This is a genomic window from Microtetraspora glauca (assembly GCF_040656155.1).
In the GTDB taxonomy this organism is placed as follows: domain Bacteria; phylum Actinomycetota; class Actinomycetes; order Streptosporangiales; family Streptosporangiaceae; genus Microtetraspora; species Microtetraspora glauca.
In genome coordinates this window covers 110,704-168,035 of the sequence record NZ_JBFALK010000020.1, presented here as the reverse complement: position 1 = coordinate 168,035, position 57,332 = coordinate 110,704, and the positions used below count along the sequence as shown (strand labels likewise).

Here is a 57,332-nt window from a genome sequence, read left to right as displayed (position 1 = left end):
CGCGTCGCCGAGCAGCGCGACCGAGGCGACCAGCTCGTCCGGCACGGCGGCGAGCAACTCCCGGGGATGCGGCCGGGTACGCGCGAATTCGACGACGTCGGCGAAGCCGGCCTCGGCGAACATCTCGCCGTACCCGGGAGCGGGCAGGTACCCGACGACGGCCCGGCGGATCCGATCGACGGCCGCACGGTCGGGATCCACGGCGGCGGTGACCCAGGCGACCACGGAAGTGGCCGGGTTCACGGCGCGCAACCGGGCGGTCAACCGCCTGGCCGAGGCGGGCGTGACCAGGTTGAGCACCATGCGATCGGCCAGGGCGGCGGTCCGGACGGCCGACGGCCCGAAGGCCGCGACGGACAGCCGCGACCGCGGGGCGGGCAGCCGGAGCCGATAGCCGCTGCTCGCCACGCAGGATCCGGCGAAGTCGGAGCGCTCGCCGTCCAGCAGCGGCCGGATGGCCTCGACGGTCTCCCGCAACGCGGTCGCGGATCTGGCGCGCGAACGCCCGTGCCATTCCTCCACGACGAGCGGGCTGGACGTGCCCACGGCGACGTCCACCCGGCGTCCGGTCAGCCCGGCGACCGAGGCCGCCCCCATGGCGATCATCATGGGATCGCGTACGGCCACCGCCAGCGGCCCGACGGTGAGCCCGATCCGCGTGGTGGCCAGCCCGATGGCGGTGGCCAGGGCGAAGGCGTCGTAGGTGGCCATCTCGCCGATCCACAGCTCGGGATAGCCGAGCTCGTCGGCGGCGCGGGCGGTCAGCAGGGCCTCCTCGGCGGGCCGGTCCTGCCACAATCCGAGGGACACGCTCAGTGAGAGGCTCATACCCGCTCCAGGAGTACGGCGGAGCCGGAACCCGCGGCGCCGCTGACCGCGGCGACGCCGTAGCGGGCGCCCCGGCGGTGGAGTTCGTCGACGCAGGCCGCGACGAGGAGGGCGCCGGTGGCGCCGAAGGCGTGGCCCATGGCGATGGTGCCGCCGTTGACGTTGAAACGGTCGTCGCCGACGCCGAGGTCGCGCTGGAACTTCAGACAGAGCGCGGCGAACGCCTCGGCGAATTCGAAGACCTCGACGTCGTCGGGGATCAGGCCGGCGTCGGCCAGGACCCGCTCGACCGCGAGCTGCCCGGCGGTGAGCATGGTGATCGGATCGCTGATCGCCGTGGCGGTACCGGCGACGCGGGCGAGTGGCGCCAGGTCGAGGCCGGTGCCGACGAGAACGAGGCCCGCGGCGTCGCACAGGCTGGGTGAGGTGCCCCGGGTGTGCAGGTGGCGGATCTCGCCCAGGTCGGGCCGGTGCTTGAGGACCACGGCGTCCTGCTCGGGGGTGCCGGCGAAGGCGGGCTCCATCCCGATGAGGGCGTCGATGGTCAGGCCGGGCCGTACGTGCTCGTCGCGGTCGAGACCGTTGAGCCGGACGAGGGAACGTTCGTAGCGGCCCGCCGCCCATGCCTCGGCGGCGAGCGTCTGGGTGCGCAGGCCGTAACGGTCGAGCTCCTCGCGGCCGAAGCCCTCGACGGTGGCGACGACGTCGGCGGCGACGCCCATGTGGAGGGAGCCGACCGGGAGCGACCAGAGAGGGCCGCGGTCGGAGAACATCGGCACGCGCGAGACCGACTCCACCCCGCCGGCGACGACCGTCCGGTTCGCGCCGGAGGCGACGAGCGCGGCGGCGGTGCGCACGGCGTCGATGCCGGAGGTGCAGTAGCGGTTGACGGTCATGCCGGGCGCCTCGAAGCCGGAGGTCAGCGCGGCGGTGCGGGCGAGGTTGCCGCCCTGCTCGGCGTTCTGGGTGGCGCAGCCGACGATCAGGTCGTCGGCCGTGGTGATCCCGGTCCGCTCGCCCAGGGCGCCCAGCAGGCCCTCCAGCATGGCCAGCGGCGTGACGTCGGCCAGGCCGCCGCCGGGCCGGGCCTTGCCGCGCGGGGTGCGGACGCACTCGTAGACGTAGACCTCGTTGACCTCGTTCATCGCAGCTGCTCCGCCCGCACCCAGGTGGCGTGGAAGCCGAGGGGCACCCGCTGCGGCAGCAGCACGCGCGCGACCGGCCCTTCGGAGATCCGCGAGGCGTGCAGGATCTGCACCTCGGAGCGGCCTTCGCGCTCGTCGGTGACGAAGGTGATCAGGTAGCCGTCGTCCTCGCCGGTCGAGCCGTCGCGCGGGGCGAAGGGCGCCTCGCTGCCGTAGACGCCGGGGCCGTAGTAGTAGGTCTCCTTGGCGCCGGTGACGTTGTCGTAGCGGACCAGGCCGTCGAACAGGTTGGTCTCGGCGTCGGCCACGGAGACGTTGTAGGCGTAACGCGTGGGGTGGCCGGTGGAGCGCGCGTCGATCGAGGGGAACTCGGTGTTGTGGTCGGCGTCCACGTACTCCTCAGACGTGCGCCCGGTGCGCAGGTCGAAGCGGTAGCGGTACATGCGCGCGTCGAGCTTGAGATAGGAGATCATGCGGGCCAGCGGCGAGCCGCCTCCGTAGGGCGCCGGCCGCGAGACGCGGCAGACGTCCAGGACGATCTCCTCGCCCTCCTCCCAGGCGTTGACGACGTGGTATATGTAGCAGGGCTTGGCCTCGAACCAGCGGATCTCGTGCGCCTGGCCGCGCCTCGGGATGACGCCGAAGCGCGAGGGCAGCTCTCGGTCGAAGGTCAGCCTGTAGCGCCCCTGCCGGGCGGCGTCGAGGTCCTGGTAGAGCGGCAGGTCCATGAGGATCGCGTGGTTCCGTGTGATCGCCATGTCGTGCGGTAGCCGCGCCCCCGGCAGGTCCAGCTCCACGCAGTGCTCCACGCCGCCTTCGGGCCCGACCACGCCGTAGCGCAGGTACGGCGGGCGCGGGCCGTAGTCGAACCAGAACAGCTCCCCTGTGTGCTCGTCCACCTTGGGATGGGCCATGAAGTCGCCGCCCAGCGTGTCGAGGAAGGTGTCGATGCCGAGGGTCTCCAGTGAGAGGGGGTCCAGACTGTACGGCGTGCCGCACAGGTACCAGGAGGCCAGCACCTTCCCGCGATGGAAGATCACGTCGGTGTTGGCCGTGTCCTTGAAGGGCAGCCCGCGCGCGTTGCCGAAGGGGTTGTCCTTGGGGTTCTCCATGACGCCCGTCCACAGGGACCTGCCGGCGGCGGACTCGGCGTCGAAGGCGCGGGTCCGCACCCAGCGGTTGCGGTAGCGGGCGCGGCCGTTCTCGAAGTGCACGGCGTGGACCATGCCGTCGCCGTCGAACCAGTGGTAGCGCCCCCTCATCGGGAAGCGCGCGTTGGGCCCGTTGCGGAGGTAGACGCCGTTGAGGTCCGTGGGGATTCGCCCGATCACCGTCAGTTCGTCGGCGGTGATCTCGTCCTGGACCGGGGCGTAGACCCCCAGCAGGTACGGGTTTGACTCGCCCGACTCGTCCATGATCACGACACTTTCGACCATGACCGGAAGCTACGATAGGAGAAGTCAGCTGTCAATATTCAAGGCGTTGACGGTCTGACTTCTCTTTTCGTAGTGTGGCGGCCATCACACCCAGGGAGTCGCGATGACGCATTCCGCGGACCGAATCGCCCGCTACACCGCCGAGGGCTGGTGGACCGGCGACACGATTGACAAGCTCCTGAGGACCCACGTGGCGGCCCGTCCCGGCGACACGGCCATCGTCGACCCGCTCAACAAGGCGGACCTGCTCGACGGCCCGGTGAAGCGGCTGACCTGGGGGCAGCTCGGTGCGGAGGTCGACCGGGTCGCGGGCGTGCTGCACGCCCGGGGCATCGGCCCGGGCGACGTGGTGGCGGTGCAGCTGCCCAACAGCGTCGAGCTGGCGGTGACCTTCCTGGCGATCGTCAGGCTCGGCGCGACCGTCACGCCCTTCCCTGTGCAATACCGCGAGTACGAGCTGGCCCAGCTGCTGCCCCTGTCGGGCGCCGCGTTGCTGATCACCGGCCGGGAGTCCCGGGCGCCCGAGGGCACGCCGACGCTTTCATGGCCGGGCGGTCTGGAAGGGGCGGCCGGCGCCGAGGCACCCCGGCGTGAGGCCGACCCCGCCGAGCGCGTCACGATCTGCTGGACCTCCGGCACCGAGGCCACGCCCAAGGGCGTGCCGAGATGCCACTACGACTGGCTCGCGGTCGAGGTGATCTGCACGGCCGCGCCCGCGCTCACCGGCGAGGACGTCATCCTCAACCCCTTCCCGATGGTGAACATGGCCGGCATCGGCGGAGTGTTCCTCCCGTGGCTGCGCGTCGGCGCGGTGCTGGTCCAGCACCACCCCTTCGACCTGGGCACCTACCTGGCCCAGATCGCGGCGGAGAAGGTCACCTACACCCTGGCCCCGCCCGCGCTGCTCACCCTCCTCCTGCAGCGGGAGGCGATCCTCGCCGAGACCGACATCTCCACGCTCACCCGCATCGGCTCGGGCTCCGCCCCGCTGCCGCCGCCGATGGTGCGGGGCTGGCAGGAGAAGCACGGCATCGCGATCATCAACTTCTTCGGCTCCAACGAGGGCATCACCCTGCTGTCGGACCCCGCCCACATGCCCGACCCGGAGATCCGCGCCCGCTTCTTCCCCCGGCCCGGAGCGCCGGGCGCGCCCGCGCTGCTCGACCGGGTGCGCACCAGGCTGGTCTCCCCGGACGGGGAGGAGATCACCGAGCCGGGCGTGCCCGGCGAGCTGCGCCTGAGCGGCCCCACCGTCTTCGCCGGCTACCTGCCGGGCACGGCCACGGTCGCCCCCTTCGATGAGGAGGGGTACCTCAGGACCGGCGACCTCTTCGAGATCGCCGGCGACCGGGAGCAGTACCTCCGCTACGTCGACCGCGCCAAGGACATCATCATCCGCGGCGGCATGAACATCGCCCCCGCCGAGCTGGAGGCCCTGCTCGCCGGCCACCCCTCGATCGCCGAGGTCGCGGTCGCCGGCTACCCCGACGACGTGCTCGGCGAGAAGGTGTGCGCGGTCGTGGTGCCCAAGGGCGAGATCGACCTCGCGGCGGTGGTCGCATACCTCCGGGACAAGGGCATCGCCTCCTACAAGCTCCCCGAGCGGCTGGAGATCGTCGATGCGCTGCCCAGGAACCCCGTCGGCAAGATTCTCAAGAGGGAGCTGAAGCTGTGATCCGCGTTCTGGGCGGTTACCAGACCGACTTCGCCCGCTCCGGGGCGGGCCTCTTCGAGATGCTGCATGAGGCCTCGCTCGGGGCGCTGGAGGCGGCGGCCGTACCCGCCGGGGACGTGCAGGTCGCGCACGTGGGCAACCTGGCGGGCGAGCTCTTCGCCGGGCAGGCGCACCTGGGCGGCATGATCGCGGCGATCGACCCCGCGTGGGCCATGCTGCCCGCCTCCCGGCACGAGGCCGCGTGCGCGTCGGGGTCGATGGCGGTCCTGGCCGCCATGGCCGACCTGGAGGCCGGGCGGTACGACGTGGCGCTCGTCGTGGGCGTGGAGCTCATGCGCAACGTCGGCGCCAAGGAGGCGGCTCAGCACCTGGGGTGCGCGGCCTGGGCCGGGCGGGAGGCCCAGGCCGCCGACTTCCCCTGGCCCGCGCTGTTCGCCGAGATCGCCGACGAGGTGGACGCGCGCTACGGCCTGGACCACCGACATCTCGCCCGGATCGCGGAGATCAACCACGGCAACGCTCTGCGCAATCCCCTGGCCCAGGCCCGGTCGTGGACCTTTCCTGAGGGCTGCTTCGGGGCGGACGACATGCTCAACCCCGTGGTCGCGGGGCGGTTGCGCAAGTACGACTGCGGGCGGATCACCGACGGGGCCGCCGCCGTGGTGCTGGCCTCCGATCGGTACGGCAGGCCGGGGCCGGTCATCTCCGGATGGGGACACCGGACGGCGCCGATGCTGGTCAAGGACAAGCTGGCTGTGCGGAAGCCGTACCTCTTCCCGCATCTCCGGCGGGCGGCGCTGGACACCTACGCGCGTGCCGGGATTCGCGGGCCGGAGGACGTGGACGTGATCGAGACGCACGACTGCTTCACGATCACGGAGTACGTCGCCCTGGACCACCTCGGACTGACGCCGCCGGGCGAGTCCTGGCGGGCCGTCGAGTCCGGAATGATCGACTTCGACGGCCCGCTGCCGGTCAACCCTTCCGGCGGGCTGATCGGTCTCGGCCATCCGGTCGGGGCCACCGGAGTCCGCATGCTGCACGACGCCGCGCGCCAGGTCTCCGGCGCCGCGGGCGACTGCCAGGTGCCGGACGCTCGCACCGCGCTGACCCTCAACATCGGAGGCAGCTGCACCACGGTCGCGATGTTCGCCGTCACCGCGGGCTGAGCCCGCTCACCAGGCCTCCCCCGCCTCCAGCCGCCGGAGCACCTCCCGGCGGCTGATCTTGCCGGTGGCGTTGAGCGGCAGCGAGCCGACCTGCAGCGCGCTCTTGGGCCGCTTGTGAGGCGGAAGGGCGGCCCGGCAGAGGCGGAGCACCTCCTCGGGCTCCACCCGGCGACCGGGAGCGCAGGCGTAGGCGGCGGTGAGGCGCTGCCCCCACTCGGGGTCGGCGAGCCCGACGACCGAGGCGTCCGCGATGCCGTCGATGCCGGCGATGACGTCCTCGACCTCGCGGGGGTAGACGTTGTAGCCGCCCGTGATGATCATGTCGTTCTTGCGGTCGGTCAGCCACAGTCGGCCGCCGGCGCCGATGTGCCCGATGTCCCCGGTGCGCAGCCACCCATCCGCGAAGCTCTTCCCGAGATCGGCGCGGCCCTCGGCGTCGAAGTAGCCGGGCGTCACCGGATCACCGCGCACCACTACCTCGCCCGGCTCCCCGTCGGGCAGGCGCCGCCCCTCCTCGTCGACGACCTGCAGGTCGACGGCCAGGCAGACGCGCCCCGCCGAGGCCAACAGCTCGGGCTCCCCGTCCAGCCCGCGGGCGTGCTCGGCGGCGTCGAGCACGGTGAGCGGCGGCATCGCCTCGACCAGCCCGTAGTACTGCACCAGGTTGGGGGTCAGCCGCTCGCTCGCCCGGCGGATCTGCCCGGACGGCATCGGCGCCCCCGCGTAGGCCAGCATGCGCAGCGGCGTCCCGTCGGCGACCTCGGCGAGGCGGTTGACCATCGTGGGCACCAGGGCGGTGTGCGTGACGCCGTGCTCGTCGATGGCCTCCAGGATCGCGTGGGCGTCCGCGTGGTCCAGGAACACCTGACGGGCGCCCGCCATGAGGAAGGGCAGCACGAACAGGCCGCTGGTGTGGATGGCCGGACCGGCGTGCAGGTAGACCGCGTCGGCGCCCGGAGGCCCGCCCAGGACCTCGTGCGTCATCGCCAGCGCCGAGGAGATGCGGTTGCGGTGCGTGCGGCGGGCGCCTTTGGGCTTCCCGGTCGTCCCCGAGGAGTAGGCCAGGCCCACGACGTCGTCGAGCACGGCGTCACCCACCGGCGAATCGCCGATGATCAGGTCGTCGAAACGACGGCTGGGGACCACCGTGCGTAACCCCGAGCGCAACGACTCGGTCTCCTGATCGAAGCGGGTGTCGTAGACCAGCCCACGCGCCCCGCAGTCGTCGGCGATCCGCTCCCACTCGGTCGGCCCGAGCCGCGGGTTGAGGGGCACCCGCACCAGCCCCGCGATCGCCAGCGCCAGGTCGCACTCGACGAGGGCGCAGCCGTTCGGCAGCAGCTCGAGGACCCGGTCGCCGGGCGACAGGCCGAGCGAGAGCAGCCCGCGGGCGAGCCCGGACGCGCGCCGGGCGAGCTCGGCGAAGCTGCGCGTCCCGTCGGGTCCCTGTACGGCACGCCGGTCGGCGAAGCGGTCCGCGGCGCGCTGGACGAGCAGACCGATGGTCACGGTCGCCTCCGGAGGGGTTGTCCGCTGCGTATCGATCAGTACTATAGACGAAGTCAGCTTTGGAGGAGGGGCATGCGCGAGGTTCTGCTGCTGGACGCCGCCCGGACCCCCTTCGGCAAGAACCGCGGCGGCCTCTCCGGTGTTCGTGTGGACGACTTGGCCGCACACCCGCTGCGCGAGCTGGTCGGACGCCACCCCGGCGCGCCGATCGAGGACGTGGTCTACGGGAACGCCAACGGCGCCGGGGAGGACAACCGGAACGTGGCGCGGATGGCCACGCTGCTGGCCGGGCTCCCGGTGACGGTGCCGGGCGTGACGGTGAACCGCCTGTGCGGATCGGGCGCGGAGGCGATCGTCCACGCCGGGCGCGCGCTCGCCCTGGGTGACGCCGAGCTCGTCGTGGCCGGCGGGGTCGAGGGCATGAGCCGCGCGCCGTACGTCCTGCCGCCGGTGGACACCACTCTGCCGCGCCGGATGGAGCTCGTCCCCACCACGGTGGGCTGGCGCATGCCCAACCCCGCATTCCCGGCAGCCTGGACCGAGTCACTGGGCGGGACCATGGACCGCGTCGCGGCCGAGCAGGGCATCGGGCGCGCCCGCCAGGACGAGTGGGCGGCCCGTTCGCACCAGCGGGCGCACGAGGCGTGGGAGAAGGGGCGGCACGACGACGTGGTGGTCCCGCTGGCCGGGGTGACCAGGGACGAGCCGGTGCGCCCCGGCTGCGATCCGGCCGGGCTCGCCGCCCTGCCGCCCGCCTTCTGTCCCGACGGCACGCTCACCGTGGGCAACTCCTCGCCGGTCAGCGATGGCGCGATCGCGGTCCTGATGGGCAGCCGCGACGCGGCGCGGGAGCTGGGGCTCGCGCCGATGGCCCGGGTCGTCTCCTCGGCGGTGGCCGCGGTCGAGCCCGACCGGTTCGCGCTCGCGCCCGTTCCGGCCGTGCGCGCGGCCCTGCGTAAGGCGGGGTGGAGCCTGGCGGACGTGGCGGTGGTGGAGCTCAACGAGGCTTTCGCCGCGATGGTTCTGGCCTGCGTGGATCACCTGGAGGTCCCCGAAGACCGGGTGAACCCGAACGGCGGCGCGATCGCGCTCGGGCACCCGCTGGGCGCCTCGGCGGCCAGGGCGGTAGTCGACTGCGCCAGGGAGCTCGCCAGGCGGGGCGGCGGCATCGGCGTTGCCGCCGCCTGCATCGGCGTCGGGCAGGGCATCGCCGTCGTGCTGGAGGCTTGAAATGACGTGTTTGAGCCCTGAAATGGGTGACCACGCACCTCGGGCCACTCCGGAGGAGCCGACCCCCGCGAACCTCACCCGGCTCGTGGCCGGGCGGTTGCCGGGCCTGCTCGGCTTCCGGGTCGTGGCCACGGATGACACCACGGACGGCGGCACGGTGACGGCCGAGCTCGACGTGCGCCCCGAGCTCCTGGCCCCCAACGGATACCTGCACGCCGCCACGGTCGTGGCACTGGCCGACACCGCGTGCGGCATCGGCTGCCGGCTGCGGCTGCCGGACGGCGCACGCGGCTTCACCACAGTGCAGCTGACCACCTCCTACACCGGCACCGCCCGGGAGGGGACCGTACGCACCGTCGCCACCCTCGCCCACGGTGGCAGGCGCACCCAGGTGTGGGACGCCGTGGTGAGCGACGGCACCGGCCGCACGATCGCCCTGTTCCGCTGCACCCAGATGATCCTTTGGCCCGAGCCAGACGGAGTGGAAGCATGACGAACGATCTCTTCGACAAGCACCGCGCCACGTTGGAGCGCGCGGTCGAGGCGTGCCGTACCCGGGAAAGCTGGAGCGCGTACGGCGAGCCGCCGGCCGCCGACGCCGACGCCTTCGAGGCGCAGCTGGGCAAGCCGTTCGACGATGACGGGCCCGGCACGCCGCATCCGCAGACCGACGAGGTCTCCCCCTACACGGGCGAGCCGCTGGGCGTCTCCTACCGCAGGGCGACCGTGGACGAGCTGGTCGAGGCGGCGAACCGGGCCTGGCCGAGGTGGCGGGACGCCGACCCGCGCGTCCGAACGGGGGTGTGCCTGGAGATGTGCGAGCGCATCCACGCCGCCGACCTCGCCCACGCCACGATGCACACCACCGGCCAGAGCTTCGGGATGAGCCTCACCGGCAGCGGCACCAACGCGCTCGACCGGGGCATCGAGGCGATCGCGCAGGCATACTCTGCGATGACCCGGGTGCCTGCCACGGCGCGGTGGTCGCGGAGCTTCGGCACGTCGACGGTGGAGCTGAGCAAGCGCTACCGCCTGGTGCCGAAGGGCGTCGCGGTCGTCATCGCCTGCGCGAGCTTCCCCGCCTGGAATGTCTACCCCGCGCTCTTCGCCAGCCTGGCCACCGGCAACCCCGTGATCGTCAAGCCGCATCCCAGCTCGGTGCTGCAGATGGCGATGGCCGTGCGGGCCTGCCGTCGCGTCCTGGCCGAGGCGGGATTCGATCCCGGCCTGATCGGGCTGGCCGTGGACACGGTCGCCGAGCCGGTCACCAAGCCGCTGGTGCGGCATCCCGCCGTCCGGATCGTGGACTTCACCGGCTCGGCCGCCTTTGGCTCATGGGTGGAGGCCAACGCCTTCCCGGCCATCGCCTACACGGAGACCTCGGGTGTGAACTCGGTCCTGATGCACTCCGTCGGCGAGCTCCAGCCGGTGCTGCGCGCGCTGGCCGGCTCGCTCTGTCTGTTCTCCGCGCAGATGTGCACCAGCCCGCAGAACATCTACGTGCCGCGCGCCGGGCTGCCCACCGCCGGCGGCCGGGTCGGCGCCGAGGACGTCGCCGAAGGGCTGGCCGAAGCGGTGCGCGCGATCGCCACGGTGCCCAGGCGGGCCGCCGCCGTGCTGGGCGCGATCCAGTCGCCCGCCACCGTGGCCCTCCTGGAGCAGGTCACGGAGCAGGCCGCCGCCCGGGGCCGCGTCCTGCTCGCCCCCCAGCCCTACGAGCACCCTGAGCACCCCAAGGCCCGCACCAGCGGCCCGCTGCTGGCCCGGGTCGACGTCGCCGACCGCGATCTGTTCGCCGGTGAACGCTTCGGCCCGGTCGCCTTCGTGATCGCCTGCAACGACGCCGACCAGGCGTTGGCCATGGCCGCCCGGGACGCGCGCGAGCACGGGGCGATCACCGCATTCGCCTACTCCAGCGACGAGGGCTACCTGGAGCGGGCCGAGGACGCCTACGCTCTCGCCGGCGCCGCGCTGACCAGCAACCTGACCGGCGCGATGCCGCTCAACTTCTCGGCCGCCTACAGCGACTATCACGTCACCGGGCTCAACCCGGCCGGAAACGCCTCCCTCACCGACGACTCCTTCGTGGCGGGGCGCTTCCGCGTCACCCAGTCCCGGCGAGCGGCGGCCGCCGCTCGGGGATGACGAAGTGCATCTCGGTACGGCCGAGCGCCTGCCCGCACGACCGGCACCGTAGGTAGGGGCGGAACGGCCGGCCGCACTCGCGATGGGTGATGCGCAGATCGGTGTCGGGCGGACCTGTGTACCACTTCTGCGCCCACTCGACGATGAAGGCGAAGATCCCGAAGAAGTCCAGGCCCTTGTCGGTCAGCTGGTACCGGGGCCGCGCGCCGGGCTCTTCCACGGCGAGCACGCCCAGCTCCCCGAAGCGGCGCAGCCGGTCGGACAGCACCGAGGGCGCCACGCCGAGCTCCGACTGGAAGTCGGCGAAGCGCCTGGTGCCGAGGAAGGCGGCCGCGAGGATCACCGTGCTCCAGCGGTCGCCCAGCAGTTCGAAGGTCTCGGGGAAGTATGACAGCGGGTCGCGCTCGGCCGCGCCGCGGACGGTCCTGCGGTGATGGCGCGGCACCGTCACCTGGGCGAAGGTGGCCGCGCCCCGCATGGTCTCGGTGTCACGGGCGGTGACCGGCGCCCGGCCGCAGTTCGCGCAGCACAGCTCGACGTCGGTGCGCTTGCCGCAGGCGTCGTGTGTCAGCTCCGGCAGCCCGTGGCGGCGCGGCACCCATCTGCGCTCCCACGACCAGATCTCCACCAGCATCGGCCACAGCTCGATCGCGCGCTCGGTCAGCAGGTACTCGGTACGGGTGCGCCCCTGCTCGCGGTAGGGGACCGGGCGCAGCAGGTCCCCCGCGACCATCTCCTTGAGCCGGTTGGCCAGCACCGACTCGGACATGCCCAGCTCGTCCCGCCAGTCGGCGAAGCGCCGGATGTGCAGGAGGAAGGCCCGCTGCAGGATCAGCAACGTCCACTGGTCGCTGATCGCCAGCAGCGCCCGCCCGATCGCGCTGGGCCGTTCCGTTCCCGTCACTCGCTCTGCCCTCGCTCCTCGTAGGCCTGCTGCTTCGGCTATAAAAGCTATCCGAGCGCCTCGGCCGGCGGGGGGCGAGCCGGCGCTCGAGAGCCGTGATCGTCTTGGACGGGCCCGAAGAGGGTGGTTGGTCGGCGGAGTTCGCTCACCCACTGCGCAGACAGGTGAACGGGCTCGTCGTTGAGCGTCAACGCCACCAGCTCGTACGCCGGCGCGGCCTCCGGGAGCACGGGTCTCTCAGAGTATGTGGACGAGGCGATGGGAGAGGGCGGTGTTGCGGCGGTGGCCGAGGTGGTGGACGGCGAGTTCCAGGGCCTTGCGCTGGCCGACGAGGACGACCCAGGAGCGGGCCCGGGTGACCAGGGTGTAGAGGAGGCGGCGGCGGAGCATGATGCCGCCCGACTCGGCGACGATGGGGGCGACCACGAAGGGGTACTCGCTGCCCTGGGATCGGTGCACGCTGATGGCGTAGGCGTGGGTGAGGTCGTCGAGCTCGTCGAAGGCGTAGGTGACCGGGTCGCCGTCGTCGATGAGGATCTCCACGGCGCGATCCTCCTGGTGGATGGCGGTGATGGTGCCGGTCTCGCCGTTGAAGACGCCTTTGTCGTAGTTGTTGCGGATCGGCATCACACGGTCGCCGACGCGGAAGGCCGAGGCGCCGAACCAGTGTTCCGTTTCGCCGACGGTGAGCGGGTTGAGGCGTTCCTGGATCCTGCGGCCGAGCTCGGCGGTGCCCGCGGCGCCCTTGCGCATCGGGCAGAGCACCTGCACCTGGCCGGGGTCGACGCCCTGCTTGCGGGGGATGGCCTCGGTCGCCAGGTGGACCACCCGGTCCGCGACCGCGTCGGGGTCGTCGAGCTCCTCGAACCAGAAGCCGCCGCCCGGCGTGCACGGCACCTCCCCGGCCTTGATCTGGTGGGCCGCCTGGATGATGCCGCTGCCGTCGGCCTGCCGGTAGACGTGAGTGAGGCGGACCCGGGGAATCGCCTCGACCCGTAGCAGGTCGGCCAGCACGCTGCCAGGACCGATGCTCGGTAGCTGGTCGCTGTCGCCGACGAGCAGCAGGTGGCTGCCCGAGGGGATTGCGGAGCAGAGCCGGGCGGCCAGGTGCAGGTCGAGCATGGACGCCTCGTCGATGGCCACCAGGTCTGCCTGCGCCGGAGTCTCGTCGAAGAGCGTGTCGGGGTCGGGCTCGTGTGCCAGCATCCGGTGGATCGTCATCGCGGGCAGGCCGGTCAGCTCCGACAGCCGCTTGGCCGCTTTCCCTGTGGGCGCGGCGAGCGTGACCGTGCCGCCCATCGCGCGTACGGTTGCCGCGATCACCCTGATCGTGTGGCTCTTGCCGGATCCGGGCCCGCCGGTGAGTACGGAGACCGTGCTGGTCAGCGCCATCGTGACGGCCGCGCGCTGGTCGTCGTTGAGCCCGGGATCCTCCTCGAAGTGCCGCATCGGCAGCGTCGAGCGGGTATGCCAGAGCCTGCCCAGCTCGGCGGCCAGCCTGAGCTCGCGAGCGTGCAGCCCCTTGGCGTACACCACGGGGCCGTCCTCGATCACCACCCGGAGCTCAGCGGCCAGGGCGTCGATCATCGCGCGGACGAGCTCCTCGTCCTGCTCGACCAGCTCGGCCGTGCGTGTCACGAGCGCCTGCATCGTCAGGTAGCAATGCCCGTCGCGGCTTGCCGCGGCCTCCAGCCGGTCGAGGATCGCCGCCTTGATTCGTTGCGGGCTGCGCGCGGGGACCCCCGACTGCAGTGCGATCTTGTCGGCGGTGTGGAACGCGACGCCCCGCACCTGCCCGACGAGCCGGTAGGGGTCGGACCTCAGCACCTCGGCCGAGTCCGCCCCGAACACCTGGTAGGTCTTGGCCGCGAGCAGCGGGCTGATCCCGAACCCCTGAAGCATCACCATCAGCGCGGCGATCGCCTTCTGCTCCTGCCAGGCGTTCACGATCTGAGCCTGCCGGACCGGACCGATGTTGACGACCTCGCGTAGCCTTTCCGGCGCGCTGTCGATGACCGTCAGGCTGGTTTCACCGAAGTGTTCCACGACGGCCTGGGCCAGCCGCGGCCCGATTCCTCTGATCAGGCCGGAGCCCAGGTAGAGCTGGATGGCCCTGAGCGTGGACGGGACGATCCGCTCGCATCCGGTCACCACCAGCCGTCGGCCGAAGCGCGGATGGTCATCCCACTCGCCGGTGAGCCTGAGCGTCTCGCCCGGTTGCACTCCGGCCAGCGCTCGCCCCGATGCGACGAACGCGACATCGCCCTCGGCGCTCATGCGCGCGACCGTGTACTCGTCCTCGCGGACGAACACCAGCTGCTCTACCGACGCCTCCATATCAGGAATCCAACCATCCGCGCAGCGGGATGCAACTTGACATGGTGGCCTCGGCCAACCACTGCCGTTCGGTGTGGAGCAGACACCTGGGGTTCGCCACGATGGTGGGCTTCCCAGCCGATCTGCGATGACGCAGGCCGGTTCCCGCCATGACGGTGCGGGCCGCTCGCGTACCCGCTCGTTCCGGCAGTCGTTCCTCGCCGCCTACGCTCAGCGGATCGGGGAGCGGCAGTGCTGGCCGCCAGGGATGAGGCGGTCGAAGAGAAGGTCCAGAAGCTGTTCCCCGAACTGAACATGATCACCGCGGGTTCGATCAACAACCACGATGGGTGGGTCTCAGGGCGGGCAGCGGCCGATCGGGCTGTGCTGGACACAAACAGCAAGATCACTCAGGGGGTGCCGTAACGAGGGTGCCGGCCGTCGATCAGGCATCGACCGTGAGGTCGGCGCGCAGCGCGGGGACCAGGCGTTCTTCCATGACGGCCCGCCCCTCGGCGGCCATCAGTTCGGCGAGTCCCGGCTCCCACGGGCTGCCGGTCCTGCTGCCGGCGAGGGGCGTGGACTCGCCTCCCGCCAGGCCGGCCGCGTAGTCGGCGGCGCTCATCCGCCAGGGAGCCGCGCCGTGCCGCATGATCGCGGCCGACACGATGCGCAGGCCGGTCCAGTCGAAGTCGGCCCGCCAGCGCAGTCGTGACCCGGCGGCCACGGCGGCGGCGAGTAGCCTGTGACAGGCGACGGACGGGATCCCCTCGGTGCAGACCAACGCGGCCGACGCCGTCCCGAGTTCGGCGGCCGCGGTGCGCAGGATCGCCGGGTTCTCGCAGACGAAGATCTCCTCGCAGGCCGGCACGACCGGGTGCTCCGCCTGCTGGTGCAGGGTGAGCCGGAACGGGATGCCGAACGCGGCGGCGTCGTCCAGCCACCGGGACACCGGGTTGCCGCCTCGGGTCCGGACGTTGAGTATCAACACCTGGCTGGCCATGTCGTCCATGATCACGCCCACGGACTCCCACAGAGCCCGCTGCTCCGCCCGGCCAGAGGGAACCGCGGGGGAATCCGAGCGGATCGCCAGGGCTCGCAGAACCAGGGTTGCCAGGGGGCTACCGGCCGCGAGCGCCTTGGTGTCGCCGGTGACGGACTCGGCCAGGACCGGAAGCGGGACGTAGCCGGCGGGCAACTGGTCGAGCACCGCCGTCGCCTGACCGATCAGATGGGCGTCGTCCCGCCGGATCAGGCGGGTGAGCGTGCCGTCCGCGGTCATCGCCGCGAGCCATTCGGCGAACCACGGCTCCGCGGCGCTGGCGGCGGCTCCAGCCGCCGCCAGCAGCACCTGCCGGTGGGACTCCTCGGCGGCCCGCTCAGCCGCCCGGTCCCGTACCGGACCGTCCAGCGCGGCGAGCGTCGCCAGCAGCCCCCCGTTCAGGGCACGGTCGAGGTCGGCGAGCCGTACGGTGAGCCGATTCACGTTCTCGGGACGGTAGCTGCCGGTGACGCCGATGACCACCCGTCGCTCGGCGTCGGAGGGGTCGGCCAGTCCCACCGATCCCTCGATCGTCCCGCCGGTCCGTTCCAGCCTGCGCCTGGCGGCGGCGAGCAGCCGCCTCCAGCCGTCGCCGTCCAGGTCATCCATGAACGTCCGCCATGTCGGCCATCGCCGGCGTCGACGGCACGCGGCGCGTGCCGGGAGAGCCGAGAGCTGCGGCCAGCTCGCCCGCCTCGTCGGCGAGCAGCTCGGAGCCGTCCCAGACCAGGAGCAGCGCGCTGACCGTGTGATCCACCGGGGAATGAGCCAGGTCGTAATGCGCCGCGGCGGGCACGGCGGCGTGGGCGGCCCACAGGTCGTAGCCCGTCATGAACAGATCGAGGTCGAACTGGGCGGCCAGGCTCATCAGCTCGCTGCGTCCCGTGTCGTCCACCCCGGCGAACGCCTCGTCGAGCGCGAGCAGCCGGGGCGCGTCGGAGCGGGCCGAGTTGAGCATGGCGTGCGCCGCGGCGAACAGCGGCAGGTGCAGCGACACCGACTGTTCGCCGCCGGACAGCCGGCTGTGCTTGGCCCGGGTGAGACGCTCCTCGGTCCCGCCTGGCCGTATGAGCTGGAACGTGAACTGCCGCCAGCGGCGGTAGTCGAGCACCTTCGACAGCAGCTCCTTGTACGGAGTCTCCCGCTCGCGGGCCCGCGCGTTCTTGATCTGGGTGGCGAAATGGCCACGCATCCGGGTCAGCTCGTCAGGGCCGAGCCGGGCGGCGTCCGCGTCGAGCAGGCCGCAGACCGCTCGTTGCTCGTCGTCGAGATTGTCGGAGAGCTGCCAGCTCACCCCGACCGTGGTCCCCGACGACATGCGGCGCGACCGCATCTCCGCGTTCATCCGCCTGATCAGGTCGCGGGCGTCCACGGTCCGGTCGTGGATCTGCTGGGCCAGCCGGGTGAGCAGCGCGTCCTCCAGGATGCGCTGCTCGGAGTCGCTGAGGAGCTGCTGCTGGTCACGGCGGCTGGCGGCCATCTTCGCGGCGAAGGAGCCCACGGGCAGCGGACCTTCCTCGTCGGCGACCCTGACCACGATCACGCCGTCCGAGCCGTCCCATTCGGGCCGGTAGTCCTGCCCGGCTGCGGCGAGTTGCGCCTGGAGCTCGTCCAGGGCCTTGGTGAGCCGGGTTGTGGACTGCTTGAGCGAGACCTCGGTGGGGGACAGGTCGCGGGTCACGGCGAGGATCGACTCGTGCACCGCGCTCACCTCGGCGGGCAGCTCCTCGCCCAGCCAGTCCGCCTCCTGTGCGGGCCACGACAGATCGGCCGGACATCTGAGCACGTCAAGCAGCTCACGCCGGGCGAACGGAGTCAGCGCTCTGGCGGTCTGCCGCTCCTCGGCGGAGGCGACGTTCAGCGCCTCCCGAGCGGCTGCGAGCCTGGCCCGGGCGGCCGCGGCCTCGGCGAGCGCCTCCCGCTCGGCCTCGCGGGCCGACTCCCGCTCGCGGGAGGCGACGGCGATGCCCGCCTCGGCCTGCTGAAGTTCGGCGAGCACCGCGCTGGCCTCTGCCCCCATGGTCGTCCGGAGCGCGTCCAGCTTGGCGGCCTCCTCCGTGTGCCGCCGCCGCGCCGCCTGCTCGATCCGGGCCGCGGACGCCTCGTCGTCGGCGGCGGACTCCAGACGGTCCGTGGCGCCCCGCACGACGTCATGCTGCCGCTCCTCCTCGCGACGGCGTCCGACGAGCGTCCCGGCCGCGGTCTCGAAGCGTTGTACGGCCTGGGCCACCTCGTCCACGGATCCGGGATCCAACGCGTGCTCGGCTCCCGCCCGGCGCAGCGCGCGCTCGGCCGCGCCGCAGGCGGCGACCGCCTCGTCGTAGGCCGTCTGCGCGTCGTCGGCCCCTTCACGGGTGGCGCGCAGGCGCCCGGCCGCGCGCTCGTGCTCCCGCAGGGCGGTCACGATCGGTCCGGTCTTCGGCAGCCCGGTGCGTGCGGCGGAGATCGCCTCCAAGGCGTTCTCAGCCCGGGCCGCGCGCCGCTCCAACTCCGCGACGGCCTCGGTCAGCGCGGCGATGCGGGTGTCGCATTCGGCGAGCCGTACGGCGCGGCGGCGGGCCCGCGCGGTCGCGCCCACATATTCCGCGTGGGGCTTGTGATGTGCTCCGACCTGGATCCCCTGGGCGAACCGGCCGTCGGGCGAGATCACCGGGCCGGTTCCGTCCAGGGCCACCGAGCGCAGGATCGCGGTGATCCGTTCGGCCGGGACGACCGTCTCCTCCTCGGGAACCAGCAGGTCCGCGAGGCTCGCCCCGGTCACCGGGGCGGCCGGGACGAGATAGCCCTCGGAATCTCCGGCGGCGACCGGGGCGTCGCCGGGGGCCACCCACGCGTCGAGCATGTTGGCCGCCTCAAGGGCCGCCTCGACCGACGCGGCGCATTCCTCGGTCACCCGGTCGGCGAACCTGACCAGGCGCCAGAGCGGCGCTCCGGGCTTGCCGGCTCTGGGGGCGGTACGTGCCGCGAACGAGGGCGGGGCGTCATCGCGTTCGGCCGCGATCCGCGCCCGCTCCGCCTGGACCTGCGACCTGTCCCGCCGTACCGAGCCGAGCTCGGCTCTGATCTCCGCCTGGGAGTCGCGGAGGTCCGCCACCGCGGGGGCGCTCACGGTGGCGAAGACCGCGTCGAGCCCGGGGGCGTCGGGCTCGCCAGCCTGCTCCAGCGCCTGTTCCAGCGCCTCAAGCAGTTCCGTTCCCGACCCGTCGGCGAGTACGTCGTGATGGCGCAGCGCCCACTGGGCGAGATGCTCACCGGCGTTCTCACGGGCGGTCTCGACCGCTCCGGCCGCCTCGGCCTCAGCCAGTTCCGCCACCGCGACTGCCGCCGACGCCTTGTCGAGAGCCACCTGGGCGAGGTCCCGGATCTGCTCGGAGCTGCGGTGCGTCTGGATCGCCGCGCGGATCGCCCGTACGTCACCGGCGCGCGCGGCCACCCGGCCACCCACCCGCTCGGCGAAGCCGTCCGGTTCCGCGTCGGCGGGGGACCAGCCGATCCCCGCCGCCGCGGCTTCGTCGGCGAGTTCGGTCGCGGTGCGTGAGACCGCCGCCTCCAGTTCGGCGAGGGTTCGCCGCGCGCCGGCCAGCTCGGCCTGCGCCCGGTGGGTGGTGCCGGCCCGTCGCTCCAGCTCCGTCTCGGCCGCCGAGGCGGTCTCCGCGCAGGTCCGTACCAGCCGTTCGAGATCGGCGAGCTGTTCGAGGGCCTGGTAGCCGGCGCTGCTCTTGAGCTGTTCCAGCCGGGCGCGGAGCCCGGCCAAAGTGTCCTCCGCGGCGGACAGCGCGCGCGCCGACTCCGTCTGGGCCTGCTCGGCCGTGGCCAGCGCCGCGGTGACCTTCCCCAGCCCGGCACGGTGAGCGCTGGTGACCTCACGGCGGCGGGTGAGCGCGTCGGCCGCCCAGCGCGCGTGCGCGCGCAGGTATGTCGTGTAGCTGGACAGGAAGGACTGCGTCGCCTCGTCGGCGGCGACCAACCCCTCCAGGGTCCGCTGTACGGTCTCCATGTCGTCGAAGGAATGGGCCGCCTCGGCGATCAGATCGTCGTCGACCGGCCGCAGCCCGTCGGTGAGCGTGTCAGAGAGCTTGCCGGGGTCGAGGTTCTTGGCCAGCTGCGGGCGGCGCAACGTCAGAATCAGCGTGATGAGCTGTTCGTACCGCTCTCGGCCCAGGCCGAACAACCGCTGGTCGATGGCGTGCCGGTAATCCGACGGAGTGGCCATGATCGCGTTCTCGCCGAGCTCTTCGACAAGCTGTTTCCTGCTCATCGGCCGGTCGTCGGGGGTGATGAGCGAAAAGTCCTCACCTACCCGGCCCTCGGCGATGAAATGCCAGCGCACCGGGGTGTCCCGGTGCCGCTGGGCGTGCAGTCCGATGCCGACCGTGACCGACTCGCCCGTGTCGCGATGCCGCAGCTCCATCCAGACGTAGCCGACCGCGCTGTCCTGCCCGCGGAAGAGCAGATTGGACTTCATCGTGCGGTCCTCGGAGGCGAACGGGTTGAGTCGCTTGGGGTCGATCCGCCCGTCCAGCACGAAGGGGAACAGCACCTCAAGCGCCTTGGTCTTGCCCGAGCCGTTGGGGCCGCGCAGGATCAGCCAGCCGCCGGCGAAGCCGAACTCCTCGTCCCGGTAGTCCCAGAGGTTGATGATCCCTGCCCGGGTCGGTACATACCGCGTCACGAAACGTCCTCGGTATCGAAGAGGGGAGTCGGCTTGTTGCGGGGTTTGACCACCGCGGTGGTGCCCCGGTAGCGGGCGAGCAGCGGCAGCGCCAGCACACCGCCGTCGATCTTCGCGACCAGGCGGAGGGAGGCGAGGAGCCGCACCGCCTCGCGCAGGAGCCGGTCGGGATCGCCCCGCCAGGCCACGGCGAAGGCCGCGCCGTAGACGTCGTTCAGCTCCCGCATCGCCGAGCGCAGCCAGGCGTCGGCGACGAACGGGTAGGTGGCCGACTCCGCGGCCTCCGCCGGGCCGCCCGGATTCTCCGGGTCTTCGGGGGTCCCGCGGGGTGTGGGGGCGGACTCGCTCAACTCGTCCAGGATGCCGGTGAGGGGCAGGCCCTCGTCGATCCTCGCCGCGGCGGCCTCGTCCCGCTCGCCGGCGGTGGCGGCGGGCAGCCTCGGCGGATCCTCGTCCGCCACGTACCTGGCGATCCGGGCCGACAGCAGCAGCGCGGCCTGCGAAGGGGTGCCACCGCTGGGGAACCGCACGTCGGACAGCCGCCCGGAGGTGTCGACGATCGACACTCCCTCCGCGCGCCGCTCCACGGTCTGGCCGGTCAACCTTTCCAGGTCCTCGCCGAGCGAGGCGTGCCGGAGCTGGCCGCGGATCGTCTCGTCGGCGTCGGCGTAGTAGACGACCGGCCGTTCCAGCACCAGTCGTCTGGCCTTGCGGGCGGCCGCTTTGCGCTGCGTCGTCTGGCCCTGGGCGAAACCGTGATCCGTTTCCAGCAGTGCGGTCACCGACCGCAGGTGTTGCAGGACCCGGCTCGGCGTGTAGATGGCGAAGACGATCTCGCGATCGATGTCGTAGAGCGCCTCGGCCCGGTCGGGGTTGTTGACCCAGTCGGCTGCCGAGCCGTCGGCCAGGGACAGTGCGCCTCGAGCCTCCAGCCAGGCGACGGCGTCGACGAACGCGTCGCGGTGCGGCTTGCTCTCGGTGTCGAGGCCGAGCCCGTCCACGCGAGTAGCGTCGGCGCCGACGGAGTCGGCCAGCTCGCTCAGCGAGATCTGGGTGCCGGACCTGCCGAGGGCGGCGAGTGTCAGCACCAGATAGGCGTAGCGGCGGCGGTCGAAGGGACGGTCGGTCCTCGTCCGCGCGGGGCGGGTGGTGTCGAGCTCGTCCTGAACGCGCAGCAGCCGGGCCGTGTTCGCCGTGGTCACCAGGCGGTAGCCGAGCATCTCGTGCAGGTCGGTACGCAGCTGGGCCGCCCACCGTCTGACCAGGGGCAGCGAGCGGCGGTCAGGGTAGACGTCGGTGATGAGCGGGTTGCTCAGCAGCACCCGTACCGCGCGCTGGTAGTCGGCCAGATCCAGCGGGCTCACATCCTTGGCGACGCGGTACATATCCCGCCCCGCCGAGCCCCCGTACCCATCCCGCTCCTGGTCCGGCGTCATGACACCTCCAGCCTGACACCGGACAGGTGGAGCCTGCCGCGTACCGTCCTGACAGTGGTAGACCCCTCGCACGGGCGCAGCGTGAGCCGAACGCCGTGCGCGGAGCCGCTCGCGCTGACGGTCCGGCTCGCCGGCACGCGGGCGCCGAGCGCGAGGTCGAGCAGGCCGAGCAGGGCCTGGGTCTCCGGCTCGTCCAGCACTCGGTCGTAGAGGCCGTCGGCCGCCAGCGCGAGGGCGGCGCCGCGGCGTTCCCGCTGGAGCTTGAGCTGTTCGGCGCGCAGCCGCTCACGCTGGGCGTCGTTCCGTTCGATCCTGGCCGTGCGCCCGGTCTTCTGCGGTTCCCTGCCGGCCTCCACCAGGCCACGCGCGAGTGGGACGGGGTCGGCGTCCCACCAGGACAGCCGGGCCGGGACGAGCTCGGGATCCTCGTGCGGCACCGCGATGTGGCGTGGCGCCCCGAGGTCGAAGACGGCCTGGAAGAGTCCGTGCGCCGCCTCGTCGTCCGGGCAGGAGACGAACCACTGCGCCAGGTGGCGCAGCTGGCTTTCCCGGCTCACGCCCCCGCGGCGCGCCTCGGTCACCCTTCTGAGCAGGGCCAGCACGCCCGCGATCGCGGTGATGGTCGCCGTCTGCAGCCGGTCGGCCTCGGTCGGCGCGGTGCGGCCGGTGCCGGTGCCGGTGCCGAACCAGTGGGTCAGACCGGCCCAGCGCTGCCGCCAGTCGTCCTCCCGCTCACTGGCCGTGCGGAAGAGCCGGTCGTCGGCGGAGGCGGCCTGCGCTATCAGCCGGTCCACCCCCGTCTCCGCCACGGTGTGCACGGCCGCCGCCAGGCGGGGGGTGTAGCGGGCCAGCTCGGCGGTGAACTCGCGCATGTGGGTGAGGAGCGCGTCCTTGTGCCGGAGGAAGACCTCGGGCCGGGCGTCATTGGTCCGGGCGAGATCGCCGAGCATCAGGTAGAAGCGGGCGGCCCGCTGCGCCATGTCGCCCAGGACCTGGTCCAGGCGGCTGAGCTTGCGGTAGACCTCGTCGGCGTCACCGGTCTCGTTGGCCGTGGCCAGCGCCTGCAGATCGGCCAGAATGTCTGGAAATATCAGCCTTGATAGTTGGGCGTCGTCCAGCGTCGCGCCGAGCACGTCCTCGACCGCGCGATACGCCCGGTAACCCGCCTGGGTGAACTGGTAGACGTAGTGCCGGTTGCGATACTCGGCCAGGTTGGCGGCTCGGGTCCCGTCATAGCTGCGGTCCAGCAGGCGCCAGTCGTTCAGCGAGTCAAGCAGAGGCTGCACCTCACCGATCTCCGGGCAGTCCGGGTGCTCCGCACGCAGCTGCGCGAGCAACTCCCGTGCGCTGCCGGCGTGCAGCAGCACCTGGTAGTTGGCCCGGCCGCGGTCGAAAGCGCGGAGCAGCCAGAGATACTCGTTGCGCTTCTCCGCCGCGGCGAAATGGAACAGCCGCATCCGGTCGTCGAGAGTGAACGCGTCCATCCCGAAGGAGCTGCCCTCCGTAGGGGGCTCGGAGGCGAGTGGATCCACGGGTCTTCCATTCGCTTGGGGTGTGAGAGGTGAATGCCGTCAAGGATGCCGCACGCCGGCGATGGAACGGACCGTTCCGGACGATGTCCCGCTCCGCCACCGGAGTTCTCACATCAGGGTCAGCGGGGTCACCGCGGTGAGCACGCGCAGGGCCGCCTCCCGGCTGAGTTGGTCGTGGTAGCGCTCGTTTCGCCGGGTGCGCAGGCAGCCGTAGCAGGAGGTCTCCGCCCCGCAGTCGCAGGAGGCGACCCGGCGCAGGGCCGCGGCGGTGACCACGTCGAGCGCCTGCGCGATCCGCAGCGCGCTGCCCGCACCCCCCGGCACCGTGTCGAAGATCGCCAGGCCGGTGCGGCCGTCGGAGCCGGGATTGATCACTCCATCCACGTCGTTCCTGCTGATCTCCAACCCCTCGGCGGCACCTTCGAGCAGGGCGTACAGGGTGGAGCGCAACTGCCCGGAACCGGTCACGCCGGGTGCGTCGAGGCGCAGTTCCAGGATGTCGGTCTCGTAACTGTGCGCCAGGGAGCGCCAGCGCAGCGGTCCGGTGCACGCCGTCCGGCGCAGTGGGTTGACATGCGACTTCGTGGTCTTGCCGACATTGGCGGTGCCCCAGCCGCACCAGTCGCAGATCAGGAACCCACTGCCGGAGGTCCCCTCGGACAGGACGACCAGCCGTCCACGGGAACCGGAACGGCACCAGACGGAGGCACAGCTCGGCGCCGCCCAGTGCCGTTCGGCCAACTCCTCGCCCAGGGAGACGACGTGTGTGGCGCCGCGCCAGGAGGTCTTCGGCGGTGCGCCGGACGGCTTGGCGGTACGCGGGTCGGCGACGAAGCCGAACTCCGGTACGTAGTACTGCCGCAACGGGCCGTCGCCGGGACTGCCGCAGGCGGGACAGGCCGCCTCCAGCGTCCTGTCGCCCTCCCGATAGTGCTGGCAGGAACGGCAGACCGTGTAGTACCTGCTGATCAGCTCGCGCCCGGGCAGCCGGTAGACCCCCGCGGAACGCCACAACACGCCGCCGGCGACCACCTCGGAGCCGGGAGCGTACTCGTAGATCGCCGAGGACAGGTCGCGGCTGAGCTCCAGGCGAGCTCCCACCTGGCTGTCGCAGTGCGCGGTGCGCAGCTCGACACTGTCCACCGGGAAGCCGTACTTCGGGAGCACGTTCCGGTTGGCCAGGAAGCCGATCAGGGGGCGCCGGGTCAGCGTGTTGACCGTACGCTCGTATCGGGCGGCGAGGTCGCTGCGGCGTTGCGCGAACGCCTCCTGACGGCGCTCCTCGAACGTCTCGATGTCCTGGACGAGCTCCACGCGCACCTGTTCCAGGAGATCGCACAGCACCTCGACCCACGCGCCTGTCTCCACCCCCAAGGTGGCGGCCACCGGCGGCGGAAGCACCCGTCGCAGTGAGGCGAGCACCTCGGCGGGGACCGGGGTGAGGAACGCCCTGACCTGGGGCGTCCCGCCGGAGAGGAAGAAGTCGCCGGCGGTCTTCCAGACCGTGCCCGAGGTCTCCTTCGCATGCCGGAAGAAGGCCGCGAGCGCCACCGAGTGCGCGTGCCGCCGGTCGATCCGGTCGTTGCCCAGCGGCACGTACGGTGCCCGCACCTGGCCGGAGATCATGGTCTCCGGCTCCTGGTAACGCGACAGGTCGTGCGAGCGGCGCTGGGCATAGGTCAGCACGAGCGCGGCGGAATCCGCCCGCCGTCCGGCCCGCCCGGCCCGCTGGATGTAGTTGGCCGTGGTCGGCGGCATGTTGCGCAGCATCACCGCCTGCAGTTCGCCGACGTCCACGCCGAGTTCGAACGTGGTGGAGCAGGACAGCACGTTGACCTCGCCGCGCAGGAACCGCTGCTGGATGTCGGCGGCCTCCAGACCGGTCCACTGGGCGGTGTGCTCCCGGGCCAGCAGCGGAACCGGTGCCATCTCCTGGTAGAGCACCCGGTGGTGGTCGTCGGCGTCCGGCTCCGCCGGGCCGAGGACCCCCTGGCAGCCGAGTGTCGGGCAGACCCCGCGCAGCGAGTCCGCGCCGACCCGGTAGCACAGGTCGCAGCGATGGATCCGGGCAGCGGGGGACAGCTTCAGCCAGGCGTGATCCAACTGGTGGACCCGGCCGAGCCTGGGAAGGGCGGCGGAGACCAGCCAGCCGTCCCGCAGCGACGTGAGGAGCTTCCAGCAGCCGTCCAGGATCTCACCGGCGTCCACGTCGGAGTCGAGGGCGGCGAGGACCCGGCGCAGGTAGTCGAGCCGCCGGTTGACGCCACGGGTCGGCAGCCAGCTCAGTACCTTCAGCCTGGCTTCGGCGCCGTCGCCGCGGACGTAGATCGGACCACGGCGCGGATCGAACAGCTCGTCACGCGGATCGACCTCCTCCGGCATGCTCAGCACGCCCTGCCGGCGCAGCGAGTGGGCCAGTTCGGCCAGGAGCAGCCAGCACTCACGCTCGGTGAGGCCCAGCTCCAGCAGCGGCGCCGGCAGCCGCCAACCCGGATCGCGATCCAGTTCCACCCGCATCAGGCCCAGCCCTTCCAGGGACTGGCGTTCGTCCATCGCGACGAGTTCCCGCATCACCCACAGGGCCACCTCGCGGCGCCGCTGCTGCCGGGAGGTGCGCCGTTCGAACACCCCGGCCTGCCCCGCGGCCCTGACCACCTCGTCCACTACGTCATCCACCGTCGCGTCGTCGTCCCGGGCGCAGGCTCGACGGAGGCCGGCGAGGATCAGCCGCCGCTGCTGGATCTGGCCGTAGCTCGACTCCAGGTACGGGGCGAAGTACGCGGCGGCCTGGCGGCTGTCGCTGAAGGCGAGCAGCTTGCGTCCGCCCCCTGGACGGTCCTCCTGCTCGGGCATCGGGCTGAGCGCCTGATAGAGGGTCGTGGCCAGCACGGCCGCCGCGGCCTCGTTTCCGCTCTCGAACTGGCGGATCATGCCCGGGCCCCGGGCGCCGCAGGCCAGACAGCCGCTGGGTGAGTCGGCCGTGGAGGTGAGCCGTCGCACCGGCCGCGGATGGGGCGTGTCGCAGCACGCATCGGCCGGTCCGGCACGAAGAGCCCCGCACGTACCGCACAGGAACGCGTCCTGCGCCTCGGTCTCCGGCAGGTCCTCCAGCGTCTCGTCGTCCTCGTCGGCGACGTTCGAGCTGTCGCCGAGCAGCAGCCAGACCCGTGTATCGGCCCTGGTCGCCCGCGGGCTGAACACCTGCCCCCCGGAGGCGTGCTCCACCGTGCCGATCAGATGGACCGCTCCGCACCGTTTGCAGGCCCCGAACTCGAACATGACCCCCGCGCATGCCGTACAGACCTCGCGGCGGGCCAGCGAGACATGCGGGCCGGCAGGGGTGAGGCAGGTGAACGCGCCTTCAGTGGCACGAGCGAACAGGTGGTATCGGGCCGACAGCGCCGAACCGCTTACGGCGATCAGCGCCGCCAGACCCTCTTCCGGGGCGTCCTGTCCGCCGAACAGCAACCGGGCGAGCTCGGCGAACGGCCGGGGTCCCCGGGACAGCGTGCCCCGCAGGGTCGCCATGGCGTGCTCGTGGGCGAGAGCCGTACCGGCGTCGGGCAGACCGGAGCGCCGGACCAGCTCGCTTCCCGGGTCCTCGTGCACCGCGAGCTTGCGGTACTCCTCGGCGGTGAGCGGACCCCAGAAGGGACCGGACGGCATGTCCACCCGGGACGCGGTCACCAGATCCTGCCGCGCGGGGTCGCCGGGCACCCACTCGAAGGGAGAGTCGAACAACCGGCTCGCGAACTCCATTACGGCGGACGGCTGGTCACCGACCGTGGCACTGGTCGCGATGGACTGAAGGCTCCGCCCACGTGCGACCCGGTCGCGCAGCCGCCGCAGCAGCATGCTGAGCTCCTCCGCACGAGCCCCGTCATAGACATGCGCCTCATCCAGGATCACGAACCGCCAGGTGTCCTGCTTCTCGAAGAGCTCCAGGTCGGCCGGCCGAAGCAACAGGTACTCCAGCATCGCGTAGTTCGTCAGCAGCAGGTGAGGGGGAGCGGCCCGCATCTCCTCCCGGCTCAGCAGCTCGTTGCGAAGCCGGGGCCTACCGGGGTGGAGCTCCTCGAACAGCGCGGCGCCCTGACGGGCGCTTTCCGGGGTGTCCCCGGTGTACCGGCCGAACGTGATGGACGGCACCGTGGCGAGGAGATCGCGCAACCGCTTGAGCTGGTCGTTGGCCAGGGCGTTCATCGGGTACAGCAGCAGGGCGCGCACTCCGGGCCCGAGCTCACCGCGCGCCTGCTGCGCGGTGAGAAGGGACAGGACGGGCAGCAGGAAGCTCTCCGTCTTGCCCGAGCCCGTGCCGGTGGCCACCACCAGGTTCCGTCCCGTGGCCGCCTTGCGGAGCGCCTGCTCCTGATGCAGGTAGAGCGGGCGGTCCGCAGGGAGCGCGGGGCCGGTGAGCGCGGCGAAAGCCGGATCGAGGACGCCTTCGCCGATCAGCTCGCGCAGTGTGGCCCCGGTCCGGTAGGGCGGAGTGGCCTCCAGCAACGGCCCCTTGGTCAGCAGCGGGCTCGCCGCCACCTCCGCGGCCAGGGCCGCGGCGATCCCGGGATCCCGCACGGGTAGCAGCGAACGCAGATAGCGCCGGTAGGTGCCGGTGATGAGCGTGCCGGTTGCGAGAGGATCCACGCCGTCAATCGTTGCAGAGCCACGGATCAGGGACATATCGCTCGCCGGGGGAGATGAAGGCCAGCGGTACGATGTGCTCGCCCGCTCTGACCATCAGGGTGGCGTTCCCGTGCGCGTCCAGACTCGCGTCCAGGGTGTCCAGCACCCGTCGCAACGGATAGTCACCACGCGCGTGCGGGGTCACTACCTGCACGGTCTTCCCGATCCCGGCCCTCCCGCTTTCGATGGCAGCGTCACTGCTGCCTTCGCCGGTGCCGCCGGCGACGACCTCGATGGGAAGCCTCTCCCGGATGCCGGGGATGTCCAGTCGCAGAGTCCCCAGTTCCTCCACGGCGGCCGGTGTGAGGTGAAGCGGAGCGGTGTGCCATTCCTCTCCGGTCCGTACCCGCATGTGCGGCGGGGCGACGACGAGGTCCATGACCTGGCCGGAGGCGACGCAGGTGATCCGGCGCAGATGCTCGCGCGAGGTGAAGGCGAGCGCCTGAGGCGTCACTGTCAAGCCGGGCTCCGCGGCGAATGAGACGTCCGACGGCATCAGGCCCTCGTCGTCGAAGAGCCGGACCGGCGGCTCGTAACGCACCGCCAGCCCTTCGGCGACGGTCACGGTCTCCCGGGTCGCCCGGCCGCCCGGGGTTCTGGCGGTGACGATGAACGTGCCGAGCAGCGGCCGAGGCAGTCGCGCCCAGAGATCGGCGGGGTCGGCGGGACCGGCCGAGTGGGTGCCGGCACGCTCCACTGTGACCGTCCAATCCCCCTTCGGCAGCCACAGAGCGGGAGGAGAGGCCAGCACGGCGGAGCCGTCAGGTGTGGCGAGGCCAGGGATGGGCCGGCAGGCCGACAGCCGTGGCCTGGACCGCTTCCTGACCGTGTGGCGCGGCCCTTCCGCCAGCGCCAGCCAGGCCGCGCTCCCCAGGTCGATCTGCGCGAGCCGCCAGCCCTCCCACCCGAGGGGGAGCAGGCTTTCCGCGAGCGTCCGGAGCGGGACGTCCGCGGCCGGCTCACGGTCTCGGGGGTGGACGATCCAGACCGGCCGAGGCGGAAGCTCCGCGGGCAGGTGTCGTCCGTCTTCGGCGAAGACCAGCAGGGTCTCCTCCGTGGGGCGGGGCAGCGGCGCGCCGGCACACTGGATCCCCTGCCCGAAGGGGTCGAGACGGAGCGGCGGACCCTCGCCCGCATTGCCGGAAGCCGCGGTGCCGAAACCGGCATGCGTCCTGATCGACTGCTTGGCGTCCCGATCGGCGGGCAGGCCGAAGACGCGCAACGCGTTCAGGAACGCGGCACCCCACCTGCTCGGGCTCCCCCGATGGTGAATGGCCGCCCACCAGTGCGGCCAGAACGGGCTGTCCGGATCGTGGCGGGCGGCGATCCCGGCGAGGCTCACCGCGACGCACGCGGGCCAGCGGGTGGCGAGCTCCTGATGGCCGACCCGCCGGTAGGCCGTGCCCAGGGCGTCGGCCGCCGCCTCGATCGTCTCTTCGGCCACCTCGGCTTCAATGACCAGCGACACCCGCCGCAGCTGTGCGCCCCACGACCGCTCAAGTAGGTCGAGGAGCGCCGGTGCGTCGAAGGTCTGGCGGTCGGGCATGGATCTGCAACACCTGCGCGAGGAAGGACGTCGCCGTCCAGCGTACCGAGTCCATCGCGCCGCATGCCCGTGCCGGCGATCCACGACTTCCCGTTCGTCCAGGCCGGCCGTTGCTTGGATGGGCTCGTGTGCACGATCCTGCCGAGGCCGACCAAGCCGTGCGCGGCTGCGCCCGTTCGGCCGCGGTACTGGAGACCTCTGGTGGACGAGCCGGCCGCGGGTGTAGAACACCGATGTGATCATGCCGTTGGGCGATGACCTGGACAGCCGTATCCGCGCCGCATCGATGGCCTGGCTGCGGCAGCGGTGTACGCCGGAGGATCCGGTGGTCCGCCGGGACGAGTTGCTGGGCTTCCAGTTCGAGGGCCGGACCTTTCCGCTCATAGACAACCAGCTCGGCATCCGCAAGCCGCAGGGGCTCACCGCCGCGCTGTCGATTCTGACGACCTACACCTCCGACGGGGCTCGAGCCCCGTATGAGGACGCGGTCGGCGAGGACGGGCTGCTGCGCTACAAGTTCCAGGGCAACCCCGGGCACTACACGAACGTGGGCCTGCGGCGCGCCCACGAACTCGGTGTGCCCCTGATGTGGTTCTTCGGCGTTCAGCAGGGCCTGTATCTGCCGTTCTTCCCGGTCTGGATCGTCGCCGTCGACGAGAGGCTGTCCCAGGTCGCGGTCGCGCTGGATGAGGCCCAGCGGCACCTGTCCGTGGACGGTCCGGTGAGCTTGATCGAGCGCCGTTATTCCGAACGGATCACCCGGCAGCGGCTCCACCAGCCGGTCTTCCGGCAGCGGGTGATCCAGGCGTACGAGACCAGCTGTGCCATGTGCCGCCTACGCCACCGTTCCCTGCTGGATGCCGCGCACATCATCCCCGACCGCGATGTCCGTGGTGTCCCCGCGATCTCCAACGGCCTGGCTCTGTGCAAGATCCACCATGCCGCCTACGACCAGAACATCCTCGGCATCCGCCCCGACTACACCATCGAGGTACGGGCCGACATCCTGCAGGAGATCGACGGGCCGATGCTCAAACACGGGCTGCAGGAGATGAACAACGTCCCCCTTGTGCTCCCGCGGTGCCGAGCGGACAGGCCCGCCCCGGAGCTGGTCGAAGAGCGGTACGAGCGATTCCGTAGCGCGGGTTAGGGCCGCTGTCTGGCCCCGTGAGCGGTTTCTGGAGAATGCGGGAACTCCACGCGCGGCGGAATGGGTGGTTGCTCGGCGGTTGCTCGGATGCGGTGGAACGGGGTGTCAGCGCCCGACATCAAGCGGCATTCAAACCGGGCGACGACCGTACAGGCCGGCGTCAATCGGCGCGGCGTGGCGGTGGCCGGCACAGGCTGACAGGGCGAACCGCTGACTCTTAATCAGCGGGTCCGGGGTTCGAGTCCCTGGCGGCGCACCAGCAAAAGCCCAGGTTGGCATAGTTGACCTGGGCTTTCTTCATTTGGAGCCCAACTCAACGGCAGCCCGTACACCATCATGATCGCAATGGTTGCTCGTCGTTTGCTCGCCAGCCGAAATCCTGGTCGTAGCATGATCGCCACACCATTCGCGGTACATGACCGGCCACGAATTTCGACCGTGTGCCGGCTCGGCCGGCGTCAGGGAATGCCCGAACAGATCCCCAAAAATCAGGACCGCAGTAGCATGACCGCCATGCATCCGCCGGTGCCACCCACCCCCTGGAACCAGCCGCCCCCACCCGCTCCTCCGGGGGTACAGGCGCATCTCGTCCTCGATGTGAAGCGGCACTGGCTGAGCTTCATGCTGGCCATGATCACGCCGAAGATCGTCCTCAACGGCCATCAGGCGCTGGGCCGGTGGGGACGCAACGTGATCCCGCTTCCTCCCGGCCAGTACCATCTCCACGTCCACCTGCCCTATCTCCTCCCCGCACAGATCGGTCCGGCGGATCTGACGATCTGGCTCCAGCCGGGGATGGCGCTCGAACTCGAATACCGCGCCCCCATGTGGACCTACTCCAGAGGCGCCCTCGGCCCCGCGCCCCAGCCGTGGAACGGAAAGGGCTGCGCGATCACGTCCCTGGCGTTCGCGGGCGGCGTGTTGGCGCTCCTGCTGGTGCTGATCGTCGTCGCGGTGCTCTCGGTCGGCTGACGCCGGGGAGAGCCTCATCACGGAGAGCCGTACGCGGAGGCCCGGTCCATGCACGGAGCCCCGGCCTGTGTGCGGAGCCCCGCACTTCCCGTCCGCCGGCACCGTGGGCCCGAACGCGTCGCGCTGTCGGCGCCCCGAACCGGCCGAAAGTGCTACTCAAACGGCGCCGACCGCACTTTCGGCTGATACCGCGCCAGGCCGGGGCCTCGCAGGATCAAGCCATGCCATACAAAGATCCGCATGCGGGGCTGAAAGCTCTGACCGACCGTCGTCCGAGCAAGGGAAAGCCGATGCTCCGGACTCCGATCCTGCGGGCCGGCCTGGCCGCTCTCGCAGGACTGCTCACCCTGACGGTCCCCGCCTCCTGGGCGTCCGCCTCTTCCGCACACGCCTCCGTCGGCCCTTCGGCCACGTCGAGCAGCACGCCGTATCTGCCCGAGCCGGCCGGTCCCCATCCGGTCGGCACAACGTCCCTGCGTCTGGAGGACACCTCGCGCCCTGACCCCTGGGTCCCCGAGGCCAAGACGAGGGAGCTCATGGTCTCCCTCTGGTATCCGGCGAAGTCCCGGAACGGACGGCGTGCGCCCTACGCGACGCCCAAGGAGTCGGAGCTCATCCTGAAGGGCAAAGGGGTGACGGGCGTGCCGTCCGACGTGCTGAGCAGAACGCGGACCAACGCGTTCAGCGGCGCCGAACCGGCGGGACGTGGACACACTCTGCCCCTTGTCGTGCTCTCTCCCGGCTTCACCGACCCCCGAAGCTCACTCACCGCCCTGGCCGAGGAACTGGCGAGCAGAGGCTACGTGGTGGCCGGCATCGACCACACGTACGAGACCTTCGCCACCACGTTCCCGGACGGGCGGCTGGCCACCTGCGCCGCATGCGAACTCGATGTCGACGACTTCGGTAAGAAGGCGGTGCAGAACCGGGCGGTCGACGTCTCCTTCGTGATCGATCAGCTGACCGGTCCACACCCCAAGTGGAAGGGCGCTTCGCTGATCGACCCGTCCCGGATCGCGATGGCGGGCGCGTCCCTCGGAGGCGCGAGCGCCGCCGAGACGATGCTGAAGGACTCACGAGTACGCGCCGGAATCAACATGGACGGCTTCATGTTCGCCCCGATCCCCGCGAGCGGGGTGGCGCGCCCGTTCCTGTTCCTGGGCCAGTCGCTGCACAGCCCGGGCGGCCAGGACGCCACATGGGACCGCGACTGGGAACACCTGACCGGGTGGAAGCGCTGGCTCGTGGTGGACGGAGCGGTGCACTCGTCCTTCAGTGACTACGACCTGCTGGCCCAGCAGATCGGCGTCGACCTCGGCAGTGAGCTCTCTGGAAGCCGCTCCGTGGACATCACCCGCAGGTACGTCCGAGCCTTCTTCGACCTGCACCTGCGCGGTAAGCCACAGCCCCTGCTGCACAGACCGTCGGCGCGCTACCCCGAGGTCGGGTTCTGCTCTCCGGATACGAAGACCTGCACATAGAGAGGTGTAACGACTGGGGTTACGGGGGTTGGAAACTCAGTCCGGTCTTGGCGGCGAAGCCGGTGATGAGGAGCGGGGCGGTAGATGATGAGGAGCGGGGCAGCCGGTGGCTTTCTTGCGCTCCAGCGGACCCTGGTCGGACCACGCCGGTCGCTCGTCTGTCATGATCTCGCTTGCCCGCGTCACCTCCTAGGTCGTCGTCAGGCCGGCCTGCTTGGCCGCGGCGGCCACAGCCGCGAAGCCGTATCGGAGCATCTCCGCCTCATAGGCGTGTACGGCCTCAACCAGCGGGAGCCCGCGGTCGCGGGCATCGGTGAGCCGGCGGCTGAGTCGGGGATGCCAATCGGCGACGCGTTCCAGGACGGCGTCTCGCAGTCCGGAGCCGTCCAGCCCCGACACGTCGTCGGGCGTGCCGAGCACCGCATCACGTAGTCGCGGGTGTCGGTGAACTCCAGGCCGAGCCGGACACCCCGGTGGTGGCCAGCACCAGGCGGTGAAGGTGCTCGGGCAGGCAGTCGTGGAGGGCACGGTTGCCCTCCGGCGCGATGTGGATGCGGTAGCCCTGTCCTCTGGTCGGCGCTGAATCGCGCTCGTACAACGTCACCTGGAATCCGGCCCGCCGCAGCCCGTGGGCCAGGCACGGTCCCGCGAGGCCGCCTCCGATGATCGCGACATGCATGGTCGTCTCCCGAGGCTTCATCGGCTCCTGTCGCGACATTACTCATCTGTACCGTGAAGTCCAGATGATCGTGTGCTTCCGGCAGACTGCCGTCCCTGCGATCGATGCCTCGACACGATGAGATGGCAGCCGGATGCCTCGGGTCCGATGCCGACCGCCCGAGCTTGCCGTACACCGTGCTGAAGGGGGCTACAGGGGCGCCTGCAAGGCATCTGAAAGGCGGCTGGCTTATCACTCAAGGGACACCCCGACGCCGAGGAGCCCCCATGAGCAGCCTCTTACAGCTCTCCCGCGAGCAGCGACCCGTGCCCGGCAGCCCTGTGTCACGGCGACGGCAGGCTGCCGTCGCCGTGACCGGCGCCCTGGTGCTGAGCCTGACCGGCGCCGTTCTGTCGGCACAGCCGGTAGCCGCCGCGCCGCTGAAAGGCGCCGGAACCTGCGCGAACATCGACATGGTCTACCGGCCCCAGTCCGCGTTCCCCGACACCAGCCGGGGGCGTTACGACTTCAGGGCGCAGACGACCACCATCGAGATGGCGGTCCTGTGCCTCGTCAACGCCGAACGGACCGGCATGCAACCGCTGAAGCGGTACATCGGGCTGGGCAAAGGGTCTCTCACGCTCGGCGCCGCCGCGGCCAGGCACGTCGCCGACGCCGTCAACCTGCGCTGGTGGGGGAACGTGGAGCCGGGTAAGAACTGCCGCCCCGTGAAGGGCGACCCCAGTAAGTGCGACCCGCACATCAACCCGCAGACCGGATCCACCCCGCTGAGCCGGGCCCAGGCGGTGGGCTACGGCCGACGCTGCACCTCGTTCGCCGTCGCCGAGAACACGTACGCCGGGTGGGGACGCTCCTCTGTCACGCCGCGGGCGGCCGTCACGTGGTGGATGAACAGCAAGCCGCACCGCGACGCCATCCTCAACCCGGCTTTCACCGAGATGTACGCCAAGGCGGCGTGGGGGAGCGCGGATCCGGCCGCCGGGTCCGTCACCCCGGCCGTGACGTACGTGCAGATGTTCGGGCGCTGTGGCTGACGCCCGTCGTCGCCATGGCACCCGGGACCGGGGCGGCCGGATGGCGGCCGCCCCGGTCCGGTTTCGTCAGCGCAGCGAACTCCAGCAGCGATCCCGGGTCGTCTTATCCAGGGAGAAATCAGGTCGAATGCTCGCCCATGAACGAAGGCGGCCTGATGATCGTCGTACGGCGCGAGGCGGTTGACGCGCGTACGAGAAGGAGGTCGCCGTGATCAGGTGGATCAAGGTCAAGACGATCACTGAGAACGTCGAGCCCGTACAACGGAACGCCCTCGTCCTCTTCGACGGTTTCAGCGGGAGCAGCGACGCCGCCAACCCCAATGGCGACCAGATCGAGTGGGTGCCGGGGACGGACAACGAGCGCCTGGAGTGGCGGACGGCCATGCGGGACTGCCGGAAGGAGATCGCCGCGGCCCTGAACGAGTACAACGCGAGAAGGCGGTCACTGGGTCGGCTCGCTTTCCGTCTGGGCGGGGAGAAGGTGTGGCTCGTACGGCGTCGGAAGCGTGCCGCGGCGCGGATCACGACCGCTGTCGAGAGGTGCCGGCCCGTCCAGGACGAGATCCGGCGTCGGCTGGCGGAGGAGCGGCGGAGGAGGGAGGAGGCTTTCACGGCGGAGGCGGCGCGCGAGGTCTGGCGTTATGTGGTCAAGGCCAAGACCGTGATCGTCTACCGCGACGATGTGTCGCTGGGTGTGCAGTTGCCGAAGTCTCCCTCCATCTCGTCCCCCCGGCCGCTGAACGGATGGGACCTCGCCTCGGCTCTGCGATCCCTGCGGGACAAAGGGATCAGGCGGATCAGCTGGGACACCGCCGCATGTGCCGTGGCGGAACAGGCCTGTGGTGATGTCGCTTTCCAGGTGTGGGCCACGTGGCTGGACATGCCCGGCCATCCCGCTCCTCGAAAGGTGCGTGGGGGCCGGGGCCGCCGCCGCTCCGGTTCCGATTCCCGCGAGCACTCCGGTGAGTGGTACGACACCGGTCGACCGCACGAGTGGATCCTCATCGACTCGTCCGGCGACGATTCCGGTGGCGGGCGCGGCGGGCACGCCGGCGGGGATACCAGCAGGGATTCCGGCGGCCACTCGGGTGGCGGTCACTCCGGTTCCGACGGCGGACATTCGAGCGGCGGATATTCGACCGGCGGCCATTCCAGCCACGGCGGTTGGCATGGCGCGGATTCCGGTGGGGACTACGGCGGCGGTGACTGGTCCTCCGATGGAGGAGGAGGGTACTGAGTCCGCGAGCCGGTCACGCCACGGTGACCTCCAGCAGCGGCAGGACGCGTCCCGGTATGGAGCCGGACGGGGTGCCGCCGATCCGGACGGCGCCCATCGCCAGATAGAACGCCTCGGCGTTCGGGTCCGCGTCGATCGTCAGACGGGTGAAGCCGAGGTCCCGCGCGGTCGCCACAGCATGCTCGTACAGGAGGCGGCCGACGCCCTGCCCGATCGTGTCCGGGGCGACGAAGAGCATGCCCAGCGCGCCCTCCGGCGGCTCGCCCTCCAGCGTGCCGAAGCCGAGGACGCGCCCGTCCCGCTCGGCCACCGTGGCGCGTACGGTCCCGACCCGGGACGCCGAGATGGTGAGCTCGTCCCGGCACGCGGCCATGAACTCCTCGTCGTACCCCCAGTACGCCTTGGAGCGGATCGCCAGCGCGCTCAGCACCTCGGCCTCGTCCGCGCGTGCCGCTCTGACCTGCATGTCCGTCCTCCTCGTCTCCGACCGCTCCGCAGATCCTGGCCACCGGTGCGGGCGGGCGTCAAACGGGATTCCGTACGGCGGGGCCGGGGCGGCCGGTCCGCGCTCCCGAGATTGTCGGAGTCGATCACTATGGTCCGGGCCATGTCGATGACGAGACAGGGGCTGGCGGCCCAGGACCGGCCGGGGGTGACGGCGTGACTCCCTGGCAGGAGGTCGCCGGACGGATCGAGGCGGGGGACGCCGCCGGAACCCTCCGGCTCGTGACCGCGCTCGACGCGTCGGGCAGGAAGACCGTGGCGGCCGAGCTGCCGCGCCACCTGGCCGAGCAGAAACGCGTGCACGCGGGCTGGTGGGAGTGGCGCAGGCAGATCCCGGCCCTGCGGGTGGCGGGAGCAGCGTGCCTGCCCGGTCCCGCCGCGGTGGCGAACTGGCTGTTCCGGCGGGACTTCGGCTGGCGGGACGACCACGTGGCCGACGCCGGGCGCATCCTCGGGCTGCTGCGGCAGCGGCCCGAGCCGTGGCGCGCGGACCTCGCCCGCCGGATGGTGGATCGGCTGCGGGCACCCCAGGTGGGCGCGGAGATCCCACACTGGCGGATCGCGGCGAGCCTGGTCCGCGAGACCGGGATCGAACCGCCCGCGAACGACGCCTTCATGCTCGGCTGGCTGCGCTCCCTCGGGACGGCCGCCCACGGCCTGGAACCCGCTCACCTGGAGCGGATCACCGACGATCCGCTGTTCGCCCGGCTGATGCCGCACGCGTTCGAGGCGGACGGCCTGGGGTCCGCCCTCTTCGGAGCGCAGATCGATGTCATCGTCCGGATGGTCGACGCGGGCATCCTCGACCGGCCGGTGATCCTGGACCGGGTGGTGGGACGGCTGCTGAGCGACGGGCCGTCGGCTCTCCCCACGCTGGCCGAGCTGCACGACCGGCTCGATCCCACCCTCGACGAGGCGGAGGAGCGGGTCACCGACTACGTCCGGATGCTCCCGGTGGCGCCGCTCGTGGTGGCCGAGACGGCGCTGGCGCAGGTCAGGCGGCTGGAGGCGGAAGGCCGCCTGTCCGACGACATGTTCGCCGAAGCCGCGGAGGAGTTGTCGTTCCGGGCCGAGCGGAAGCTCCTCCTCGCGCTCATGGGCTGGATCGGCGACGCCGTACGCCGGGAGCCCTCCCGGGCCGCGTCCGGGCTCGCCGCGCTGTCGGCGATCTTCGGTCAGGACGTCCTGCCCCTTCAGGAGCGTGCGGTGCGGACGGCCCTTGGCCTGGCGGGCCACGCGGGGGAGCGGGAACGGTCCACCGTGCGCGAGGCGGCAGCGGCGCTTCCCGCCGAGCTGCGCGAGAAGATCGCGGCCGAGTACGGCGAGGTCGTGGTGACGCCGATCCGGCCGCCCGTTCCGGTCCTGGTGGTCACCGCGCCCCCGGTTCCGCCGCCGCCGTTCTCGTCGCCCGAGGAACTGGTCCGGGCGATCGGCGCGTTCCGGTGGCCTCTCGGTTCGGAGGAGTTCGAACGGATCCTGGCCGGGCTGGTGGAGTGGGCGGACCGCGAACCGGACACCCTCAGGAGCGCGCTCGACCCGCTGCGAGAGGTGCTCGCCTCCCACGCCTACTGCTACACGCCTTTCGTCGAACACGAGAAGCCGTACGCGCTGCTCTGCCGGGCGGCCCTGATGTTCGCCTCCGTCGAGGACAGCCGGTCACGCGCCCGCACGTCGAAGAGCCGGCCGCACCCCTACGGCGAGCGACCGCACCCGATCGACCAGTTGATCAGGGAGCGCGTGCGGGAGATCGTCACGCTGTTCGAGGCCGGGGAGCGCCGCCCCGTCCTGCTGGCGACGCCCACGTCGGGAACCGGGCACATCGCCCCGGACACGCTGGTCACCCGGATGGAGCTGCTGGAGGCGGCCGGAGTCCCGCCGCTGCCCGCCGACTTCCAGCAGGCCCTTCTCCGGTTGCCCCGTTCCGCCGATCCGGACGTGGTCGCGCGGGCCGCGAGGTTGTCGTCCCCCGCAGGGCGGGAGCTCGCCGCCTGGATCGAGCGGGGCGGCCTGCCGGACCCCGTCGCGTCATGCGAGCTGCGGTACGACCGGCGGTCCCGCGACGGTGCGCCGTACCGCGAGCTGCGCGCCCGGATCGAGCCGCCCGGCGCGGGGCCGTCCGATACGGGGCTGTCCGGTACGGCGCTACCTGACGGGGCGCTGCCGTCCCTGATCGGGGAACTCTTCGCACGGGATCCTGAGGACCGGTGGTTCTATGCGCAGATCCTGGACTGGTGGCCCGCTGTCATGCCCTCCCACCGTGACGTCATGGCGGCGCACATGGCCGAGATCCTCCCCCTGTTCATGGACGAAAGTTACGGGCAGGTCGACGCCCTCACCCGGGTCGTCCACGGGGACGGCCCGGTCGGCGTTGCCACGGCGTACGCGCTGGTCGTCGGTATGGGAAACCGGAATCCGGCCCAGCGGGCCGCGGCCACCGACGCCCTGATCGCGCTGGCCGCGCGCGGCGACGTGCCCACCGCCGAGATCGGCAGGGCGGCCGGCGAGCTGGTTCGCGACGGCTTCGTCAAGCTCAACCGGATCACCTCCGTGCTGGACGACGCCTCCCGGGCCGGCGCGCACGCCGTCGTGTGGGACATCGTCGCCGAGGCGTCGCGGGAGCTGCTGCCGGCGGCCGGAGAGAAGCCGCGGGCGAACGTGGCGGATCTCCTCGCCACCGGCGCCAGGGCGGCCGAGCTCACCGGGGCCCGCGCCGACATCCCCGAACTCGCCGCGGTGGTGGAGCGGGGTGGATCGACCAGGTTCGCCATGGAAGCCCGCCGCCTCCACCGGCAGCTCACCTCGTGAGCCGGGCCGGGCAGCTCACTCGCTGACCGGCTCCGTGTTCCGTGGCGGCCCGCCGCGGAGCCGTACGCCGATCACCGCCCACGTGGCGGCCGTCACCAGCGCGCCCGCCTCTCCGAGGCTGACCATCAGCACGAACGACGCGGGCAGGAGGACCGCCACGGGCCGAGGGAGCACCCCGGCCCGGTAGGCGCCGACCGCGACGAGCACCGTGCCCGCCGCCCACAGCGCGAAGCCGGGCAGGAACAGCGTCTGCGGCACGGGAAGCTCGTCGGCGGCGACCAGCGTGACCGTCGCGGGAATCAGGATCAACGCCTGGCCCAGGCCGTACAGCGCGGCCCCGGCGTCGCCGAGGCGGCCCCAGCCGGGGGCCGTCGCGTGCGCCGCGCGCAGCGTGGTCACGGCGAGCGCACCCGTCGCCAGCGACAGGGCGAAACACGCTTCGATCAGATAGTCGGCGAACGTGGTGAACGGGATGTGCTGCTTCCCGCATACCGTCTGCACGATCCACAGGGCCACCGAGGCGGCCGCGGCGGCGAGCGGGAACGCGTTCCATACATGTGTTCTCGTCATGCCAAGAGGGTCCGCTCGCCCCCATCCCGTACGGCAGTGTCGGCCGTCCCGGCCGGGAGGGACGCGTTCCCGTCAGGTCCGGCCGAGACCCGCGTCGCGTGCGGCCGCGATGGCACCGGCTCGGTCGGGTACGGCGAGCTTGACGAGGATGCCGGAGACCGTGTTCGCGACGGTCTTGGGGCTGACCTGGAGTCGGGCGGCGACGGCCTGGTTGCCGAGCCCCCGGGCGACGAGTTCGAGGATCTCGTATTCACGCTCGGTGAGCTGGGGGAAGGCGCGTTCGGAGGTGCGCGGCGGCGCGTGCAGCAGCGCGATGACCGCCTCGGCGGCTCCAGGGCCGAAGACGGCCTGTCCGAGGGCCGCGCCCCTGACCGCGTTGACGACGTCGTCCTGGGTCGCGGTCTTCAGCAGGTAGCCCCTGGCGCCCGACCGGATGGCGGCGAGCATCGACAGGTCGTCGTCCGACATGGTCAGCATGATCACCATGGGCGCCGCGGGTTGCGCGGACAACCGCCTGGTGGCCTCGATGCCGTCCATGACCGGCATCGAGATGTCCATCAGCACCACGTCGGGTGTGTGCTCGCGGGCCGAGGTCAGCGCCTTCGCGCCGTCCTCCGCGACCGCCACCACGTCGAGGCCGGCGACGGTGGACAACATCGCCCGCAGCCCGTCCCGGAACAGGGGGTGGTCGTCCACGACCATCACGCGGATCGTCATCGTTCCTCACCGAGGGGGATCGAGGCGATCACCGTGGTGCCGGGATCGCCGGAGGCGAACGCGAGCGTACCGCCGAGTTCGGCGACGCGCTCACGCATGGACGTCAGGCCGACTCCGGGTGCCACCCGCGCGGGCAGGCCCGTCCCGTCGTCGGCGACGGTGACGGTGAGCGCCGTTTCGCTGCGGCTCAGCCGTACCGTGCAGCGGCGGGCGGAGGCGTGCCTGATCGCGTTGGTGAGCGCCTCCCTGGCCACCAGGTAGGCGGCGGTCTCGACCGCGGCGCCCAACCCGGAGGTGTCGCAGAGGCCGACCTCGACGGCCACTCCCGAGGCGTGCAACGTCGCCGACGCGTGCTCGATCGCCGGGCCGAGACCGAGCTGGGCGAGCTCCGGCGGGCGCAGGCCGCGCACCAGGCGGCGTACGCTCGTCCCCGCCTCGCCGACCTGGGCCCTGACGTCGGTGAGCAGCGAGCGGGCGCGGTCGGGATCGTCGCGCAGGGCGTTCCCCGCGGCGTCGACGGAGAAGCCGATCCCGGCGAGCACCGGTCCGAGCTCGTCGTGCAGGTCGCGGCTGATCCGCCGCCGCTCCTCCTCGCGGGCCGTGACCAGCAGCACCCGGGACTGCTGGAGGGCCATCTGCCGGTGGGCGGCGGCCAGCGCGGCGCCCGCCTGGAGCGCGAGCCGGCGCAACATCCACGGGCTGCCCTCGGCGACGTCGATCGAGCCGAGCGCCTCCCCCTGGAAGGTGAGCGGGACCGTGAGGGCCGCCCGGTGCGGCCCTCCGCGTTCGACGATCTTCAGCGGGGCCTCCTCAGGGCCGAGAAGCACCCGGACGTACGGCGTGCGCGTCACGTCGGTGACCGCGTCGGCGAGCGCGGCCACGATCTCCTCGGGAGCCGGCGTCGTGGCCAGGCGCTCGGCCAGCCGCGCGACCACCTCGCGGGGGTCGCCGTGCCCGCCGTACAGGATCCGGCCGGTGGTCCGCCCCAGGCCGCGGCGCAGCGGCTCGACCGCCGCCGCCACCGCGGCGGCCGCGACGACGTTCTCGTCCCCCGGGATGGGGGCCAGCGCCGCGAAGACGCCGCTCAGCGCCAGGGCGAGCAGCCCGTACGTCAGGAAGCCGCGCAGCAGCGGCCCAGTCTCGTAGAGGTCGTGCCTGAGCATGGCCATCGCGATGCCCGCCGGCAGCGCGAACGTGCCCACGGTGGTCAGCGGTACGGCCACCGCCTCCGGCAACACGGACTCGGAGAAGGAGCCGAGCGCGAAGGCGGCACCGCCCGAGCAGATCCACAGCAGTTGCAGCCGTCGCTGCCCGCCGGCACGTACGGTCCGCGCGACCAGGCCCGCCATGCAGGAGAGCGTGATGAGGGCGAGCACGCCGATGGCGATCGGAAGGGCCCACACGACCGGCCGCAGCGCCTCGACGGCGTACGGGTTGCGCTCCGGGCCGGGGACGAAGGCGAGCAGGACGGTGAAGGCGGCGATGCCCGTGACGGCGACGGCGGCGACCGGCCGCCAGCGCCTGCCGGGGAGGCGTCCCTCCGGGACGAGCAGCAACAGCACCGTGCCGATGGCCAGCAACGGGGGCGCCCACACCCATCGGGCCAGCCAGCCGATCCAGTCGGCGTACGCGCTGTACCGTTCGGCGGCGTGCGCGACGGCGCCGAGCACGGCCACGAGGCACAGGGGGCCGACGGCGCCGCCCAGCCGCCGGGCCACGAGATAGGCGCCGAGAGGGCAGAAGCTCAGCGCGATGGCCACGTCCTGCGTGGTCGTCCTGGTGAAAGGGCCGCCGGCGACGGCCAGCACGCAGGCCAGGCCGAAGACGCTCCAGGCGAGGCCAGCGCGCACGGAGACTCCTCGGTGAAGGGGGACCGGTCGCCCTCATTGACCCACAACGGATCTCCCGCCGCCACGGGACGAAGTGCCCGGGGGCGGGTGATCCATCAGCCGGGCACGGCCTCCCGCATGAGCGCGACGTAACCCTCTTCGAGTGAGGGCTGGACCGCGACCGCCGCCGGGTCCGGCTTGGTGGCGCTGACCACCCGGTAGTGCGTGCCACCGGCCCGGCCGACCGCCGACACCACCACGCCCGTGGAGGGCGGCGGCCCCTGGGTGACGACCTCCCACGTCGCGCCTTGGGCGCGTTCGACGATGCCGGACACCGGGCCGGTGAAGACGACCGTGCCCTTGGCCATGACGGCGGCCTCCTGGCAGGTCTGCGCCACGTCCTCCACGATGTGGGTGCTCAGCAGGACGGTCCGGTGCCCCGCGATCCCGGCGAGGAGCGTACGGAAGCGGATGCGCTCCTCGGGGTCCAGACCGGCCGTCGGCTCGTCCACGACCACCAGGGCAGGGTCGCCGAGGAGGGCCTGCGCGATGCCGACGCGGCGCCGCATGCCGCCGGAGAACCCCTTGAGCTTGCGCCTGGCGACGTCGGCCAGGCCGACCATGTCGAGCAGTTCGCCGATCTGCCGCCGTCGGGCGGTGTCGTCGTCGAGCCCCTTGAGCAGCCCGATGTAGTCGAGGAACTCGTGGGCCGACAGGTCGGGGTAGAGGCCGAGGTCCTGCGGCAGGTATCCCAACCGCCGCTGTACGGCCAGCCGCCCGGCCCGCGTGGCGAGATCGTTGCCGCCCACGACCACCCGCCCGCTCGTCGGGGGCAGCACGCCGGCCAGGATGCGCATCAGGGTGGTCTTGCCGGCGCCGTTGGTGCCCAGCAGGCCGAACATCCCGCCGGGGACGGTGAGATCGACCCCGCGGAGCGCCTCGACGCGTCCGAACTTCCGGCGCAGCCCGGTGATCGTGATGTCCATGATCTTCCTTTCAGGACGAGGTACGGCGGGTGAGCAGCGGGCCCGCGAGCACGAGCGGCGGCAGGGCGAGCAGGGCGAGCGACGCGATGCTGATCAGGGCGGGCGTCATGCCGGGTTCCGGGCGCAGGAAGGCGGGCCAGCCGGGGGCTCCGGCATAGAGGGCGCGTTCCCCCATGAGCCAGCTCGCCGCGTAGTCCCCGATCGGCGTCACCAGGGTTCCCGTCAGGGAGGGGAGGTAGTTCGGGGCGAGCATGTTGCCCCAGAACCAGTAGCCCACGAACAGCGCGCGGAACAGCGGTGCCGTCAGCACCAGCGGGCAGACGAGGGCGAACGCGGCCACGAACGCGATCCCGGGCAGCAGCACCAGGGCGAACGCGACCACGGCCCAGGCGAACAACGACGCGTCGCCGCGGTTCACGAACTCGCCCGCCGCCGTGACGAGCATCGCGAGCAGGCCGGGGAGCGCCGTGGCCGCGACCGCGCCGAGGTACTTCCCGGCCACCAGCGTGCCCTGCCGGGTCGGCAGGCTGCGGAGCAGCGACGCGGCCCCCAGCCGCTGGTCGCGGACGAGCCGGTCGGCCAGGACCATGCCGAACCCGATCGGCACGATCATGGAGAACAGCAGCGCCCACCCGGCCATCACGTGCGCGGCGGCGGTGCCGTCCGGCAGGTGGCGCGGACCGCGGTCTCCCTGGGCGAGCCCGATGACGGCGGCCAGGCCGGCCGTGCTCAGCCACAGGGAACGCTTGCGTATCTGCATGCGGAACTCGTAACGGCACACGGCCGCGAGACGTGATCTCATACCTCTTCCTCGGTCAGCAGGCGCTCCGGCCTGCGCAGCAGCAGGAGCGCCGCCGTGATCAGCAGGACGCCGGAACCCGCGAGCACCGCCCGGTTCGTCCCCCAGCCCTCGGTGACCCCGACCCGGCTGGTCATGAACAGGAAGAACGGGCGGGTCCACGCGCCGGCGGCGAAGGCCGCGGCGAACAGCTGCTGGGACAGCCACACCACCGCGACCGCCGTCGTCGCCAGTACGACGCTGCGACCCACGACGGCCACCAGCAGGCCCAGCCCGGTCAGCCACAGCAGCGGGGACGCCCACACCAGGAGCGCCGCCAGAGGCGACTCCGGCCCGGACCACGAGCCGGTGAGCCCGAGCACGGCCGAGAAGAGCACCGACAGCGCGGCGCTGAACCCCGCCGCCGTTCCCAGCCTGCGGCCCAGGGTGCCCGCGTAGCCGGTCGGCAGCGCCAGCTGCAGCTCACGGCACCCGTCCCTGCTGATCACCGTCACCGCCGCCGTCGCCGCGGCCAGCGGGACGAGCGCCTCGATCCCCGTCAGCAGCAGTCGGGCGACCATGGGCGGCGGCGTGCCGTACCCCGCTCCCACCGCGGCGAGGGCGAGGGCCGCCAGCAGCGCGGCCACCGGCGCCAGGAACACCGCCCAACCCGCGCGCCGCGCCTCGTGGCGCCACAAAGACATCGGTTTCACAGCAGTGAGTACGGGAGGGGCCGGACAGGTTCACCGGAACCTTCTTCTGCGTCAGAAGGAAGCGCGGATCAGAAACCGGCCCGGCGTACCCGCCCGTGCGAGAGGCGTGGCGCCAGCAGCACTGTCACCCCCACGAGTACGGCGGCGCCCACGACCACCCCGGCGTCCGGCGCCCACAGCGGCTCGACGACCCTCAGCACGTTCCTGTCGATTTCACCGGTCGCGCCGAGCACCCGTACCACCCACAGCGCCATCGCCGCACCCACACCCGCGGACGGTCGCCACAGCACCGACAGCGCGAAGCTCAGCGCCGACAGCGGAACAAGGGGGCCGAACCACGCCGCCGCGAGCCCGAGCATCCCCGCGCCGGGGGCCAGCGGCAGGAGGGCCAGGGTGACGAGGAGGCTGCCCGCGACGGTCGTCCCGAGCACCAGCGTGAGCCGGGCGAGCAGCACCGCCCTCGGCGACGTGGGCGTGGCCGCCACCAGCTCACCGATCGGTTCCCGATCCGATCCGCACGCTCCCGCGACGGCCAGCGCGGCGACCAGCGGGACGACCGTCCCGAGCACCCGTTCCGCGAACCCGGCGGGCCCCAGCGCGGCCAGTGCCGTACCGATCGCGAGGACGGACGCGGACAGCGCCCACACGGGCCAGCCGATCAGGGCACGCTGGCGGGCGAGCACGCCGAGGGCGCGACGGAGCGGCCGCCCGCCGATCTCGGCGGTGAAGCGGGGCACGGCCACCCGCGTGTCCTCGCGTGCGGCGGGATGGCCCAGGCGGCCGAGGATCGCGGCGAAGAGGGCGGGTGCGGGCGCGGGCACCCCGGCGGCGCGTTCCCGTACGGCGGAGCCGACCCGCCGCCATGACTCGACCTCGGCGGCGCACGCCGGGCACGCCTCCAGATGGGCGGACACCGACACGCCCTCGGCGCCGGGGAGCACCCCGGCGGCGTAACCGGCCAGCAGGTCTGTGGGATGGCTCATCGCCCGGCCTCCTCGACCACGACGGGCAGCGCCCTGGCCAGGACGGCCCGGGCGTTGAACAACCGGCTCTTCACGGTGCCGACGGGGACGTCGAGCACCTCCGCGATCTCCGCGTGTGACAGTTCGGCGGCGAAGGCGAGGTCCAGGACCTCGCGGTGGAGCGGGGACAGCGTGTCCAGCGCCGCCCCGACCGCCGCCGTGTCGGCCCTGGCCAGCGCCACGACCTGCGGATCCGGGTCCGAGGCGGGGACGTCCATCGCGTCGTGGAGCGGCAGGGCCGCCGGACGACCGGATACGCGCTTGAGCGCCTGGCGGCGGCAGATACCGAACAACCAGGTGCGTACCAGCGAGCGTCCCTCGAAGGAGCCCGCGCCGCGCCACACGGCCACGAACGTCTCCTGGAGCGCCTCCTCGGCCGGTCCGCGCTCGCCCCCGAGAAGCCCCTGGGCGTAGGCCAGCAGCGCGGGGGCGTGCCGCCTGTAGAGGTGTTCGAAGGCCCGCTCGTCTCCCGCGGCGACGCCTCGCAGCAGCTCCGGGTCGGTGTCGTCCATCCTTCTGGGTACTGTTCCGGACCGGCGGGTTCACCGCAAAACCGGGAAATCTGAGTGGTACGGGTCACAGCGAGAACGGCCGTGCGGAGTCAGCGAACCCCGCGCGGGCGGAACTGGACGCTGATCCGGGCCCCGACCACCCGCGCGGTCTTCGGGATGGCGTGCTCCCAGGTGCGCTGGCAGCTCCCGCCCATCACGATGAGGTCGCCGTGGCCGAGGTCGTGGCGCAGCGTCGGGCCGCCGCCGCGCGGGCGCAGCAGCAGGGCGCGCGGTGTCCCGATCGAGATGATCGCGACCATCGTGTCCTCGGTGGAACCCCGCCCGACGGTGTCGCCGTGCCAGGCCACGCTGTCCCTGCCGTCGCGGTACAGGCACAGCCCGGCGGTGCGGAACGGCTCGCCGAGCTCGTCGGCGTAGTGCGCGTCCAGTGCCTTCCTGGCCTCGTCGAGCGCGGGATCGGGAAGGGGATGGTCCTCGCCGTAGAAGCAGAGCAACCGGGGCACGTCGACGACCCGGTCGTACATCTGCCGCTTCTCGGCATGCCACGGCACGACGTGGACGAGCCGGTCGAACAGCGTGTCGGCGCCGGAGATCCAGCCCGGCCGGACGTCGATCCACGCCCCATGGTCCAGGACCGCGCGCTTCACCGACGCTCCCAGGGGGCCGGGTCCGATCTCGTCGCCGCAGTCCAGCAGCGAGCTCTGGAATATCACCCCACCAGTTTAGTCAAACGCATGTTCGATCATGGGTGGCAATGAAATGATCTATCGGCTAGGTTGTCGATCAACATCACCTGGGGCCCGTAGCGCAGCGGTTGTCGCGCCTCCTTCGACGGGGGAGAGAGGACGCCGGTTCGAATCCGGCCGGGCCCACGCGAGGAGGGGAAATGGGCGGGGATGGGGACGGCGTCGCCGCCCTGCTGCGGCTGATCGACGAGGTGCGTGACCGTCCGCTGGACGACCCCGAACGCGTGCGGGTCGAGCGCGCCGCCCTCGCCCTGGTGCGTGACGGCCAGCGCCGGCGCAAGAGAGCTCGCAGGCGCGACACCATCGCGGCCGACGCCGCCGTGCTCGCCGCGACCGCCATGGGCTCGGCGGAGCGCGTGATAGACGCCCCCGTCGTGGACGATCCCGGGCCAGGTGGACGGCTTCGCCGCATGCGCAGGTGCTACGTCTGCAAGGGCGGGTTCTTCCAGGTGGACGGCTTCTATCACCTGCTCTGCCCCCCGTGCGCCACGCTCAACAAGGCCCGCCGTACGGCCCGCGCCGATCTCACCGGACGGCGGGCGCTGGTCACCGGTGGACGCGCCAAGATCGGCCATCACGTCGCGCTGAAGCTGCTCGGAGACGGCGCCCACGTCACGGTGACCACCCGCTTCCCCCGCGACGCGGCCCGGCGTTTCGCCGAGACCGGGGACTGGTCGGACCGCCTCCGGATCGTCGGGATCGACCTGCGCGACCCCCGCCAGGTCATCAGCCTCACCGACCACCTCCTCGCGGCGGGCGAGCCGCTGGACATCCTGATCAACAATGCCGCCCAGACGCTCCGCCGCCCTCCCGCGGCGTACGCGGCACTGACGGACGGCGAGCGGCGCGGGCTCCCGGCGGGAGCGTGGGCGGCGCCGGGGTTCACACCGGTCGACGATGCCCTTCCGGCCGCGCGGGGGTCGGACCCGGGCCTCCCGGATGTGTCCGGCCTCCTCCCCGACCTCTCGGCGGGCAACTCGTGGTCGGCGCGGATCGGCGAGGTGGACGCCGCCGAGTTGCTGGAGGTCCAGCTCGTCAACGTGGTGGCGCCGTTCCTGCTGATCGACCGGTTGCTGCCGCTGCTGCGCGCGACGCCGTTTCCGCGCCGCTACGTCGTCAACGTGTCGGCGGTCGAAGGGCAGTTCACCGTCGCCAACAAGACCGGACGTCACCCGCACACCAACATGGCCAAGGCCGGGCTCAACATGCTGACCCGCACCAGCGCCGCCGACCTCGCGAAGGAGGGGATCTACCTGTGCAGCGTGGATACGGGGTGGATCACCGACGAGAACCCCGTGCCGATGCGTGACCTGCTGGACCGGAGGACCCCGCTCGACGTGATCGACGGGGCGGCACGCGTCTACGACCCGATCCTGCGCGGTGAATCCGGTGATCCGGTGCACGGGGTCTTCCTCAAGGACTACGCGGAGGCGCCATGGTGACGCCCGGCGACTTCGGCCCGGAGCGCACGCCGGACAAACTCCGATTCCGTGCCATCGTCGACGTGCACGTGCTCCTCGTCCGCGACGGCTCCGTACTGCTCGGGCGCCGGGCCGGTACCGGCTACGGCGACGGCATGTGGCACCTGCCGAGCGGCCACCTGGAGGCGGGGGAGTCGGTCGTCGACGCGGCGGTGCGCGAGGCGGCCGAGGAGATCGGCGTGACGATCCGGCCGGACGACCTGGCCTTCGCCCACGTCATGCACCGGGCGCCCGACCGGGTCGGGCTGTTCTTCATGGCCGCCGCATGGGATCCCGAGCCGTACAACGCGGAGCCGGACAAGTGCTCGGAGATCGCCTGGTGGCCGCTCGACGCCCTCCCCGCCGACATGATCGCCTATCCGGCGGACGCCATACGGGCCATCGTGGCGGGGAAGCCATTCGCGCTGCACGCCTGGGACGGCCCGGCCGATCCACCGGTCACGTGAGAGCAGGTCCCGTGAGGGCACCCTGATCCGTCGCGGCTTTCTCTGTGGCGGTGCGGGCGCCGACGATCCGCGCGGCGAGGACGTGCTTGCACGGACCGCGTGACCCCCGGTGATCGAACCACCAGGCGCAGGTGCACGAGCCGTCGCTCAGCCGTACCCGTCGGATCTCGCCGTTCGAGGTCACCTCGGCGGTGTCCCCGGACACCCGCACGGCACCGGACTCGACCAGGTCCCGGGCGGAGACGAGCCGCGGGTTGAGCGCGCGCACGTGGTCGCGGTCATAGGGCAGCTCACGGTGGAAGTGGGCCGCCTCGGCCAGGTCGTAGCCCACGCGCCCGGCGACGCCGAGCTGGGTCAGCGCGGCCTTCACCCGTGCCGGAGGCAGACCCGACCGCTCGGCGAGCAACCCCACTTCGACGATGGGCTCGAAGTTGAGCAGCATGCCGATCACGTCCGCGTCCCCGGCGGCCTCCTCCGTGGCCAGGTCGGAGAGCACGGCCCCCTCCCCGGAGAAACCACGCCACGCCTCGGGCGAGATCGCCAGGGTGTAGCGCATGCCGGGCAGCTCCAGCTCCCACGCGCTCGCGGCGACCTCTGAGCCGGACATCGTCCGGGACCCGGCCGTCACGGCCGGGCCGTACGCACGCAGGGACGTGGCGAAGCGGAGCAGCGGCAGCATCGTGGCGAGCCGGTGCGGACCCGCCAGGCAGACCGCGCCGGGGGCGGGAGCGCTCGTGAGTCGCAGCTCCCGTCCCGCCGGGACCGCCCACACGGTGGTGTTCGCCTTCTTCGGCAGGCCCCGCAGGAACCGTACGGCGTGCGGCCCGGCCAGCTCGGCGCGCAGATCGAAACCCGAGGCGATGACCTGGACCTCGGCGAAGCCGCGCAACCACCGCTCGGGCAGGGGCACCTTCTTCTCCACGACGGCGCCGTCGAGCGTGGTGACGGTCAGCTCGTCATGGCCGACCCCGAGATGCAGCGGGTCGCGGGCGCCCACCCGGGCCAGCGCCTCCCGGAGGGGGAGGTTGACGTCGACGTTGGTCGTGCCCCGATCGACGACCTCCCCGTCCAGCGCGGGAGCCAGCATGTCGAGCCGGGCGTACACGCCTCCGCACGCGGAGAACGACTCGAACCTGAGCCGGTCGCCGTCACACGTCACCACAGGGTCGCGGGTCCACCCGGGACGCGGCTGGTGATACCGGGTCAGCGCCACGTCGGCCACGGCGAGCAGGCCGCCTGCGGCGGGCGCCGCCTGGGTGATCACCCCGCTGAAGAACCGGGGGTGCTCAAGCAGACCCCGGGTGGTCCTGCCTCCGGACGTCGACAACCCCAGGTGGCCCTCGGTGAGCATGGAGGGTCCGGCGTAGGAATACGCCTGCACGGCATTCGTCATGGCGGTGACAGTAGAGATCGCCTACGACAATTAGCGGCCCCCGCGTACCCGTCCCGAAACATCCCGACATCGCGTCGGTATAGTTCCCAACATTGTGTCGGGAACCTGGGTGTTCCAGGGAGGAGTGGAAATGTTTCTCGCGTTGCGCGAACTACGGTTCGCGCGTGCCCGCTTCACGTTGATGGGAGGTGTGGTCGCGCTCATCGCGGTGCTGATGGTCCTGCTGTCCGGACTCTCGTCGGGCCTGGTGAACGACGGCGTCTCCGGGTTGAAGAACCTTCCGGTGACCGCGTTCGCCTTCGACGAGGGGACCAAGACCGACGCCGCGTTCTCGCGCAGCGTGGTCGACACCGCTCAGGTGGACGCGTGGAAGGCACGGCCGGGCGTCGCGGAGGCGGAGCCGTTCGGCAACGTCCTGGTCAACGCCCGCAGCAGCCGCGGCGTGCCGATCGACCTCGCCCTGTTCGGAGTGACCCCCGGATCGTTCCTCGCTCCGGTCGCCGCCGAGGGCGGCGGGCTCTCGGCTCCCGACGGCATCGTCGTGTCCGCCAGCGCGACCGACGCCGGTCTGCGCGTCGGCGACACCGTGACTCTCGACAGGATCGGGACACGGCTGACCGTCGTCGGCGCGACGGCCGACCAGTACACCTTCGGCCACGTCGACGTCGCCTTCGTGCCGCTGGACACATGGCGGCGGATCCACGCCGGCGCGGGCCCGGACGACCAGGTACGCCCGGAGACGCTGACGGAGGCGACGGCGGTCGCGCTGAAGGCCGAGGACAAGACGACACTCGACCTCGCGGCGGGCGACAAGGCCGCCGGCACCAGCGCCCTCACGCTCGCGGCGTCCTTCGCCGCGTCACCCGGCTACACCGCCGAGACGTCGACGCTGAACCTCATCCAGGTCTTCCTCTACGCCATCTCCGCCCTGGTGGTCGGCGCGTTCTTCACCGTGTGGACGATCCAGCGCAAGCACGAGCTCGCCGTGCTGCGGGCGATGGGCGCGTCCAAGCCGTACATGCTGCGGGACGGCCTGTTCCAGGCGCTCGTGGTCCTGCTGGGCGCCACCGCCGCGGGCGTGCTGATCGGTGTCGGGCTCGGCGCCCTCATCAGCGGCGGAGCCATGCCGTTCCTGCTCGAGGCGTCCGCCGTCGCCGTCGCGAGCGCCCTGCTCGTCGCGCTCGGACTGGTCGGCGCGGCCGCCGCCATCGTCCGCGTCGCCGCCGTCGACCCGCTGGCCGCGCTGGGAGGCCACCGATGAACCACACCGGCACCACCACCTCCCCGAGCACCACGGACCCCGGAGGGCCGGGTGAGCGGAGCGGGCTCGCTCTCTCCGGGGTGACCCTGCGCCTCGGAGACGGCGACAGCCTCGTCACCGCGCTCGACGCGGTCGACCTGGCCGTACGCCCCGGGGAGTTCGTCGCGGTCGTCGGCCCTTCAGGAGCCGGCAAGTCCAGCCTGCTCGCGGTCGCGGGAGCGCTCACCGCACCCGACGAGGGAACCGTGACGATCGACGGGCGCGACATCGGGGCGATGAGCGAGGCCGAGCGTGCCGCCCACCGCCGTCACCACATCGGGTTCGTGTTCCAGACCGGCAACCTGTTGCCGGCGCTGACCGTGCTCGACCAGCTCCGCCTGGTCACCCATCTGACCCGAGGCGCCGACCTCGCCCGGCGCGAACCCCGCGAACTGCTGGAGGAGGTCGGCATGGCGCACAAGGCCGACCGCCGGCCGCACCAGCTGTCCGGCGGCGAGCGGCAGCGGGTGGGCATCGCCCGGGCGCTGATGACCACGCCGTCGCTGCTGCTCGTCGACGAGCCGACGGCGGCGCTGGACCGGGCCCGCAGCCATGAGGTGGTGTCCCTGCTGGCGCGGGAGACGAAGCGGTCGGCGGTTGCTACCGTGATGGTCACCCACGACCATGACGTGCTCGCCCACTGCGACCGGATCGTGGAGATGACCGACGGACGCCTGTCCGACCAGACGGCTCCCGCCTAGCCGGCTCCGGGGGCCGCGGAGAGATCGAGGAGGGCCCGTGCCGCGCATCACCGCGCCCACGGTCGCGGAACATCGCGCCACCCAGCGGCGGGCCCTGCTCGACGCCGCGCGGGCCATCCTCGCCGAGGACGCGAGCCGGGCGCCGGGGCTGGCCGAGGTCGGCGCCAGGGCCGGGCTCGCCCGTTCGTCGGTCTACCAGTACTTCCGGTCGAGGGAGGACCTGCTCTACGCGCTCATCGAGGACACCTTCCCCCGGTGGTCCCAGCGGGTCACCGACGCGATGGAGGCAGCCGCCACGCCGGGCGCTCGGGTGCTCGCCTACGTCGACGCGAACCTCCGCCTGGTCGCGGAGGGTGAGCACGCGGTCGCGCGTGCCCTGGCCGGCATCGCCCCGGGCGAGAAACTGGACAGCACCAGCAAGGTCATGCATGAGGAACTGCTCGGCCCGCTCGTGGGCGCGCTCGCCGACCTCGGACTCCCGGATCCCGCCACCACCGCGGAACTCGTGAACGCCGTCGTGAACAAGGCCGCCCGCATGATCGAGCTGGGCGCGGAGCACGCTCCCGTCTACGCCCGTACGGAGGAGCTACTCGGCCCCTTCCTGATGCATCGGCCCCCGATGACAGGGAAGGGCGGAAAGGAAGGACCTCACGCGGTGGGGAGGTGAGCGGTCGTGTTCGCTGACCGGCGTGACGCGGGGACCCGCCTGGGCGAGCGGCTGCGGGACCGGCTCAGCGGTGCCGACGCGGTCGTCGTGGGGCTGCCCCGGGGTGGTGTCGTGGTGGCGTACGAGGTGGCCAGAGCCCTCGGCGCTCCGCTCGACGTGATCGTGGTGCGCAAGCTCGGCGTGCCGTACCAGCCGGAACTCGGGTTCGGGGCCATCGGGGAGGGCGGTGTGCGCGTGCTGAACCCCGAGATCGTACGGCTCGCCGGCGTCACCAAGGAGCAGATGGCGAAGGTGGAGGAGGCCGAGCGGGAGGAGCTGATCCGCCGCGGGGGCCGATTCCGTGGGGGACGTCCCCGGGTCGAGCTGAAGGGGCGCACGGTCATCGTGGTGGACGACGGGGTGGCGACCGGAGGGACGGCGCGGGCGGCGTGCCGGGTCGCCCGGGCGCAGGGCGCGGAACGTGTCGTGCTGGCGGTCCCGGTCGGCGCTCCCGACACGATCGCGGGCCTGCGCAAGGACGCTGATGAGGTGGTGTGCCTCCAGGCCCCGCATGACCTGTACGCGATCGGCGCCTGGTACTCCGACTTTCCGCAGACCAGCGATGAGCAGGTGGTCGAGCTGCTCCACCGGGCCGTGGATCCTCCGGGGTTCAGCGGGGAGATCGAGGTGGACGCGGCGGGCGTCCCGCTGGCGGGCCGGCTGGCCGTACCGGATGGGGCGCAGGGGATCGTCCTCTTCGTACACGGAAGCGGGAGCGGCAGGCACAGCCCGCGCAACCGCTACGTGGCGGCGGCGCTCAACAGGGAGGGGCTGGGCACGCTGCTGTTCGACCTGCTCACCCCTGAGGAGGAGATCGACCGGGCCAACGTGTTCGACATCCGGCTGCTGGCGGATCGGCTCGCGGCGGTGACGAGCTGGCTGCGGGAGCGGCCGGAGGCGGCTGGACTGCCGGTGGGGTACTTCGGGGCGAGCACCGGAGCAGCCGCCGCCTTGTGGGCGGCGGCGGAACCTGACGGCGACGTCGCGGCGATCGTGTCGCGCGGCGGACGGCCGGACCTCGCGGGCGAGCGGCTGTCCGCCGTTCGGGCGGCCACCCTGCTCATCGTCGGAGGCGACGACCACGTGGTGCTCGGCCTGAACCAGGCCGCCCAGCAGCGGCTCCGCTGCGAGAACCAGCTACGGATCGTGCCGGGGGCGACCCATCTGTTCGAGGAACCGGGCGCGCTCGAGGCCGTCGCCGAGCTCGCGCGCGACTGGTTCGCCGAGCACTTCAGGCGTCGCTGATCATCCCCGCGTGTCGAGCGTGGCCATAGGGGGTTCTCCGGGTTCAGGCGGCGGCGGGGCCGCGCATCAGCTCGGCGCGGTAGCGGGCGACGGCGGACGGAAGGCCGATCATCACGACGCCGACGAGCGCCCCGTCGCGGTGGTAGCCGACCACGACCTCACCGTCGAGGTCGCCTTCCAGGACGCGGATGTCGTCCCCGCCGAGCGCCGGGGCGCCGAACGACTGGATCCGCAGGTCGTACTGGTCGCTCCAGAAGGTGGGCAGCGGCGTGAAGGGCGCGGGGTCGTGCCCGGACAGCCCGAGGTCGGTCATCAGCGTGACGGCGGCCCGCTTGGCCGTGTCGGTCGGGATGCTCCAGTGCTCGACCCGCCGGGCCACGCCGTCGTAGCGGGGGTTGGGGAAGCGGGCCACATCGCCCACCGCCACCACCCCGGGCCGCCCCTCCACGCGCAGCGCGTTGTCGCACAGCACACCGTCGGACAGGTCGAGGCCGTTGCCGTCCAGCCACTCGGTGTTGGAGGCCGAACCGACCGCCTCGACGACGACATTGGCGTCGAGGCGGGTGCCGTCGGACAGCTCGGCACCGGTGACCCGGTCCTCGCCGAGGAACGCGGCTACCGTACGGCCCAGCAGGAAGCGGATCCCCTGCCGTTCGTGCCGCCGCTGGAGCGCGGCGCCGAGGTCGTCGCCGAGCGGGCGCCGCATGGGCACCGCCTCCGGCGCGACCACGGTCACGTCGGCGCCGAGGAGCCGCGCCGTCGCGGCGACCTCGCATCCGATGAATCCTGCTCCGATGACCAGCACGCGGGCGTCCGGGCCCAGCTCGCCGCGCAGCGCGCAGGCGTCCTCAAGGGTCCGTACGACGTGCCTGCCCAGCGCGGGGCCGGGCGTGGGCAGCCGTCGCGGCCGCATCCCGGTGGCGATCACCAGGCCGTCGTAGGCCAGTTCGGCACCGTCCGCGAGCCGTACGGCTCCCGCCGCGAGGTCGGCGGAGGCGATCCGGACGCCGAGCCGCCACGTCACGTCGGCGACGGCCGGGCGCAGCCGGAACGCGACCGCCTCGTGGGTCACCTCGGAGGCGAGTGCCTCCTTGGAGAGCGGCGGCCGGTTGTAGGGCATGTGGGTCTCGTCGCCGACGGCGACGATTTCTCCCATGAATCCGGAGGCGCGCAGCCGCTCGGCCGCGCGCAGGCCGCCCATGGAGGCGCCCGCGATCACGATGCGCTGGCCCACGTTCGTCAGCCCTCGATCGTGATGGCCTGGAGCGGGCAGACGTCGGCGGCCTCCTCGACGGCGTCGCGCAGCGACTCGTCGGGCTCGGCCTCGAAGACCAGCCGGCCGTTCTCGTTGATCTGGAAGACCTCGGGGGCGGAGAAGACGCACTGCCCGTGGTCCTTGCAGACGTCCATGTCGACGATGACCTTCATGCTTACTGACTCCTTCTAACGCGTGTGGCCTAGCGCTTGGGCGCGCGGATGCCGCGGAACTCCCAGTCACCGCCGAAGGTGGTCGAGATGACCTCCTCGGACTCGGTGGGCTGGGCGCCGCAGTCGTCACGGATGGGGGCGGGGCCCTGGACGATGTGGTTGGTCAGCGTGCCGAGGCCCTCGACCTCGACCTCGACCACGTCGCCAGGCTGGACCGGCCGCGAGTTGGCCGGGGTGCCCGACAGCAGCACGTCGCCCGGGTAGAGCGTGATCGTGCGGGCGATGTCGGCGACGAGGTAGTGCATGTCCCACTCCATCTCGTCGGTGGAGCCGTCCTGCACGACCGTGCCGTTGACGTACGTGCGCAGCCGCTTGCCGTGGAAGTCCCAGTCGGTGACCAGGCCGGGGCCGAGCGGGCAGAGCGTGTCGGAGCCCTTCACCCGCAGCATCGATCCGGCGTCAGTGTCGCGGAAGTCGTGCAGGCCGTAGTCGTTGCCCACGGTGTAGCCGGCGATGTAGTCCCCGGCCTCCTCGGGCGAGATGCCCCGCGCGGTGCGGCCGATGACGATGGCCACCTCGCCCTCGTAGTTGAGGTACTTGCACCGCTCGGGACGGACGATCGCGCCCTTGTGGCCGTTCAGCGACGAGGTCGGCTTGTGGAAGTACGTCGGTGCCGGGGGCAGCGAGGTCATGAACTCCTCGACCCGGCTGCGGTGGTTCAGGTGGACGGCGACGATCTTGCTCGGCACGCTCGGCGGCAGGTGGACGGCGTCGTCGACGCCCACCACGCGGCCGTCCGCGCTGACCAGCTCGTCACCCTCTCGGCGTACCTGGGTGGCGGCGCCGTCCAGGAGGATCCTGCGGTACTCGGGCATCAACGGGTCCCTTCGAGGGTGAACGGGTAGGGGTACGGGTCGCCCGAGCTGTCGGTGGCCTGCGGAGCGGCGAAGCCGCTTTCCGGCCGGTCGAACCAGATGTGCACCTGACCGGTGCCCGTGGCGTTCTCGTAGTCGCTGTAGAGCCGTCCCGGCGCGATGAGGTCGTGCTCGCCGAGGGCCCCGGCCATCATCAGGTAGTGGCCGAACCGCGCCTCGGGCTTGAAGCGGTAGAAGTCCTCCATCGTGTCGAGCACGCGGGCGTGGTCGCCCGCCAGCATCCACTCGATGCGCTCCTCGTCCGCGGCACGCGCCTCGGGGGAGAAGACGTGCACCGGGTCGCTGGACTCGTGGGCGCGGAGCTGACGCAGCGGCCAGAAGGTGTGCGAGAACGCGCCCGAGGCGATCAGCAGGACCTTGCGGTCGCTCGCCGCGATGGCGTCGCCTACCGCGCGGCCCAGCCGGAGGTTGTCCTCGGTCTCGGCGGTCTGGCACATGCCGATCGAGATCCACCGCTTGCCGGGTACGCCGAGGTACTTCCACAGGTTGACCGTGGCGTAGAAGATCGGCAGGTGGTGGTCGTCGATCGCGGTGATCCAGGTGGCGTGCTTCTCCTGCTGGGCCGCGATCAGGCGGGCCAGCTCGGGGTCGCCGGCGAAGTCGTAGGGGATCCGGCACATGCCGCGCGGGAGCTCCTCCGAGGTGAAGAGCCCGGAACGCCGGTCCTGCGCGGTGACCACGAACTCCACGGTGG

47 protein-coding genes and 1 pseudogene (2 of these 48 only partly in view) are annotated in these 57,332 nt (G+C 71.9%); 19 read left to right on the top strand and 29 right to left on the bottom strand.

Features of this window, described 5'->3' with window-relative positions:
• The 3 genes in view from AB0I59_RS31685 to AB0I59_RS31675 are tightly spaced (each overlapping or abutting the next) and all read right to left on the bottom strand, a layout consistent with a single transcriptional unit that may run on beyond the window.
• Positions 1-828: the 5' portion of an LLM class F420-dependent oxidoreductase gene (locus tag AB0I59_RS31685; protein ID WP_061258796.1), read on the bottom strand. The gene continues 135 nt to the left of window position 1, outside the view; the window shows 828 of its 963 coding nt (coding positions 1-828); its start codon is at positions 826-828; its stop codon lies beyond the left edge, outside the window.
• A complete protein-coding gene (locus AB0I59_RS31680; protein WP_358138694.1) occupies positions 825-1,973 on the bottom strand; it encodes an acetyl-CoA C-acyltransferase in 1,149 nt (382 codons plus the stop codon). Before AB0I59_RS31680 ends, AB0I59_RS31685 begins: the two co-directional genes overlap by 4 nt.
• Entirely contained in the window at positions 1,970-3,409 is a 1,440-nt protein-coding gene (locus AB0I59_RS31675; RefSeq protein ID WP_358138692.1) for a carotenoid oxygenase family protein, read from the bottom strand. Before AB0I59_RS31675 ends, AB0I59_RS31680 begins: the two co-directional genes overlap by 4 nt.
• Before the next feature lie 103 nt (positions 3,410-3,512).
• Between AB0I59_RS31675 and AB0I59_RS31670 the strand changes: the two genes are divergently transcribed.
• The gene (locus AB0I59_RS31670) at positions 3,513-5,084 is read left to right on the top strand and encodes a class I adenylate-forming enzyme family protein (RefSeq protein WP_358138690.1); all 1,572 of its coding nucleotides are present in this window, start codon (positions 3,513-3,515) and stop codon (positions 5,082-5,084) included.
• The gene (locus tag AB0I59_RS31665; RefSeq protein ID WP_358138688.1) at positions 5,081-6,253 is read left to right on the top strand and encodes an acetyl-CoA acetyltransferase; all 1,173 of its coding nucleotides are present in this window, start codon (positions 5,081-5,083) and stop codon (positions 6,251-6,253) included. The genes AB0I59_RS31670 and AB0I59_RS31665 overlap by 4 nt, the downstream gene beginning before the upstream one ends.
• A 6-nt stretch (positions 6,254-6,259) precedes the next feature.
• Here AB0I59_RS31665 and AB0I59_RS31660 read toward each other — a convergent pair whose 3' ends face one another.
• Positions 6,260-7,762: a class I adenylate-forming enzyme family protein gene (locus tag AB0I59_RS31660; RefSeq protein WP_358138686.1), complete on the bottom strand. Its 1,503-nt coding sequence runs from the start codon at positions 7,760-7,762 to the stop codon at positions 6,260-6,262.
• A 72-nt stretch (positions 7,763-7,834) separates the two neighbouring features.
• On the opposite strand from AB0I59_RS31660, the gene AB0I59_RS31655 reads away from it, so the two are divergent.
• The 3 genes from AB0I59_RS31655 to paaN are packed head-to-tail and all read left to right on the top strand — an operon-like array spanning position 7,835 to position 11,137.
• The gene (locus AB0I59_RS31655) at positions 7,835-8,992 is read left to right on the top strand and encodes a thiolase family protein (protein WP_358138684.1); all 1,158 of its coding nucleotides are present in this window, start codon (positions 7,835-7,837) and stop codon (positions 8,990-8,992) included.
• A 22-nt stretch (positions 8,993-9,014) separates the two neighbouring features.
• Complete coding sequence (locus AB0I59_RS31650) at positions 9,015-9,485, top strand: PaaI family thioesterase (protein WP_358138682.1); 471 nt, start codon at positions 9,015-9,017, stop codon at positions 9,483-9,485.
• Positions 9,482-11,137, top strand: a complete 1,656-nt coding sequence (gene paaN, locus AB0I59_RS31645) for a phenylacetic acid degradation protein PaaN (RefSeq protein ID WP_358138680.1) — start codon at positions 9,482-9,484, stop codon at positions 11,135-11,137. The genes AB0I59_RS31650 and paaN overlap by 4 nt, the downstream gene beginning before the upstream one ends.
• Here paaN and AB0I59_RS31640 read toward each other — a convergent pair.
• Both AB0I59_RS31640 and recD2 read right to left on the bottom strand, forming a co-directional pair.
• A complete protein-coding gene (locus AB0I59_RS31640; RefSeq protein WP_061258789.1) occupies positions 11,097-12,041 on the bottom strand; it encodes a winged helix-turn-helix transcriptional regulator in 945 nt (314 codons plus the stop codon). The two genes, paaN and AB0I59_RS31640, sit on opposite strands and share 41 nt — an antisense overlap.
• A 237-nt stretch (positions 12,042-12,278) precedes the next feature.
• Positions 12,279-14,378, bottom strand: coding sequence for an SF1B family DNA helicase RecD2 (recD2, locus tag AB0I59_RS31635; RefSeq protein WP_358138678.1), 2,100 nt, complete (start codon positions 14,376-14,378; stop codon positions 12,279-12,281).
• A gap of 231 nt (positions 14,379-14,609) precedes the next feature.
• Between recD2 and AB0I59_RS31630 the strand changes: the two genes are divergently transcribed.
• Positions 14,610-14,783, top strand: a complete 174-nt coding sequence (locus AB0I59_RS31630) for a hypothetical protein (RefSeq protein WP_358138676.1) — start codon at positions 14,610-14,612, stop codon at positions 14,781-14,783.
• Positions 14,784-14,802: 19 nt separating this feature from the next.
• Here AB0I59_RS31630 and AB0I59_RS31625 read toward each other — a convergent pair whose 3' ends face one another.
• The 6 genes from AB0I59_RS31625 to AB0I59_RS31600 form a co-directional block, all read right to left on the bottom strand.
• Entirely contained in the window at positions 14,803-16,008 is a 1,206-nt protein-coding gene (locus AB0I59_RS31625) for a TIGR02679 family protein (protein ID WP_358138674.1), read from the bottom strand.
• Positions 16,001-20,071, bottom strand: a complete 4,071-nt coding sequence (locus tag AB0I59_RS31620; RefSeq protein ID WP_358138672.1) for a TIGR02680 family protein — start codon at positions 20,069-20,071, stop codon at positions 16,001-16,003. The genes AB0I59_RS31625 and AB0I59_RS31620 overlap by 8 nt, the downstream gene beginning before the upstream one ends.
• Positions 20,068-21,507 carry a TIGR02678 family protein gene (locus tag AB0I59_RS31615; RefSeq protein WP_358138670.1) on the bottom strand — a complete coding sequence of 480 codons (1,440 nt, stop codon included), beginning with the start codon at positions 21,505-21,507 and terminating at the stop codon, positions 20,068-20,070. The genes AB0I59_RS31620 and AB0I59_RS31615 overlap by 4 nt, the downstream gene beginning before the upstream one ends.
• Complete coding sequence (locus AB0I59_RS31610) at positions 21,504-23,039, bottom strand: TIGR02677 family protein (protein ID WP_358138668.1); 1,536 nt, start codon at positions 23,037-23,039, stop codon at positions 21,504-21,506. The genes AB0I59_RS31615 and AB0I59_RS31610 overlap by 4 nt, the downstream gene beginning before the upstream one ends.
• Before the next feature lie 108 nt (positions 23,040-23,147).
• Positions 23,148-27,683 carry a DEAD/DEAH box helicase gene (locus AB0I59_RS31605; protein WP_358138666.1) on the bottom strand — a complete coding sequence of 1,512 codons (4,536 nt, stop codon included), beginning with the start codon at positions 27,681-27,683 and terminating at the stop codon, positions 23,148-23,150.
• Between the two features lie 4 nt (positions 27,684-27,687).
• Positions 27,688-29,268, bottom strand: a complete 1,581-nt coding sequence (locus AB0I59_RS31600; RefSeq protein ID WP_358138664.1) for a hypothetical protein — start codon at positions 29,266-29,268, stop codon at positions 27,688-27,690.
• 241 nt (positions 29,269-29,509) lie between these two features.
• Between AB0I59_RS31600 and AB0I59_RS31595 the strand changes: the two genes are divergently transcribed.
• The 3 genes from AB0I59_RS31595 to AB0I59_RS31585 all read left to right on the top strand — a co-directional run bounded on the left by AB0I59_RS31595 (position 29,510) and on the right by AB0I59_RS31585 (position 32,871).
• Entirely contained in the window at positions 29,510-30,418 is a 909-nt protein-coding gene (locus AB0I59_RS31595) for an HNH endonuclease (protein WP_358138662.1), read from the top strand.
• 513 nt (positions 30,419-30,931) lie between these two features.
• Positions 30,932-31,390, top strand: coding sequence for a hypothetical protein (locus tag AB0I59_RS31590; protein ID WP_358138660.1), 459 nt, complete (start codon positions 30,932-30,934; stop codon positions 31,388-31,390).
• Between the two features lie 290 nt (positions 31,391-31,680).
• The gene (locus AB0I59_RS31585) at positions 31,681-32,871 is read left to right on the top strand and encodes an alpha/beta hydrolase family protein (protein WP_358138658.1); all 1,191 of its coding nucleotides are present in this window, start codon (positions 31,681-31,683) and stop codon (positions 32,869-32,871) included.
• Between the two features lie 189 nt (positions 32,872-33,060).
• On the opposite strand, the gene AB0I59_RS31580 is transcribed toward AB0I59_RS31585, so the two are convergent.
• Positions 33,061-33,291 carry a hypothetical protein gene (locus AB0I59_RS31580; protein ID WP_358138656.1) on the bottom strand — a complete coding sequence of 77 codons (231 nt, stop codon included), beginning with the start codon at positions 33,289-33,291 and terminating at the stop codon, positions 33,061-33,063.
• A gap of 4 nt (positions 33,292-33,295) precedes the next feature.
• A complete protein-coding gene (locus tag AB0I59_RS31575) occupies positions 33,296-33,571 on the bottom strand; it encodes an FAD-dependent oxidoreductase (RefSeq protein WP_061258778.1) in 276 nt (91 codons plus the stop codon).
• Positions 33,572-33,816: 245 nt separating this feature from the next.
• On the opposite strand from AB0I59_RS31575, the gene AB0I59_RS31570 reads away from it, so the two are divergent.
• Positions 33,817-34,584, top strand: a complete 768-nt coding sequence (locus AB0I59_RS31570; RefSeq protein WP_061258777.1) for a CAP domain-containing protein — start codon at positions 33,817-33,819, stop codon at positions 34,582-34,584.
• Between the two features lie 208 nt (positions 34,585-34,792).
• Positions 34,793-35,821: a hypothetical protein gene (locus AB0I59_RS31565; RefSeq protein WP_358138653.1), complete on the top strand. Its 1,029-nt coding sequence runs from the start codon at positions 34,793-34,795 to the stop codon at positions 35,819-35,821.
• A 13-nt stretch (positions 35,822-35,834) separates the two neighbouring features.
• On the opposite strand, the gene AB0I59_RS31560 is transcribed toward AB0I59_RS31565, so the two are convergent.
• Positions 35,835-36,287 carry a GNAT family N-acetyltransferase gene (locus AB0I59_RS31560; RefSeq protein ID WP_358138651.1) on the bottom strand — a complete coding sequence of 151 codons (453 nt, stop codon included), beginning with the start codon at positions 36,285-36,287 and terminating at the stop codon, positions 35,835-35,837.
• A gap of 194 nt (positions 36,288-36,481) precedes the next feature.
• Here AB0I59_RS31560 and AB0I59_RS31555 point away from each other — a divergent pair, with 194 nt between their 5' ends.
• Entirely contained in the window at positions 36,482-39,130 is a 2,649-nt protein-coding gene (locus AB0I59_RS31555; protein WP_358138649.1) for a DUF7824 domain-containing protein, read from the top strand.
• Between the two features lie 15 nt (positions 39,131-39,145).
• On the opposite strand, the gene AB0I59_RS31550 is transcribed toward AB0I59_RS31555, so the two are convergent.
• From AB0I59_RS31550 to AB0I59_RS31510, 9 genes are all read right to left on the bottom strand, one after another.
• Entirely contained in the window at positions 39,146-39,700 is a 555-nt protein-coding gene (locus tag AB0I59_RS31550; RefSeq protein ID WP_061258773.1) for a hypothetical protein, read from the bottom strand.
• Between the two features lie 72 nt (positions 39,701-39,772).
• Positions 39,773-40,417 carry a response regulator gene (locus AB0I59_RS31545; protein ID WP_228645738.1) on the bottom strand — a complete coding sequence of 215 codons (645 nt, stop codon included), beginning with the start codon at positions 40,415-40,417 and terminating at the stop codon, positions 39,773-39,775.
• On the bottom strand, positions 40,414-42,267 hold the full coding sequence (locus AB0I59_RS31540; protein ID WP_358138646.1) for a sensor histidine kinase: 1,854 nt from the start codon (positions 42,265-42,267) through the stop codon (positions 40,414-40,416). Before AB0I59_RS31540 ends, AB0I59_RS31545 begins: the two co-directional genes overlap by 4 nt.
• A 95-nt stretch (positions 42,268-42,362) precedes the next feature.
• Positions 42,363-43,232, bottom strand: a complete 870-nt coding sequence (locus AB0I59_RS31535) for an ABC transporter ATP-binding protein (RefSeq protein WP_358138644.1) — start codon at positions 43,230-43,232, stop codon at positions 42,363-42,365.
• Between the two features lie 10 nt (positions 43,233-43,242).
• Positions 43,243-44,034, bottom strand: a complete 792-nt coding sequence (locus tag AB0I59_RS31530; RefSeq protein WP_358138642.1) for an ABC transporter permease — start codon at positions 44,032-44,034, stop codon at positions 43,243-43,245.
• On the bottom strand, positions 44,031-44,714 hold the full coding sequence (locus AB0I59_RS31525) for a hypothetical protein (RefSeq protein ID WP_358138640.1): 684 nt from the start codon (positions 44,712-44,714) through the stop codon (positions 44,031-44,033). The genes AB0I59_RS31530 and AB0I59_RS31525 overlap by 4 nt, the downstream gene beginning before the upstream one ends.
• Positions 44,715-44,791: 77 nt before the next feature.
• A complete protein-coding gene (locus AB0I59_RS31520; protein WP_358138638.1) occupies positions 44,792-45,706 on the bottom strand; it encodes a zf-HC2 domain-containing protein in 915 nt (304 codons plus the stop codon).
• The gene (locus tag AB0I59_RS31515) at positions 45,703-46,257 is read right to left on the bottom strand and encodes an RNA polymerase sigma factor (RefSeq protein WP_358138636.1); all 555 of its coding nucleotides are present in this window, start codon (positions 46,255-46,257) and stop codon (positions 45,703-45,705) included. The genes AB0I59_RS31520 and AB0I59_RS31515 overlap by 4 nt, the downstream gene beginning before the upstream one ends.
• An 89-nt stretch (positions 46,258-46,346) precedes the next feature.
• Positions 46,347-46,970 (bottom strand): alpha-ketoglutarate-dependent dioxygenase AlkB, encoded by a 624-nt coding sequence (locus AB0I59_RS31510; protein WP_358138634.1) that lies wholly within the window; start codon positions 46,968-46,970, stop codon positions 46,347-46,349.
• Positions 46,971-47,053: 83 nt separating this feature from the next.
• On the opposite strand from AB0I59_RS31510, the pseudogene AB0I59_RS31505 reads away from it, so the two are divergent.
• From AB0I59_RS31505 to AB0I59_RS31495, 3 genes and pseudogenes are all read left to right on the top strand, one after another.
• Positions 47,054-47,129, top strand: a pseudogene (locus tag AB0I59_RS31505).
• Positions 47,130-47,143: 14 nt separating this feature from the next.
• Positions 47,144-48,445, top strand: a complete 1,302-nt coding sequence (locus AB0I59_RS31500) for an SDR family NAD(P)-dependent oxidoreductase (RefSeq protein WP_358138632.1) — start codon at positions 47,144-47,146, stop codon at positions 48,443-48,445.
• Positions 48,439-48,930 carry an NUDIX hydrolase gene (locus AB0I59_RS31495; RefSeq protein ID WP_358138630.1) on the top strand — a complete coding sequence of 164 codons (492 nt, stop codon included), beginning with the start codon at positions 48,439-48,441 and terminating at the stop codon, positions 48,928-48,930. The genes AB0I59_RS31500 and AB0I59_RS31495 overlap by 7 nt, the downstream gene beginning before the upstream one ends.
• Here the strand turns inward: AB0I59_RS31495 and AB0I59_RS31490 are convergent.
• Complete coding sequence (locus AB0I59_RS31490) at positions 48,923-50,323, bottom strand: SWIM zinc finger family protein (RefSeq protein WP_358138628.1); 1,401 nt, start codon at positions 50,321-50,323, stop codon at positions 48,923-48,925. The genes AB0I59_RS31495 and AB0I59_RS31490 overlap by 8 nt on opposite strands.
• Before the next feature lie 130 nt (positions 50,324-50,453).
• Between AB0I59_RS31490 and AB0I59_RS31485 the strand changes: the two genes are divergently transcribed.
• From AB0I59_RS31485 to AB0I59_RS31470, 4 genes are read left to right on the top strand one after another with little or no spacing between them, the layout of a single operon-like run.
• Entirely contained in the window at positions 50,454-51,584 is a 1,131-nt protein-coding gene (locus AB0I59_RS31485) for an ABC transporter permease (protein ID WP_358138626.1), read from the top strand.
• Positions 51,581-52,324 carry an ABC transporter ATP-binding protein gene (locus tag AB0I59_RS31480; RefSeq protein WP_358138624.1) on the top strand — a complete coding sequence of 248 codons (744 nt, stop codon included), beginning with the start codon at positions 51,581-51,583 and terminating at the stop codon, positions 52,322-52,324. The genes AB0I59_RS31485 and AB0I59_RS31480 overlap by 4 nt, the downstream gene beginning before the upstream one ends.
• Positions 52,325-52,361: 37 nt before the next feature.
• On the top strand, positions 52,362-52,991 hold the full coding sequence (locus tag AB0I59_RS31475; protein WP_358138622.1) for a TetR/AcrR family transcriptional regulator: 630 nt from the start codon (positions 52,362-52,364) through the stop codon (positions 52,989-52,991).
• 6 nt (positions 52,992-52,997) lie between these two features.
• On the top strand, positions 52,998-54,275 hold the full coding sequence (locus AB0I59_RS31470; RefSeq protein ID WP_358138620.1) for a phosphoribosyltransferase family protein: 1,278 nt from the start codon (positions 52,998-53,000) through the stop codon (positions 54,273-54,275).
• A gap of 43 nt (positions 54,276-54,318) precedes the next feature.
• Here AB0I59_RS31470 and AB0I59_RS31465 read toward each other — a convergent pair whose 3' ends face one another.
• The 4 genes in view from AB0I59_RS31465 to AB0I59_RS31450 are tightly spaced (at most 29 nt apart) and all read right to left on the bottom strand, a layout consistent with a single transcriptional unit that may run on beyond the window.
• Positions 54,319-55,509 carry an NAD(P)/FAD-dependent oxidoreductase gene (locus AB0I59_RS31465; protein WP_358138618.1) on the bottom strand — a complete coding sequence of 397 codons (1,191 nt, stop codon included), beginning with the start codon at positions 55,507-55,509 and terminating at the stop codon, positions 54,319-54,321.
• A 5-nt stretch (positions 55,510-55,514) separates the two neighbouring features.
• Positions 55,515-55,703 (bottom strand): ferredoxin, encoded by a 189-nt coding sequence (locus AB0I59_RS31460; protein WP_061258765.1) that lies wholly within the window; start codon positions 55,701-55,703, stop codon positions 55,515-55,517.
• Between the two features lie 29 nt (positions 55,704-55,732).
• Positions 55,733-56,578 carry a fumarylacetoacetate hydrolase family protein gene (locus AB0I59_RS31455; RefSeq protein WP_061258764.1) on the bottom strand — a complete coding sequence of 282 codons (846 nt, stop codon included), beginning with the start codon at positions 56,576-56,578 and terminating at the stop codon, positions 55,733-55,735.
• Positions 56,578-57,332, bottom strand: the 3' portion of a protein-coding gene (locus AB0I59_RS31450; RefSeq protein WP_358138616.1) for a DODA-type extradiol aromatic ring-opening family dioxygenase. The gene runs 187 nt beyond the window's last position; the window shows 755 of its 942 coding nt (coding positions 188-942); its start codon lies beyond the right edge, outside the window; its stop codon occupies positions 56,578-56,580. The genes AB0I59_RS31455 and AB0I59_RS31450 overlap by 1 nt, the downstream gene beginning before the upstream one ends.

What these genes read in the sequence shown, in the direction of transcription:
- AB0I59_RS31680 (WP_358138694.1), bottom strand. Translation starts at nt 1,973, where the DNA reads ATGAACGAGGTCAACGAGGTCTACGTCTACGAGTGCGTCCGCACCCCG.
- AB0I59_RS31675 (WP_358138692.1), bottom strand. Translation starts at nt 3,409, where the DNA reads ATGGTCGAAAGTGTCGTGATCATGGACGAGTCGGGCGAGTCAAACCCG.
- AB0I59_RS31670 (WP_358138690.1), top strand. Translation starts at nt 3,513, where the DNA reads ATGACGCATTCCGCGGACCGAATCGCCCGCTACACCGCCGAGGGCTGG.
- AB0I59_RS31655 (WP_358138684.1), top strand. Translation starts at nt 7,835, where the DNA reads ATGCGCGAGGTTCTGCTGCTGGACGCCGCCCGGACCCCCTTCGGCAAG.
- AB0I59_RS31650 (WP_358138682.1), top strand. Translation starts at nt 9,015, where the DNA reads ATGGGTGACCACGCACCTCGGGCCACTCCGGAGGAGCCGACCCCCGCG.
- paaN (WP_358138680.1), top strand. Translation starts at nt 9,482, where the DNA reads ATGACGAACGATCTCTTCGACAAGCACCGCGCCACGTTGGAGCGCGCG.
- recD2 (WP_358138678.1), bottom strand. Translation starts at nt 14,378, where the DNA reads ATGGAGGCGTCGGTAGAGCAGCTGGTGTTCGTCCGCGAGGACGAGTAC.
- AB0I59_RS31625 (WP_358138674.1), bottom strand. Translation starts at nt 16,008, where the DNA reads ATGGATGACCTGGACGGCGACGGCTGGAGGCGGCTGCTCGCCGCCGCC.
- AB0I59_RS31615 (WP_358138670.1), bottom strand. Translation starts at nt 21,507, where the DNA reads ATGACGCCGGACCAGGAGCGGGATGGGTACGGGGGCTCGGCGGGGCGG.
- AB0I59_RS31600 (WP_358138664.1), bottom strand. Translation starts at nt 29,268, where the DNA reads ATGCCCGACCGCCAGACCTTCGACGCACCGGCGCTCCTCGACCTACTT.
- AB0I59_RS31595 (WP_358138662.1), top strand. Translation starts at nt 29,510, where the DNA reads ATGCCGTTGGGCGATGACCTGGACAGCCGTATCCGCGCCGCATCGATG.
- AB0I59_RS31590 (WP_358138660.1), top strand. Translation starts at nt 30,932, where the DNA reads ATGCATCCGCCGGTGCCACCCACCCCCTGGAACCAGCCGCCCCCACCC.
- AB0I59_RS31585 (WP_358138658.1), top strand. Translation starts at nt 31,681, where the DNA reads ATGCTCCGGACTCCGATCCTGCGGGCCGGCCTGGCCGCTCTCGCAGGA.
- AB0I59_RS31575 (WP_061258778.1), bottom strand. Translation starts at nt 33,571, where the DNA reads ATGAAGCCTCGGGAGACGACCATGCATGTCGCGATCATCGGAGGCGGC.
- AB0I59_RS31570 (WP_061258777.1), top strand. Translation starts at nt 33,817, where the DNA reads ATGAGCAGCCTCTTACAGCTCTCCCGCGAGCAGCGACCCGTGCCCGGC.
- AB0I59_RS31560 (WP_358138651.1), bottom strand. Translation starts at nt 36,287, where the DNA reads ATGCAGGTCAGAGCGGCACGCGCGGACGAGGCCGAGGTGCTGAGCGCG.
- AB0I59_RS31550 (WP_061258773.1), bottom strand. Translation starts at nt 39,700, where the DNA reads ATGACGAGAACACATGTATGGAACGCGTTCCCGCTCGCCGCCGCGGCC.
- AB0I59_RS31545 (WP_228645738.1), bottom strand. Translation starts at nt 40,417, where the DNA reads ATGACGATCCGCGTGATGGTCGTGGACGACCACCCCCTGTTCCGGGAC.
- AB0I59_RS31535 (WP_358138644.1), bottom strand. Translation starts at nt 43,232, where the DNA reads ATGGACATCACGATCACCGGGCTGCGCCGGAAGTTCGGACGCGTCGAG.
- AB0I59_RS31530 (WP_358138642.1), bottom strand. Translation starts at nt 44,034, where the DNA reads ATGAGATCACGTCTCGCGGCCGTGTGCCGTTACGAGTTCCGCATGCAG.
- AB0I59_RS31525 (WP_358138640.1), bottom strand. Translation starts at nt 44,714, where the DNA reads ATGTCTTTGTGGCGCCACGAGGCGCGGCGCGCGGGTTGGGCGGTGTTC.
- AB0I59_RS31520 (WP_358138638.1), bottom strand. Translation starts at nt 45,706, where the DNA reads ATGAGCCATCCCACAGACCTGCTGGCCGGTTACGCCGCCGGGGTGCTC.
- AB0I59_RS31515 (WP_358138636.1), bottom strand. Translation starts at nt 46,257, where the DNA reads ATGGACGACACCGACCCGGAGCTGCTGCGAGGCGTCGCCGCGGGAGAC.
- AB0I59_RS31500 (WP_358138632.1), top strand. Translation starts at nt 47,144, where the DNA reads ATGGGCGGGGATGGGGACGGCGTCGCCGCCCTGCTGCGGCTGATCGAC.
- AB0I59_RS31495 (WP_358138630.1), top strand. Translation starts at nt 48,439, where the DNA reads ATGGTGACGCCCGGCGACTTCGGCCCGGAGCGCACGCCGGACAAACTC.
- AB0I59_RS31490 (WP_358138628.1), bottom strand. Translation starts at nt 50,323, where the DNA reads ATGACGAATGCCGTGCAGGCGTATTCCTACGCCGGACCCTCCATGCTC.
- AB0I59_RS31485 (WP_358138626.1), top strand. Translation starts at nt 50,454, where the DNA reads ATGTTTCTCGCGTTGCGCGAACTACGGTTCGCGCGTGCCCGCTTCACG.
- AB0I59_RS31480 (WP_358138624.1), top strand. Translation starts at nt 51,581, where the DNA reads ATGAACCACACCGGCACCACCACCTCCCCGAGCACCACGGACCCCGGA.
- AB0I59_RS31460 (WP_061258765.1), bottom strand. Translation starts at nt 55,703, where the DNA reads ATGAAGGTCATCGTCGACATGGACGTCTGCAAGGACCACGGGCAGTGC.
- AB0I59_RS31455 (WP_061258764.1), bottom strand. Translation starts at nt 56,578, where the DNA reads ATGCCCGAGTACCGCAGGATCCTCCTGGACGGCGCCGCCACCCAGGTA.